The sequence below is a fragment of the Streptomyces sp. NBC_00080 genome (assembly GCF_045041255.1).
GTDB lineage: Bacteria > Actinomycetota > Actinomycetes > Streptomycetales > Streptomycetaceae > Streptomyces > Streptomyces coriariae.
The window spans coordinates 7,258,977-7,314,966 of record NZ_CP108235.1 but is presented as its reverse complement, the minus strand read 5'-3'; the positions used below and the strand labels follow the sequence as shown (position 1 = coordinate 7,314,966).

General features: G+C 72.7%; 55 protein-coding genes, 1 pseudogene and 1 riboswitch (2 of these 57 only partly in view). Of the genes and pseudogenes, 32 read left to right on the top strand and 24 right to left on the bottom strand.

Annotation, left to right across the window (positions count from 1 at the left end; genetic code table 11):
• The 3 genes from OHU34_RS32615 to OHU34_RS32605 all read left to right on the top strand — a co-directional run.
• Positions 1-27, top strand: the final stretch of a protein-coding gene (locus OHU34_RS32615; protein WP_020130418.1) for a DEDDh family exonuclease. The gene continues 975 nt to the left of window position 1, outside the view; only the last 27 of its 1,002 coding nucleotides appear in the window; the start codon falls outside the window, past its left edge; it ends in the stop codon at positions 25-27.
• Positions 28-124: 97 nt separating this feature from the next.
• Positions 125-358, top strand: a complete 234-nt coding sequence (locus OHU34_RS32610) for a hypothetical protein (protein WP_078615750.1) — start codon at positions 125-127, stop codon at positions 356-358.
• Between the two features lie 94 nt (positions 359-452).
• Positions 453-1,244: an SURF1 family protein gene (locus tag OHU34_RS32605; RefSeq protein WP_230196302.1), complete on the top strand. Its 792-nt coding sequence runs from the start codon at positions 453-455 to the stop codon at positions 1,242-1,244.
• Between the two features lie 86 nt (positions 1,245-1,330).
• On the opposite strand, the gene OHU34_RS32600 is transcribed toward OHU34_RS32605, so the two are convergent.
• Positions 1,331-1,522, bottom strand: coding sequence for a YbdD/YjiX family protein (locus OHU34_RS32600; RefSeq protein ID WP_230196301.1), 192 nt, complete (start codon positions 1,520-1,522; stop codon positions 1,331-1,333).
• A gap of 44 nt (positions 1,523-1,566) precedes the next feature.
• Complete coding sequence (locus tag OHU34_RS32595) at positions 1,567-3,726, bottom strand: carbon starvation CstA family protein (protein ID WP_230196300.1); 2,160 nt, start codon at positions 3,724-3,726, stop codon at positions 1,567-1,569.
• A 216-nt stretch (positions 3,727-3,942) separates the two neighbouring features.
• On the opposite strand from OHU34_RS32595, the gene OHU34_RS32590 reads away from it, so the two are divergent.
• From OHU34_RS32590 to OHU34_RS32570, 5 genes are read left to right on the top strand one after another with little or no spacing between them, the layout of a single operon-like run.
• The gene (locus OHU34_RS32590) at positions 3,943-5,499 is read left to right on the top strand and encodes a sodium:solute symporter (protein WP_142269654.1); all 1,557 of its coding nucleotides are present in this window, start codon (positions 3,943-3,945) and stop codon (positions 5,497-5,499) included.
• Between the two features lie 14 nt (positions 5,500-5,513).
• A complete protein-coding gene (locus tag OHU34_RS32585) occupies positions 5,514-6,077 on the top strand; it encodes a SigE family RNA polymerase sigma factor (RefSeq protein WP_052183833.1) in 564 nt (187 codons plus the stop codon).
• A complete protein-coding gene (locus OHU34_RS32580; RefSeq protein WP_020130424.1) occupies positions 6,074-6,403 on the top strand; it encodes a hypothetical protein in 330 nt (109 codons plus the stop codon). The genes OHU34_RS32585 and OHU34_RS32580 overlap by 4 nt, the downstream gene beginning before the upstream one ends.
• 34 nt (positions 6,404-6,437) lie before the next feature.
• Positions 6,438-8,225 carry a glycoside hydrolase family 15 protein gene (locus tag OHU34_RS32575; protein WP_142269655.1) on the top strand — a complete coding sequence of 596 codons (1,788 nt, stop codon included), beginning with the start codon at positions 6,438-6,440 and terminating at the stop codon, positions 8,223-8,225.
• A 5-nt stretch (positions 8,226-8,230) separates the two neighbouring features.
• The gene (locus OHU34_RS32570; RefSeq protein ID WP_405769703.1) at positions 8,231-8,986 is read left to right on the top strand and encodes an SDR family oxidoreductase; all 756 of its coding nucleotides are present in this window, start codon (positions 8,231-8,233) and stop codon (positions 8,984-8,986) included.
• An 83-nt stretch (positions 8,987-9,069) separates the two neighbouring features.
• Here the strand turns inward: OHU34_RS32570 and amaP are convergent, their stop codons facing one another.
• The 5 genes from amaP to OHU34_RS32545 are packed head-to-tail and all read right to left on the bottom strand — an operon-like array spanning position 9,070 to position 11,377.
• A complete protein-coding gene (gene amaP / locus OHU34_RS32565) occupies positions 9,070-9,648 on the bottom strand; it encodes an alkaline shock response membrane anchor protein AmaP (RefSeq protein WP_372481779.1) in 579 nt (192 codons plus the stop codon).
• Positions 9,649-9,653: 5 nt separating this feature from the next.
• Positions 9,654-10,283, bottom strand: coding sequence for a DUF6286 domain-containing protein (locus tag OHU34_RS32560; protein ID WP_142269658.1), 630 nt, complete (start codon positions 10,281-10,283; stop codon positions 9,654-9,656).
• Positions 10,280-10,663, bottom strand: coding sequence for an Asp23/Gls24 family envelope stress response protein (locus OHU34_RS32555; protein WP_142269659.1), 384 nt, complete (start codon positions 10,661-10,663; stop codon positions 10,280-10,282). The genes OHU34_RS32560 and OHU34_RS32555 overlap by 4 nt, the downstream gene beginning before the upstream one ends.
• Positions 10,660-10,845: a hypothetical protein gene (locus OHU34_RS32550; protein ID WP_142269660.1), complete on the bottom strand. Its 186-nt coding sequence runs from the start codon at positions 10,843-10,845 to the stop codon at positions 10,660-10,662. The genes OHU34_RS32555 and OHU34_RS32550 overlap by 4 nt, the downstream gene beginning before the upstream one ends.
• 46 nt (positions 10,846-10,891) lie before the next feature.
• Positions 10,892-11,377 carry an Asp23/Gls24 family envelope stress response protein gene (locus OHU34_RS32545; RefSeq protein ID WP_057599276.1) on the bottom strand — a complete coding sequence of 162 codons (486 nt, stop codon included), beginning with the start codon at positions 11,375-11,377 and terminating at the stop codon, positions 10,892-10,894.
• A gap of 96 nt (positions 11,378-11,473) precedes the next feature.
• On the opposite strand from OHU34_RS32545, the gene OHU34_RS32540 reads away from it, so the two are divergent.
• Positions 11,474-12,187, top strand: a complete 714-nt coding sequence (locus OHU34_RS32540; protein ID WP_200840059.1) for a nucleopolyhedrovirus P10 family protein — start codon at positions 11,474-11,476, stop codon at positions 12,185-12,187.
• A gap of 22 nt (positions 12,188-12,209) precedes the next feature.
• Here OHU34_RS32540 and OHU34_RS32535 read toward each other — a convergent pair whose 3' ends face one another.
• From OHU34_RS32535 to OHU34_RS32525, 3 genes are all read right to left on the bottom strand, one after another.
• Positions 12,210-13,013, bottom strand: coding sequence for an enoyl-CoA hydratase/isomerase family protein (locus OHU34_RS32535; protein ID WP_142269661.1), 804 nt, complete (start codon positions 13,011-13,013; stop codon positions 12,210-12,212).
• Between the two features lie 118 nt (positions 13,014-13,131).
• On the bottom strand, positions 13,132-13,353 hold the full coding sequence (locus OHU34_RS32530; RefSeq protein ID WP_004002281.1) for a helix-turn-helix domain-containing protein: 222 nt from the start codon (positions 13,351-13,353) through the stop codon (positions 13,132-13,134).
• 384 nt (positions 13,354-13,737) lie between these two features.
• A complete protein-coding gene (locus OHU34_RS32525) occupies positions 13,738-15,336 on the bottom strand; it encodes an ABC-F family ATP-binding cassette domain-containing protein (protein ID WP_142269662.1) in 1,599 nt (532 codons plus the stop codon).
• Between the two features lie 245 nt (positions 15,337-15,581).
• Here OHU34_RS32525 and OHU34_RS32520 point away from each other — a divergent pair, with 245 nt between their 5' ends.
• On the top strand, positions 15,582-15,995 hold the full coding sequence (locus tag OHU34_RS32520; protein ID WP_054239290.1) for a VOC family protein: 414 nt from the start codon (positions 15,582-15,584) through the stop codon (positions 15,993-15,995).
• 30 nt (positions 15,996-16,025) lie between these two features.
• On the opposite strand, the gene OHU34_RS32515 is transcribed toward OHU34_RS32520, so the two are convergent.
• The 3 genes from OHU34_RS32515 to OHU34_RS32505 form a co-directional block, all read right to left on the bottom strand.
• Positions 16,026-17,462, bottom strand: a complete 1,437-nt coding sequence (locus tag OHU34_RS32515; RefSeq protein ID WP_200840060.1) for a hypothetical protein — start codon at positions 17,460-17,462, stop codon at positions 16,026-16,028.
• Between the two features lie 192 nt (positions 17,463-17,654).
• Positions 17,655-18,791, bottom strand: coding sequence for an alpha/beta hydrolase (locus OHU34_RS32510; protein WP_142269663.1), 1,137 nt, complete (start codon positions 18,789-18,791; stop codon positions 17,655-17,657).
• 63 nt (positions 18,792-18,854) lie between these two features.
• Positions 18,855-19,586, bottom strand: a complete 732-nt coding sequence (locus OHU34_RS32505) for a class II aldolase/adducin family protein (RefSeq protein WP_142269664.1) — start codon at positions 19,584-19,586, stop codon at positions 18,855-18,857.
• A 580-nt stretch (positions 19,587-20,166) separates the two neighbouring features.
• Here OHU34_RS32505 and OHU34_RS32500 point away from each other — a divergent pair.
• From OHU34_RS32500 to cobI, 9 genes are all read left to right on the top strand, one after another.
• A complete protein-coding gene (locus OHU34_RS32500) occupies positions 20,167-21,420 on the top strand; it encodes an inorganic phosphate transporter (protein ID WP_054239237.1) in 1,254 nt (417 codons plus the stop codon).
• Positions 21,421-21,454: 34 nt separating this feature from the next.
• Complete coding sequence (locus OHU34_RS32495; RefSeq protein ID WP_020130440.1) at positions 21,455-21,676, top strand: hypothetical protein; 222 nt, start codon at positions 21,455-21,457, stop codon at positions 21,674-21,676.
• Positions 21,677-21,806: 130 nt separating this feature from the next.
• A riboswitch (cobalamin riboswitch) is annotated at positions 21,807-21,949 on the top strand.
• Between the two features lie 99 nt (positions 21,950-22,048).
• Positions 22,049-23,047 (top strand): cobalamin biosynthesis protein, encoded by a 999-nt coding sequence (locus tag OHU34_RS32490; protein WP_405769694.1) that lies wholly within the window; start codon positions 22,049-22,051, stop codon positions 23,045-23,047.
• Positions 23,044-24,612, top strand: coding sequence for a cobyric acid synthase (locus OHU34_RS32485; protein ID WP_230196295.1), 1,569 nt, complete (start codon positions 23,044-23,046; stop codon positions 24,610-24,612). Before OHU34_RS32490 ends, OHU34_RS32485 begins: the two co-directional genes overlap by 4 nt.
• Complete coding sequence (cobN, locus tag OHU34_RS32480) at positions 24,609-28,265, top strand: cobaltochelatase subunit CobN (protein WP_405769691.1); 3,657 nt, start codon at positions 24,609-24,611, stop codon at positions 28,263-28,265. Before OHU34_RS32485 ends, cobN begins: the two co-directional genes overlap by 4 nt.
• Positions 28,262-30,310: a putative cobaltochelatase gene (locus OHU34_RS32475; protein WP_405769689.1), complete on the top strand. Its 2,049-nt coding sequence runs from the start codon at positions 28,262-28,264 to the stop codon at positions 30,308-30,310. Before cobN ends, OHU34_RS32475 begins: the two co-directional genes overlap by 4 nt.
• A complete protein-coding gene (gene cobO, locus OHU34_RS32470) occupies positions 30,310-30,909 on the top strand; it encodes a cob(I)yrinic acid a,c-diamide adenosyltransferase (RefSeq protein ID WP_028806950.1) in 600 nt (199 codons plus the stop codon). The genes OHU34_RS32475 and cobO overlap by 1 nt, the downstream gene beginning before the upstream one ends.
• A 4-nt stretch (positions 30,910-30,913) precedes the next feature.
• The gene (locus OHU34_RS32465) at positions 30,914-32,323 is read left to right on the top strand and encodes a cobyrinate a,c-diamide synthase (protein ID WP_405769688.1); all 1,410 of its coding nucleotides are present in this window, start codon (positions 30,914-30,916) and stop codon (positions 32,321-32,323) included.
• Positions 32,320-33,051: a precorrin-2 C(20)-methyltransferase gene (gene cobI, locus OHU34_RS32460; protein ID WP_037735802.1), complete on the top strand. Its 732-nt coding sequence runs from the start codon at positions 32,320-32,322 to the stop codon at positions 33,049-33,051. Before OHU34_RS32465 ends, cobI begins: the two co-directional genes overlap by 4 nt.
• 17 nt (positions 33,052-33,068) lie before the next feature.
• Here cobI and OHU34_RS32455 read toward each other — a convergent pair whose 3' ends face one another.
• A complete protein-coding gene (locus OHU34_RS32455) occupies positions 33,069-33,797 on the bottom strand; it encodes a ZIP family metal transporter (protein WP_142269670.1) in 729 nt (242 codons plus the stop codon).
• Positions 33,798-33,907: 110 nt separating this feature from the next.
• Here OHU34_RS32455 and cobM point away from each other — a divergent pair, with 110 nt between their 5' ends.
• Genes cobM through cobC form a run of 6 tightly spaced genes read left to right on the top strand, consistent with a single transcriptional unit; the run spans position 33,908 to position 40,330 of the window.
• Positions 33,908-34,726 (top strand): precorrin-4 C(11)-methyltransferase, encoded by an 819-nt coding sequence (cobM, locus tag OHU34_RS32450; RefSeq protein ID WP_142269671.1) that lies wholly within the window; start codon positions 33,908-33,910, stop codon positions 34,724-34,726.
• Positions 34,723-36,009, top strand: a complete 1,287-nt coding sequence (cbiE, locus tag OHU34_RS32445) for a precorrin-6y C5,15-methyltransferase (decarboxylating) subunit CbiE (RefSeq protein ID WP_405769684.1) — start codon at positions 34,723-34,725, stop codon at positions 36,007-36,009. The genes cobM and cbiE overlap by 4 nt, the downstream gene beginning before the upstream one ends.
• The gene (gene cobJ / locus OHU34_RS32440) at positions 36,006-37,733 is read left to right on the top strand and encodes a precorrin-3B C(17)-methyltransferase (protein ID WP_142269673.1); all 1,728 of its coding nucleotides are present in this window, start codon (positions 36,006-36,008) and stop codon (positions 37,731-37,733) included. The genes cbiE and cobJ overlap by 4 nt, the downstream gene beginning before the upstream one ends.
• Positions 37,730-38,332 carry a precorrin-8X methylmutase gene (locus OHU34_RS32435; protein WP_142269674.1) on the top strand — a complete coding sequence of 201 codons (603 nt, stop codon included), beginning with the start codon at positions 37,730-37,732 and terminating at the stop codon, positions 38,330-38,332. The genes cobJ and OHU34_RS32435 overlap by 4 nt, the downstream gene beginning before the upstream one ends.
• Complete coding sequence (locus OHU34_RS32430; RefSeq protein WP_142269675.1) at positions 38,329-39,243, top strand: sirohydrochlorin chelatase; 915 nt, start codon at positions 38,329-38,331, stop codon at positions 39,241-39,243. The genes OHU34_RS32435 and OHU34_RS32430 overlap by 4 nt, the downstream gene beginning before the upstream one ends.
• Complete coding sequence (cobC, locus tag OHU34_RS32425) at positions 39,233-40,330, top strand: Rv2231c family pyridoxal phosphate-dependent protein CobC (protein WP_142269676.1); 1,098 nt, start codon at positions 39,233-39,235, stop codon at positions 40,328-40,330. The genes OHU34_RS32430 and cobC overlap by 11 nt, the downstream gene beginning before the upstream one ends.
• 67 nt (positions 40,331-40,397) lie before the next feature.
• Here the strand turns inward: cobC and OHU34_RS32420 are convergent, their stop codons facing one another.
• From OHU34_RS32420 to OHU34_RS32400, 5 genes are all read right to left on the bottom strand, one after another.
• Positions 40,398-41,417: an SCO1860 family LAETG-anchored protein gene (locus tag OHU34_RS32420; RefSeq protein ID WP_405769681.1), complete on the bottom strand. Its 1,020-nt coding sequence runs from the start codon at positions 41,415-41,417 to the stop codon at positions 40,398-40,400.
• 166 nt (positions 41,418-41,583) lie between these two features.
• Positions 41,584-42,675: an amidohydrolase family protein gene (locus OHU34_RS32415; protein WP_405769678.1), complete on the bottom strand. Its 1,092-nt coding sequence runs from the start codon at positions 42,673-42,675 to the stop codon at positions 41,584-41,586.
• A 21-nt stretch (positions 42,676-42,696) separates the two neighbouring features.
• Positions 42,697-43,488: an amino acid ABC transporter ATP-binding protein gene (locus tag OHU34_RS32410; RefSeq protein ID WP_405769675.1), complete on the bottom strand. Its 792-nt coding sequence runs from the start codon at positions 43,486-43,488 to the stop codon at positions 42,697-42,699.
• The gene (locus OHU34_RS32405) at positions 43,485-44,318 is read right to left on the bottom strand and encodes an amino acid ABC transporter permease (RefSeq protein WP_142269680.1); all 834 of its coding nucleotides are present in this window, start codon (positions 44,316-44,318) and stop codon (positions 43,485-43,487) included. The genes OHU34_RS32410 and OHU34_RS32405 overlap by 4 nt, the downstream gene beginning before the upstream one ends.
• 4 nt (positions 44,319-44,322) lie before the next feature.
• Positions 44,323-45,186 (bottom strand): transporter substrate-binding domain-containing protein, encoded by an 864-nt coding sequence (locus OHU34_RS32400; protein ID WP_142269681.1) that lies wholly within the window; start codon positions 45,184-45,186, stop codon positions 44,323-44,325.
• A 183-nt stretch (positions 45,187-45,369) separates the two neighbouring features.
• On the opposite strand from OHU34_RS32400, the pseudogene OHU34_RS32395 reads away from it, so the two are divergent.
• The 6 genes and pseudogenes from OHU34_RS32395 (at position 45,370) to thpD (ending at position 50,536) form a co-directional block, all read left to right on the top strand.
• Positions 45,370-46,470 (top strand): annotated as a pseudogene (locus OHU34_RS32395) (pyridoxal-phosphate-dependent aminotransferase family protein).
• An 81-nt stretch (positions 46,471-46,551) separates the two neighbouring features.
• Positions 46,552-47,079 carry a DinB family protein gene (locus OHU34_RS32390; protein WP_142269683.1) on the top strand — a complete coding sequence of 176 codons (528 nt, stop codon included), beginning with the start codon at positions 46,552-46,554 and terminating at the stop codon, positions 47,077-47,079.
• A 270-nt stretch (positions 47,080-47,349) separates the two neighbouring features.
• Positions 47,350-47,856: a diaminobutyrate acetyltransferase gene (gene ectA, locus OHU34_RS32385; protein ID WP_405769670.1), complete on the top strand. Its 507-nt coding sequence runs from the start codon at positions 47,350-47,352 to the stop codon at positions 47,854-47,856.
• Positions 47,857-47,917: 61 nt separating this feature from the next.
• The gene (gene ectB / locus OHU34_RS32380; RefSeq protein WP_142269685.1) at positions 47,918-49,189 is read left to right on the top strand and encodes a diaminobutyrate--2-oxoglutarate transaminase; all 1,272 of its coding nucleotides are present in this window, start codon (positions 47,918-47,920) and stop codon (positions 49,187-49,189) included.
• A gap of 49 nt (positions 49,190-49,238) precedes the next feature.
• On the top strand, positions 49,239-49,643 hold the full coding sequence (locus OHU34_RS32375) for an ectoine synthase (RefSeq protein ID WP_020130464.1): 405 nt from the start codon (positions 49,239-49,241) through the stop codon (positions 49,641-49,643).
• A 5-nt stretch (positions 49,644-49,648) separates the two neighbouring features.
• Entirely contained in the window at positions 49,649-50,536 is an 888-nt protein-coding gene (gene thpD, locus OHU34_RS32370) for an ectoine hydroxylase (RefSeq protein ID WP_142269686.1), read from the top strand.
• Positions 50,537-50,626: 90 nt separating this feature from the next.
• Here the strand turns inward: thpD and OHU34_RS32365 are convergent, their stop codons facing one another.
• The 5 genes from OHU34_RS32365 to OHU34_RS32345 form a co-directional block, all read right to left on the bottom strand.
• Positions 50,627-51,679 (bottom strand): aminotransferase class V-fold PLP-dependent enzyme, encoded by a 1,053-nt coding sequence (locus tag OHU34_RS32365; RefSeq protein ID WP_142269687.1) that lies wholly within the window; start codon positions 51,677-51,679, stop codon positions 50,627-50,629.
• Positions 51,680-51,775: 96 nt separating this feature from the next.
• Complete coding sequence (locus tag OHU34_RS32360; RefSeq protein ID WP_142269688.1) at positions 51,776-52,492, bottom strand: DsbA family oxidoreductase; 717 nt, start codon at positions 52,490-52,492, stop codon at positions 51,776-51,778.
• Between the two features lie 115 nt (positions 52,493-52,607).
• On the bottom strand, positions 52,608-53,123 hold the full coding sequence (locus tag OHU34_RS32355; protein ID WP_200840061.1) for a GNAT family N-acetyltransferase: 516 nt from the start codon (positions 53,121-53,123) through the stop codon (positions 52,608-52,610).
• A gap of 41 nt (positions 53,124-53,164) precedes the next feature.
• Positions 53,165-53,773: a DUF1349 domain-containing protein gene (locus OHU34_RS32350; RefSeq protein ID WP_020130469.1), complete on the bottom strand. Its 609-nt coding sequence runs from the start codon at positions 53,771-53,773 to the stop codon at positions 53,165-53,167.
• Between the two features lie 186 nt (positions 53,774-53,959).
• On the bottom strand, positions 53,960-55,489 hold the full coding sequence (locus tag OHU34_RS32345; RefSeq protein ID WP_078615756.1) for an aldehyde dehydrogenase (NADP(+)): 1,530 nt from the start codon (positions 55,487-55,489) through the stop codon (positions 53,960-53,962).
• Between the two features lie 139 nt (positions 55,490-55,628).
• Here OHU34_RS32345 and OHU34_RS32340 point away from each other — a divergent pair, with 139 nt between their 5' ends.
• A protein-coding gene (locus OHU34_RS32340; RefSeq protein ID WP_020130471.1) for an IclR family transcriptional regulator crosses the window boundary here: on the top strand, positions 55,629-55,990 show its 5' end (the start). 412 nt of this gene lie beyond the right edge of the window; the window shows 362 of its 774 coding nt (coding positions 1-362); the start codon lies at positions 55,629-55,631; its stop codon lies off the right edge, out of view.

Genomic DNA, 55,990 nt, shown 5'->3' with positions numbered 1-55,990 from the left:
CGGGATGTGGAGCCGGCCGGCGAGTGATCCGTACGCATCGGTGACCCGTACGTACGGGTGATTGCCACGCGACTCGCCCGCCGACCGCTCGCCCGCGCGCGGGTGACGGCTCACCCTGTGGCGCATGGCGAGATGCGAAGTTTGCGGCAATGACTACGGAATGACCTTCGAAGTGCACGCGCAGGGCGCGATCCACGTCTTCGACTGCTTCTCCTGTGCGATCCACCGCATGGCCCCCATCTGCGAGCACTGCCGGGTGCAGATCATCGGCCAGGGCGTGGAGGTGGAGGGCCACTGGTACTGCGGCGCGCACTGTGCCCGCGCGGAGGGCAGGGCGGGCATCGTCGACAAGGTGTGAGCGGGCCCGACGGCTTCCGGGGACCGGCGTCCGACGACGCCGCCTTCCGGTACCCGGCCGAATGCGCCCCACGACCGAGTTGTACGGTCGTGGGGTGTACCGCTTCCTGTTGTCCCGGCAGTGGGTGATCCTCACGCTGGTCTCCCTCCTCCTCATCCCCACGATGATCAGGCTGGGCTTCTGGCAGATGCATCGCTACGACGAGCGCACCGCCCGCAACCAGCTGGTCTCCGACGCGCTGACCGCCGCGGCGGTGCCGGTGGAGAAGCTGACCACCCCGGGGCACACCGTCACCCGCGACGAGCGGTACCGAAGTGTCACCGCCACCGGCTCCTTCGACACCGAGCGCGAAGTCGTCGTCCGGCGCCGGGTCAACGCCGACGAGACGGTCGGCTTCCACGTCCTCACCCCGTTCGTCCTGACGGACGGCAAGGTGCTGCTGGTCGACCGGGGCTGGATCCCCGCGGACGCCCCGAGTCAGACCTCGTTCCCCGCGGTCCCCGCGCCGCCCGCCGGCCGGATCACCGTCACCGGGCGGCTGATGCCCGACGAGACGACCGCCGCGAGCGGCATCAAGGACCTCAAGGGACTGCCGGACCGGCAGGTCATGCTGATCAACAGCGAGCAGGAGGCCCGGCGGCTCGGCGAGCAGGTGCTCGGCGGCTACATCGCGCAGACCGCGCCCGAACCGAAGGGCGACAGCCCGGAGCTGGTCGGCCGCCCCGGCAGCGAGGACGCGGCCCTCAACTACGCGTACGCCATCCAGTGGTGGCTGTTCTCCGTGGGCGTCCCCGTCGGCTGGGTGATCCTGGTCCGCCGCGAGACCCGCGACCGGGCCCAGGCCGCCGTACGAGAGGCGGAGCGGGCCGAGCCGGCGACGGTCTGACGCACGCGCCACGCGGACACCGGCGCGGGCGAGGCCCGGGAGCCCGCCCACGCCCCGCCCACCCGGCCACCACACCACCCGGCAGCTCAGCAGCAGCGGCTCTGCGGGTGTTCCTCGCGGTGCCGGCTGCGCAGCGTCTGGTACTCGCGCCGGGTCGGGATCGGTGCGAGCGGGTGGTGGCGCCGGTGCCGCTCGCAGTAGCGGTCGTACTCCGCCTCCCCGGTCAACTCCCGCAGATACCAGCGCACGGCCCGCACCCAGCGCACGCCCCGAGCCATACCCCGCGCCCCACGCCGGTGCCTCGCCCCGTCGGCAGCGGACGTCACAGGCGGGCCTCCGTCAGGAGTTCCGGTTCCGTCTTCGTCGTGGGGACGGCAATACGGGACTCGACGAAGGGCGCCTCGGTCGTCGGGAGCGGAGCCGGCGATCGTACGGCCCGTACGCACACCACCGCCGCGTTGACGATCACCACGGCGACCAGCAGCAGGAACACGGCGATCAGTACGCCGTCCACCGTGGAGTTGGTGACCACCGTGTGCATGTCGGCCGGTGACTTGGCGGGCGGCAGCACCTGGCCGGCGTCGAGGGCGTCGGCGTACCGCGTGCGCTGGGCGAAGAAGCCGATCCTGGGGTCTTCGGAGAAGATCTTCTGCCAGCCGGCGGTGAAGGTGATCGCGACCACCCAGGCCAGCGGGACACCCGTCACCCAGGCCCAGCGCAGTCGACCGGACTTGACCAGGACCGTCGTGCAGACGGTGAGGGCGATGGCGGCGAGCAACTGGTTCGCGATGCCGAAGAGGGGGAACAGCTGGTTGATCCCGCCGAGCGGGTCGGTGGCGCCGGAGTGCAGGAAGTAGCCCCAGGCGGCGACGACCAGAGCGCTGCACAGCCAGATGCCGGGCTTCCAGTTGACGCGGCCGAGCGGCTTGAAGACGTTGCCGAGCATGTCCTGGAGCATGAAGCGGCCGACCCGGGTGCCCGCGTCCACGGTCGTCAGGATGAACAGCGCCTCGAACATGATGGCGAAGTGGTACCAGAAGGCCTTCATCGCGGAGCCGCCGAAGATGCCGGAGAAGATCTCCGACATGCCGACCGCGAGGGTGGGCGCACCGCCCGAGCGGGCGATCAGGGTCTGTTCCTCGACCGCTTTCGCGGCCTGGGTGAGCTGGTCGGGGGTGACGGTGAAGCCGAGGCCCGCGACCGCGTGGGACGCCGACTCGGCCGTCGTGCCCAGCAGGCCCGCCGGCGCGTTCATCGCGTAGTACAGGCCGGGCTCCAGGGTGGCGGCCGCGATGAGCGCCATGATCGCGACGAAGGACTCCATCAGCATCGCGCCGTAGCCGATCAGCCGGACCTGGGACTCCTTCTGGATCAGCTTGGGGGTGGTCCCGGACGCGACGAGGGCGTGGAAGCCGGACAGCGCGCCGCACGCGATGGTGATGAAGAGGAAGGGGAACAGCGAGCCGGCGAAGACGGGGCCCGCGCCCGAGGACGCGAAGTCGCTCACCGCGTCCGCCCTGAGCACGGGCGCGGCGACGACCACCCCGACCGCCAGCAGGGCGATGGTGCCGATCTTCATGAAGGTGGACAGGTAGTCGCGCGGGGCGAGGAGCATCCACACCGGCAGGACGGACGCGACGAAGCCGTAGCCGATGAGGCAGAAGACGAGCGTCGTCGGGCTCAGGGTGAAGGTGTCGGCCAGCGAGGAGTTCTGCACCCAGCCGCCGCCGACGATCGCGAGCAGCAGCAGCGCCACGCCGATGAAGCTCGTCTCGACGACCCGGCCCGGCCGGATCCGGTGCAGCCAGAAGCCCATGAAGAGGGCGATGGGCACGGTCATCGCGACCGAGAACGTCCCCCAGGGCGAGTGGGCGAGGGCGTTGACCACGACCAGCGCCAGCACACCCAGCAGGATGATCATGATGGCGAAGACGGCGACCAGGGCGGCAGCCCCGCCGGCCCGGCCGATCTCGTCACGGGCCAGCTGCCCGAGCGACTTGCCGTCCCGGCGCATCGACAGGAACAGCACGACCATGTCCTGCACCGCCCCCGCGAAGATCACCCCGGCGACGATCCACAGGGTGCCGGGCAGGTAGCCCATCTGGGCCGCGAGCACCGGTCCCACCAGCGGGCCGGCGCCGGCGATCGCGGCGAAGTGGTGGCCGAGCAGGACCCGGCGGTCGGTCGGCTGGAAGTCGACGCCGTCCTCGAGGCGTTCGGCGGGGGTGGCGCGGCGGTCGTCCGGCTTCAGGACCCGCCGGGCGATCAGGCGGGCGTAGAAGCGGTAGGCGATGGCGTACGAACCGAGGGCCGCGACCACCAGCCAGACGGCCGATATCCGCTCGCCTCGGGCGAGGGCCAGAACGCCCCAGGCGACGGCGCCGACCAGCGCGACAGCGCTCCACAGCAGGATGGATTTCGGGGTGATACGGGATTTTTCCGGCGCCGGGAGGCCGGTTTCGGGCAGGGCTGACGTACGCATGGCGGCTCCTCGCCGAGCTGACGGAGGTTACGGAGAACACGGAGAACAGCGGCGGGCGGCTCTCCCGCACGCTGTCGGTCTGTGCAAGAGTTGCCCACCCGCCGGAAGCGGTTGACAGCGAATTTCCAGAGGATTTCCCGCCGGTTCCCCGTCAACCGAAACCGCCGCTCGCGCAACCAACCGGTGAGGGCACAGGCACACCAAGGACGGTGACCCATGGCCGACGGCGCCATGACCACGACGTTCCTCGCCGTGATCGGCGGGGCGTCACTGCTCGCCGTGACCGCGCGGCGGCTGCGCCCCAGTGACCGGCTGCCCTCCCTGGAGGGCTGGGCGCTGGCCGACCGCAGCCTCGGCCCGGTGTGGACCTGGCTGTTGCTGGGCGGCACGATCTTCACCGCGTACACCTTCACGGCCGTCCCGGGGCTGGCGTACGGCAACGGCGCGCCGGCGTTCTTCGCGGTGCCCTACACGGTGATCGTCTGCCCGCTCGCCTTCGTGCTGCTGAGCCGGCTGGGCAGCGTGGCCCGCAGGAACGGCTATGTCACCGCCGCCGACTTCGTACGGGGGCGGTACGGGTCACCGCCACTGGCCCTGGTGGTCGCGCTCACCGGGATCCTCGCGACGATGCCGTATCTCGCGCTGCAACTGCTCGGGATACGCGCGGTGCTGACCGCCGGGGGCGTGTATCCGCGGGGCGCGGCCGGGGATCTGGTGATGGTGGCACTGTTCGCGGGGCTCGCGGTGGCGACGTACCGGCACGGGCTGCGGGCACCCGCGGTCATCTCGGCGCTGAAGGCGGTGGCGGTGTTCGTGTCGCTGACCGCCGTGTGCTGGCTCGTGTTCCGGCGGCTCGGCGGTCCCGGGGCGGTGTTCGCGGGCGCGGCGCGCGGGCTCGGCGGGACGGACGTCGCCCACTCCCCGCTGGCCCTCTCCCCCGCTCAGCAACCCGCGTACGCCACGCTCGCGCTCGGCTCCGCGCTGGCGCTGCTGATGTATCCGCATGTGCTCACCGCCGGTTTCGCCGCCGACGGCCCGCGCACCCTGCGCAAGGTCTCCGCGGCGCTGCCCGCCTGGACCGGACTGCTCGCCCTCTTCGGCTTCCTGGGGATCGCGGCCCTCGCGGCGGGGGTGCGGGCCCCCAGGGGGAGCGCCGAGGCCGCCGTGCCGATGCTCGTCGACCGGCTGATGCCGGGGCCGCTGGCCGGGCTGGTGTTCGCGGCGATCACCGTGGGCGCGCTGGTGCCGGCCGCGGTGATGTCGATCGCGGCCGCCACCGGCTTCGTACGGAACGTGTACGTCGAGTACGTGCATCCGACGGCCACGCCCAAGCGGCAGGTGCGGATCGCCAAGGCGGTGTCGCTGACCGCGAAGGCGGGGGCGGTGGCGTTCGTGTTCGGGCTGCGCGACCAGGACGCCGTCAACCTCCAGCTGCTGGGCGGGGTGTGGATCCTCCAGATCTTCCCGGCCGTGGCCGTCGGGCTGTTCACCGGGCGGCTGCATCCGCGCGCGCTGCTCGCCGGGTGGGCGGCCGGCATGGCGGCCGGGACCTTCCTCGTGGTGCGTGAGGGGTTCTCCTCCATCGTGACCCTGGGGTTCGGCCCGCTGGAGATCTACGCCGGGATCGTGGCCCTGCTGCTCAACCTGACCGTCGCGGTGGCCGGCACCGCGGCCCTCGAACGCCTCGGCGTCCCGCGCGGCGCCGACACGACCGACCTGCCGTCCCGCCTGACCGTCAGGCGACGCCCCGAGACGGGAGCGAACCACCCGTGAGACGCAGACCCCCGATACCCGTACCGGAACCGTTCGTCGAGGAGCGGGTGCTCGCCCCCGCGGTGAGCGACCCGGCCGAGCTGGAACGTGAGGCGGGCCTGGCCCGGCTCTTCGAGCTGCACTACTCCTCGATGCTGCGGCTGGCCGTTCTGCTGGGCGCCGACGATCCGGAGAACGTGGTCGCCGAGGCGTACTACCAGATCTACCGGAAGTGGCGGCGGCTGCGGGACGTGGAGGCGGCGGAGGCGTATCTGCGGTCCACCGTCTGCAATCTGACCCGGATGCGGATACGTCATCTCCAGGTGGCCCGCCGTCATGTGGAGAGCCCACCGGAGCTGCCTGACGAGACCGTGGCGTCCGCGGAGAGCGCCGCGCTGCTGCGCGACGACCAGCGGGTGCTGATCGACGCCCTCCAGCAGCTGCCGGCCCGGCAGCGCGAGGCGCTCGTGCTGCGGCACTGGCTCGGTCTGAAGGAGAGCGAGATCGCCGCCGCGATGGGCATCTCCTGCGGGTCCGTCAAGACCCACACCTCACGCGGCCTCGCCGCGCTCACCCAGGCGATGGAGGCCCGGCGATGAACGACACCGGCCCGGACCGTGTCCGGCGGGAACCGCCGCGGCCGTCGGCGCAGGACCGCACCCGGCGTGAGCTGTGCGAGGCCCTGGAGGCACTGGCCGACGGCGTGCGGCCGGCGCCGGACGCCTATCGCACGGCGCGCGGCGAGTGGCTGCGGCGCGAACGCCGGCGGCGGCTCGTGCTCGCGGTACTGATCGCCGTCGTCTTCGCCCTGGCGACGCTGATCGGCCTGTGGGTGCTGAACCAGGCGCCGTCGGACCCTGGGGTCGTCTTCTCGGGCGCGGGCGCCCCGGCGGCCTCGCCGTCACTCGCCCGGCCGCAGCCCTGATTGCCCCCGGGGCCCGCCGGGAACCCGGAACTACGTGCACCCCCGCATCGAGGACTACGCGCTCATCGGCGACGAACAGACCGCCGCGCTGGTCGGCATGGACGGTTCCGTCGACTGGCTCTGTCTGCCCCGCTTCGACTCCGGAGCCTGCTTCGCTCGTCTCCTCGGCGAGGAGGAGAACGGCCACTGGCGCATCGCGCCCCAGGGGGCGCAGGGTCCCTGCACGCGGCGTGCCTACCGGCCCGACACCCTTGTCCTGGACACCGAGTGGGAGACCGACGAGGGCGCGATCCGGGTCACCGACCTGATGCCCCAGCGCGACAAGGCCCCCGACGTCGTACGCATCGTCGAGGGGCTGCGTGGCCGGGTCACCGTCCGCAGCGCGCTGCGGCTGCGCTTCGACTACGGCTGGGTCATCCCGTGGATGCGCCGGGCCGACGGCCACCGGGTGGCGATCGGCGGTCCGGACGCGGTCTGGTTCCGCAGCGAGCCGGAGGTGCGCACCTGGGGCGAGGACTTCACCACGTACTCGGAGTTCACCGTCGCCGAGGGCGAGTCGGTCGCCTTCGTGCTGACCTGGCACCCCTCGCACGAGGCGCGCCCGCCGCTCGTCGACCCGTGGGAGGCGCTGCGGGTCAGCGTCGACGACTGGCAGGCGTGGGCCGCCCGCTGCCGCTACGACGGACCTCACCGGGACGCCGTCGTCCGCTCCCTGATCACCCTCAAGGCCCTCACCTACGTCCCCACCGGCGGCATCGTCGCCGCGCTCACCACCTCCCTGCCCGAGGAGATGGGCGGCGTCCGCAACTGGGACTACCGCTACTGCTGGCTGCGCGACTCCACCCTCACGCTCGGAGCCCTGCTGGCGGCCGGCTACCAGGACGAGGCCGAGGCCTGGCGCAACTGGCTGCTGCGCGCCGTCGCGGGAGATCCGGCGGACCTCCAGATCATGTACGGGCTGGCGGGCGAGCGGCGGCTGCCCGAGTACGAGCTGCCCTGGCTGTCCGGCTACGGGGACTCCAGGCCGGTGCGCATCGGCAACGGCGCCGTGGGCCAGCTGCAACTGGACGTCTACGGCGAGGTCATGGACTCGCTGTCGCTGGCCCGGACCTCGGGCATGTCACCCCGGCCCCACATATGGTCGTTGCAGTGCGCGCTGATGAAGTGGCTCCTCGAGAACTGGCGGCAGCCGGACGAGGGTCTGTGGGAGGTGCGCGGTGGCCGGCGCCAGTTCGTGCACTCCAAGGTGATGGTGTGGGTGGCCGCCGACCGGGCCGTCCGCGCGCTGGAGGAGCACCCCGATCTGGGCGGTGACCTGGCGGGCTGGCGGGCGCTGCGCGACGAGGTGCACCGCGAGGTGTGCGAGCGGGGATACGACCCGGAGCGGGGCACGTTCACCCAGTACTACGGCTCGCGCGACCTGGACGCCGCCCTGCTGCTCATCCCGCGCGTCGGCTTCCTGCCGCCGGACGACCCGCGGGTGGTCGGGACCGTCGACGCGGTCCGCGCGGAGCTGGGGCGCGGCGGTCTGCTGCGCCGCTACAGCACGGACGGCGCGACCGTCGACGGCCTGCCGGGCGACGAGGGCACCTTCCTGGCCTGCTCGTTCTGGCTCGCGGACGCGCTGCACCTGACGGGCCGCACACAGGAGGCGCGGGAGCTGTTCGAACGGCTGGTGGGCCTGGCCAACGACGTGGGGCTGCTGGCGGAGGAGTACGACCCGACGACCGGCCGGCACCTCGGCAACTTCCCGCAGGCCTTCAGCCACATCGGCCTGGTCAACACCGCCCTCGCCCTGTTCGGCGCCGAGAAGGCAGGATAGGGGCCATGGATCTTGGACTGAAGGACCGGGTGTACGTGGTCACCGGGGCGACGCGCGGCCTCGGCAACGCCGCCGCGCGCGAGCTCGTCGCGGACGGCGCGAAGGTCGTGCTCACCGGGCGGGACGAGAAGCGCGTCGCCGACGCCGCGGCCGAACTGGGGCCGAACGCCGTCGGACTCGCCGTGGACAACGCCGACCCCGGGGCGGCGGCGCGGCTGATCGCGGCGGCGCGCGATGCCTTCGGCGGCTTCGACGGGGTGCTGGTGAGCGTGGGCGGTCCGCCGCCCGGGTTCGTCGCGGACAACACGGACGAGCAGTGGCATGCCGCGTTCGAGTCGGTGTTCCTCGGGGCGGTCCGGCTGGCGCGGACGGCCGCAGCCGAGCTGGAGGCGGGCGGGGTCATCGGGTTCGTCCTGTCGGGGTCGGTGCACGAGCCGATTCCCGGGCTGACCATCTCCAACGGCCTGCGGCCCGGACTGGCCGGGTTCGCGAAGTCGCTCTCCGACGAGTTGGGGCCCCGGGGGATCCGGGTCGTGGGACTGCTGCCGGCCCGTATCGACACCGATCGGGTGCGGGAGCTGGACGGGCTGTCGGCCGATCCCGAGGCCACCCGGGCCGCGAACGAGTCCCGGATTCCGCTGCGGCGGTACGGGACTCCGGAGGAGTTCGGCCGGACGGCCGCGTTCCTGCTGTCGCCGGCGGCCTCCTATCTGACGGGCCTCATGGTGCCGGTCGACGGCGGGATGCGGCACGGGTTCTGACGGGTCGCGCGCCGGGCGCGGGGACCGGTCACGCTCCCGCGGCAGAGCCGCGGACCGTCACCGCCCCCGCACTCCCGGGCAGCTCAGGCGACCCTTTCGGCCTTGTGTTTGACGCCCTTCATCCGCACCTCCGCGGGCAGTGCCGCGAGCGCCGCCGAGTCCCGCGCGTGGGTCAGGGCCTGCGCCGTCAGGTGGTCCAGCGCCGTCGCCGGGTCCACGTGCGGCTCCAGCACCAGGCGGACCCTCGCCTCCGGCGCCTCCCTCCTGCCCTTCAGCGCCACATGGGCGTGGGCGACGCCGTCCAGCTTCTGCGCCTCGCCGGCGAGGACGCCCTCCAGGGCGCGGCCCCGCAGCAGCGCCCCCGCACCGTCGCCCGTGTCGACGAGGAGCTCGCCCAGCCGGCGGCGGCGCAGGACCGCCATCAGCCACCACAGGGTCAGCAGGACGAGGAGCGCGAGGACCGCGATCACCGTCGGCCACCACCAGGCGTCGGCGCGCCAGCGGGTGCGTTCGGCGGTGGTGAGAAGGACGTCGTGCGGGCCCTGGTGGAGCCACCAGGAGGGCGCGGAGGCGCCCAGGCCCACGGCCAGCACCGCCCCGCCGACGGCGAGCAGCAGCACTCCGACGACTGCGACGAGCACGCGGTTGACGGTACCGAGCATGGTCCTCACCCCTTCTTCCCGGGTCGCCGCACATGGACCGACAGGGAGAGCGGCCGGACCAGGCCCAGGCCACGGATCGCGTCGGTGAGGACGGCGTCCAGGTCGGCGTGCACGTCGTCCAGGTCGCGGAAGTGGGCGATCGCGCGGACGTCGGCCTTCCGGCGGCCCGCGCGCACCCGTACCGACTGCACGCCGGCGACCTCCATGGCCCGGTCGCGCAGCACCAGTTCGGCGGCGTCCCGGTCGAGGCCCGCCCGTACGTCCGGGTGGGTGCGGCGCATCGGCAGGACCGCCCTGAGGCCCGGGGTCACCGCCAGGACGATCAGCCACAGGCCGAGGGCCGCCGCGACCCCGGCGCCGATCAGCACCCAGATGTCGTCGAGGGGGCGCTCGGCGAGCTGCCGGGCGAGCCCGGTCCGCCAGGCCATGGCGGACCGGTGGGCGCGTACGGCGACCACGTCGTAGAGGAAGGCGGCCGCGACGACCAGCAGCAGCGCCGCGACGACACCGGCCGGGACGCGGCGCGCCGACCAGAAGCGGTGGTCGGCGGGGCCCGCCGCGCCGGGGCCGTCCTCTTGCGTGGGTTTCTCCAGAACAGGCAGTGTGCTGCCCTGCAAGCCTCCGGGCTCGCTCATCGCGCCCTCCCGTGCGCCACGCCGGGGGCCGCTGTCAGGTGCAGCCGTTCCACCTGGACGGCGACCTCCGGAACCTCCATTCCCACCAACGCGCCTACCCGCTCGGTGACATGCCGACGCACACGGTGACAACGTCCGCCGATATCGGTCGGGTAGTCGAGTTCGAGATGGACCCGGACATGCGCGGTCTCGTGGTGGACGACGACGGTGGCGTGCGGTCCCGCGGCGTCGGACGGCAGGGGTCCGACCGCCTCGCGGGCGGCCTGGGCGGCGATCTTCGCCACCACCCGGTCGGCGATGCGGGTCGCGCCGCGCGCGCCCGGGGGAACGACGGACCGGTGCCCGCCGACGGCGGCGCCTCCCTCGTCCACGGAGCTCACCGGCGCCGGTCGTCGCGGGTACGGAAGAAGTCGCCGAGTTCCAGGTCCCCCTCCAGGACCCGGCCGACGACGAACCCGACGGCGCCCAGTGCCGCCACCAGGAGGAAGGCCCCGAACCCGCCGAAGTATCCGGCGAAGCCCAGCGCCATGCCGGCGATCATGCCGACCACGGCCATGCTCAAGGTGTTCTCCCCTCGGCGGTCCGGTCACCCGGCCGTCGTCTGCGTGTCACTGGATCCGGGGCTCCGGCTCCTCGTCCTCTTCGTCGGGCAGCTTGACGTCGCTCACCGCGATGTTGACCTCGACGACCTCCAGTCCGGTCATCCGCTCCACGGCCGCGATCACGTTCTCCCGCACGGCCTGCGCCACGTCGGCGATGGCCACTCCGTAGTCGACGACGATCTCCAGGTCGAGCGCGGTCTGCACCTCGCCGACCTCGGCCTTCACCCCTCGGCTCACCGACTTCGAGCCGCCGGGCACCCGGTCCCGAACGGCGCCGAAGGTGCGGCTGAGTCCGCTGCCCATCGCGTGGACGCCCAGGACGTCCCGTGCCGCGAGGCCCGCGATCTTCTCGACGACACCGTCGGCGATGGTGGTCCGCCCCCGGGTCGCCGGATCACCGCCGCCGCGCTTGGTCGTCCTGCGGGTCCCCAACGGCTCGGTGCCGCCGTCGGAAACCTGCGTCCGGTGCTGCTCCGCTGCTGCCTCGGTCATCGCCGTACGTCCTTACGCCCGGTTCGTTCCTCGTCACTTCCACCACGGTAAGCGCGGTTGCCCGACCGCGCGCCAGGGATGCGGCAGGCTGGAGCAATGACGGTGGACGGATGGACGAGCGCGGTACGGCATCAGCTGAGCCTCGGCAGGCTGCTCCCGCTGGGCGGACCGCGGGACGGCGCATGGATCACGGAGGCGGCGGCCGAGGCGGTGCTGCGGCGGGCGGTGCGGGGTGTGGAGGGCGTGCGGACGGGCGCGCTGCGGATCGCGGTGGCCGACCCGGCGGGGGTGTACGAGCCCGCCGTGCCCCCTCCGCCGAGCGCCCTGCCGCCCGGGCCGCTACGGGTGACGGCGGACATCGCCGCGTCCTCGTCCGAGCCGCTGCCGACGGCGGCGTCCCGCCTGCGCACGGCGCTGGCGGCGGCCGCGACGGATCGGCTCGGACTGGTGGTGGCGGAGGTCGACCTGCGGGTGACGGCCCTGCTGGACGAGGAGCCGGAACCGGAGGCGGTACGGCCCGGTCCGGAGCCACAGCACGTCGGAGCCGCACAGCACGGCGACGAGGCACGCGCGACCGTCGCCGCTCTGTCCGTGCCCGGGGTGACCCGGTTGACCGATGTCTTCGGCAGGGCGGTGCGCATCGAGGAACGACAGCACGCGACCGCCCTGCCGAACCGCCACGCACGCGTGGAGATCGCGGTGAGTGCGCACCACCGGGCCGTGGAGGTGGCCCGGGAGGTGCGTGCGGTGGTGTCGGAAGCGCTACGGGATCACCCGACGGTGGCCGTCGTGGTCACGGCGGTGGAGTGACCGGGGCCCGCGGGGAATCGGCTCACTCGCCCACGCCGGCCAGGTCCCGCAGACGGCGGCCCTGGGCGGCGCGCTCGGCGGCGCGCTGCTCGTCGTAGGTGCGGTCGCCGGCGCCGCGCAGCAGTGCCTTGGTCTCGATGACGGCCTCCCGGGGCGCGGCCAGGATCGCCGCGGCCAGCTCACGCGTCGCGGTGTCGAGGTCCTGCGCGGGCACGGCGATGTTGGCGAGCCCGGAGCTCACCGCCTCCGCGGCGTGCACGAACCGGCCGGTCAGGCAGATCTCGGCCGCACGGCCGTAGCCGACCAGGGAGACGAGGGGATGCGTGCCGGTCAGGTCGGGCACGAGGCCGAGGCCGGTCTCCCGCATGGCGAACTGCACGTCGTCGGCGACGACGCGCAGGTCACAGGCGAGAGCCAGCTGGAAGCCCGCGCCGATGGCGTGGCCCTGGACGGCGGCGATGGACACGAGGTCGTTGCGCCGCCACCAGGTGAAGCCCTCCTGGAACCCGGCGATGGCGGCGTCGAGTTCGGCGTCACCACTGCGCGCGAGGTCGATGAAGGACGGCTCGCCCTCGATCCCCTCGGGCGTGAACATCTGCCGGTCGAGCCCCGCGGAGAAGGACTTGCCCTCACCGCGCAGCACGACCACGCGGACGGAGCCCGGCACCAGCCGCCCGGCTTCGGCGAGCGCCCGCCACATGGCGGGGCTCTGCGCATTGCGCTTGGCCGGGTTGGCCAGCGTCACCGTGGCGAGCGTGTCGTCGACGGTGAGCCGTACGCCGTCCTTGTCGAGCAGGGGAACGAGTTCCTGGTCGGGCGTGGCCATGAGGAGCCTCCGATGGGTGCGATCAGCTAGCGGTCAGCTAAGTGACTGCACAGTAACCACCCGGCCGGTCGGACAACCGACCGGGTGGCCACCATCGAAAGCGGTGGGCCGCCCCGGGTCAGGACGAGGCAGCCTTCTTGCCTCGGGTCGCCCCGCCACGCCCACGCAGCGTGACGCCCGACTCGCTGAGCATCCGGTGAACAAAGCCATACGAGCGACCGGTTTCCTCGGCCAGCGCCCGGATGCTCGCACCGGAGTCGTACTTCTTCTTCAGGTCTGCCGCGAGCTTGTCGCGCGCGGCGCCGGTCACCCGGCTGCCCTTCTTCAGAGTCTCGGCCACCCGTGCCTCCTCATGGGAAGTGCGCTCTGGTCATCCTCATGATCACCCCTCCGGCGCGCGATGGCCACCCATTCGGCAAGGTCCGTGCGACAGGGTTTTGACGACAGGAGTGCGTCCCCACAAGTGGAATCTGTGATTCCACCCGGTGGTGTTCGTGGGGCCGAACGGGTTGTCGTGCGAAGTAGCAGGTCAGAGACGCGCGACGGCCGATCCCTTGTCGACAAAGGGATCGGCCGAGAAATCGATGTAGGACACACCTCGATACGAGGAGATCTCACACAGATGATGGATCACCGGTAGGCCGAATGATCCAGACGAATGATCCAACACCGTGGATCACGTCGTGGATCACGTCCTGGATCACGGCGTGGAGCCCGCGTGCGGTCAGGCCAGCGCGACCAGATCCGCGTAGTCGGCACCCCACAGGTCCTCGACGCCGTCGGGCAGCAGGATGATCCGCTCGGGCTGGAGCGCCTCCACGGCGCCCTCGTCGTGGGTGACGAGGACGACCGCGCCCTTGTAGGTACGCAGGGCGCCGAGGATCTCCTCGCGGCTGGCCGGGTCGAGGTTGTTGGTGGGCTCGTCGAGCAGCAGCACGTTGGCCGAGGAGACCACGAGGGTGGCGAGGGCCAGCCGGGTCTTCTCGCCGCCGGAGAGCACGCCGGCGGGCTTGTCGACATCGTCGCCGGAGAACAGGAACGAGCCGAGCGTCTTGCGCACCTCGACCAGATCCAGGTCGGGGGCGGCGGAGCGCATGTTCTCCAGGACCGTACGCTCCGGGTCGAGCGTCTCGTGCTCCTGGGCGTAGTAGCCGAGCTTGAGGCCGTGGCCCGCGACGACCTCGCCGGTGTCGGGCTTCTCCGCCCCGCCGAGCAGACGCAGCAGAGTCGTCTTGCCCGCGCCGTTCAGGCCGAGGATGACGACCCGGGAGCCCTTGTCGATGGCCAGGTCGACGTCGGTGAAGATCTCCAGCGAGCCGTAGGACTTCGACAGGCCCTCGGCCATCAGGGGCGTCTTGCCGCAGGGCGCGGGCTCGGGGAAGCGGAGCTTGGCGACCTTGTCGGACTGACGGACCGCCTCCAGGCCGGAGAGCAGCTTGTCGGCGCGGCGGGCCATGTTCTGCGCGGCGACCGTCTTGGTGGCCTTGGCGCGCATCTTGTCGGCCTGCGAATGCAGCGCGGCGGCCTTCTTCTCGGCGTTCTGGCGCTCCCGCTTGCGGCGCTTCTCGTCGGACTCGCGCTGCTGCTGGTAGAGGCGCCAGCCCATGTTGTAGACGTCGATCTGGGAGCGGTTGGCGTCCAGGTAGAAGACCTTGTTGACGACCGTCTCGACGAGGTCGACGTCGTGGCTGATGACGATGAAGCCGCCGCGGTAGGTCTTGAGGTAGTCGCGCAGCCAGACGATCGAGTCGGCGTCGAGGTGGTTCGTCGGCTCGTCGAGGAGCAGGGTGTCCGCGTCCGAGAACAGGATGCGGGCAAGCTCGACCCGGCGCCGCTGACCGCCGGAGAGGGTGTGCAGGGGCTGGCCGAGCACCCGGTCGGGCAGGTTGAGCGCGGCGGCGATGGTGGCGGCCTCGGCCTCGGCGGAGTATCCGCCCTTCGTGAGGAACTCCGTCTCCTGGCGCTCGTACTGGCGCATCGCCTTGTCGCGGGTGGCGCCCGAGCCGTTCGCGATCCGCTGTTCGTTCTCGCGCATCTTGCGGATCAGGATGTCCAGTCCGCGCGCGGAGAGGATGCGGTCGCGGGCCAGCACGTCGAGGTCGCCGGTGCGGGGGTCCTGCGGGAGGTAGCCGACCTCGCCGGAGCGCGTGACCTGACCGGCGGCCGGGATGCCCTCGCCGGCCAGGACCTTGGTCAGCGTGGTCTTGCCGGCGCCGTTGCGCCCGACCAGACCGATGCGGTCACCCTTGGCCACACGGAAGGAGGCGTTCTCGATGAGGATGCGGGCACCGGCGCGCAGCTCGATGCCGGAGGCGGAGATCACGGACAGACTCCAGAGCGGGGGTCGTTGGCAGGATGGACGGCCGAGGACGTTCCCGCCGTCTAATGCGCGAGGAGAATGGCCATGGGGGCCAGTCTAACGGGACCGTGCAAGCACTTTTTCTGCGTTCAGGTGTTCGATCTTTCCGCGCTCCCGCCGGATCCTCCTCCCGGGGGCGTTGTCGGTGGTGGGTGCCAGACTGGGCGGCGGATGACGAATCCGGCATGGATCACAAGGGAGTGATCGGCATGGCAGGCACGAACAGCGGGCGCCCGAGCATCTATCCGACGGTGCTGTACACCGACGCGAAGGCGGCGATCCGGCAGCTCACGGAGGCGCTGGGGTTCGCGGAGCTGTCCGTCTACGAGGGCGAGGACGGCTCGGTCGTGCACGCCGAGCTGGTGCAGGGCAACGGCGCGGTGATGCTCGGCTCGAAGGGCCGCGGCGGGGTCTTCGACACGGCGATGAAGGACGCGGGTCCGACCGGGGTGTACGTCGTGGTGGACGACGTCGACGCACACCACCGGCGGGCCGCGGAGCACGGCACGGAGATCCTGATGCCCCCGACGGACCAGGACTACGGCTCCCGGGACTACATGGCCCGCGATCTGGAGGGCAACCTCTGGAGCTTCGGCACCTACGCGCCCGAGATACAGGGCTGAGAGCCCCGCCGGAGCCCGCGCCGAACTCGTTCAGCTGCCTCCGGTGTGCACCTGGAAGGCGGCTCGGCGGACGGCCTTGGCCAGCGCCGGGTCGGGGTGCGCGGCGGCGAGCGCCACCAGCACCTGCACGGTGCGCGGATGTCCGACGGCGCGCACCTCGGTCAGCAGGGCGGGCACGGTCGGCTGGAGCGCGGACTCCAGGTGACGTACGAGCATCGGCGCCTCCCCGTGGTCGGCGACGGCCGCGGCGGTGTCGACCCACAGCCAGGTGGCCTCCTGCCGGGTGAGCACCTCGTGGGCGTCCTCCGGGTCGACGCCGTCGTGCTCGGCGAGCCACAGCAGCGCGTACGGCCGCAGAGCGGGTTCGTCGACGACCGCGCGGACATCGGGCTCGGCGGGGGCGCCGACGACGCGCAGCGCCTCGAAGGCGAGACCGCGCAGCAGGGCGTCGTCGCCCCGGGCGGCGAACAGCAGCTCGGCGACGGCGCTGCCGACGGTCCGGGCGGCGAGCCAGGCGCGGTACTCGGCGCGGGCCGCGTTGGGGCGCAGCTGGGCGCAGCCGCGGAGCATGGCCTCGGCGGACTGCTCGATGTTGCCGGCGGGGCTCTGCGCGGCGACGCAGATCTGCTCCAGCTTGACCCAGACCGCCCAGCTGCCCAACGGCGTCAGCGTGGCCTGTCCCGCGCCGTAGGTGAGGGCGCCCACGGCGGCGAGGGCGCGCAGGGCCCAGTCGAGGAGGGGGGCGAGTTCGGCGTCCTGGGCGGGCTCCGCCGGGTCGGCGTCGACGGAGAGGACCGGGGCGATGGGGATCGCGGGTTCCGAGCCGGCGCCGTAGGGCACCTCGCAGCGCTCGGTGCGCAGTTCGGTGACCCGCTGGCGCAGCAGGTCCAGGAGCTGCTCCACGGGGACGGGCCCGGCGGAGAGTTGGAGGAAGGAGAGCACCTGGGGCATGGCCGAGACGACCTCGGCGACGGCGGCGGGCTCCTGGTCCCCGGGTTCCGGGGAGGCGAGCGACCAGGCGTCGAACAGGGCGACCCAGCCGCGCAGGACGGCGCTGTCGTCGCGGTTCCAGGCGCGCAGCCGCCAGCCGGGGCGGGCGCTGTCGCCGTGCACCTCGACGAGGCCGGCGAGCCGGGCGGTGTCCCAGTCGGCGCGGATCCGGTCCGTGGTCAGGCCCAGATCACTGGCGGCCCGTTCGGCGGTCGCGTCGGAGAGGGTGGCCTTGCCGTCGGTCGTGGCGGCGTCTCGGCCGGGGCCGAGGGCGTTGTCGGCCCAGCGGGCGACACGGGCCGCGGCGGCCAGTCCGGAGCGCGCCATTCTGGCCAGCTCCGCGGAGGCCGGGGTGCCCTCCGGCGGGCGGGGTGCGGGGCGGCGCGGGCGCCGCTCGTTCACAGCTGAGGGGGCGGCGGCCAGGGGTCGCGGGCGGACGAGTCGAAGCCTGGAGTCGCGCGGGATACGGGACGTCACGGGTGCAGTCTTCCGGTTGACGGTCCGAAAACCCAAACGGAATGTCACGGCGGGCTACGGGACTGGCCAAGGCACGGGGTTCCGTGACGGGCGGAGAGGCGCCTTCAGGCCAGTGGTACGGGCTTAAACGGAACCGGTGGCACCGGTCCGGCCGTGTGGTCGGGGCGCGTCCGTGCGCGTCGCGTCGGCGGGTCACATGAGCGGGGTCAGGAAGCGGCGCAGGGCCTCCTCGTAGGCCGTGGGGTCGGGGTTCCACATGGCGCCGTGCGGGGCGTGCGGGACGGTGTGCAGGGAGACCAGCTCGGGGCGGAGGCGGGCGAGACGGCGGGAGGCGCCCCAGGGGGCGACGGTGTCGTCGGGGCCGTGCAGGACGAGGGTCGGGACCCTCAGCCGGTCCGGATCTGCGGCCGCGTCACCGTGGCCGCCGGGCCCGGCGTGCAGACCGGTGCGGCCCTCGGCGGCACGGACGGCGAGCGGGAGCAGCGCGCCCGGGGTGTGCCGGGCGGCGGCCAGGGCGCGCACCGTCGCCCGCCAGTCCAGGACCGGGGAGTCCAGCACCAGCCCGGAGACGAGATCGCGCAGCCCCGAGTCGGCGGCGGCCCGCAGGGCCATGGTCGCGCCGGTGGACCAGCCGAACAGGACGACGCGTTCGGCGCCGTAGCGCACGGCGTACCGCATCGCCGCGTCCAGGTCGCGCCACTCGGTCTCGCCGAGGTGGTTCAGGCCGTCCGGGGAGCGGGGCGCGCCGAGGTCGCCGCGATGGGCGAGGGCGAGGACGGGGAAGCGGCGGCGGTGCAGGAAACCCATGAGGTTGAGGGCGTGTTCCCGGGTGGTGCCCAGGCCGTGCACGGCGATCACCCAGGTGCGGCGCGCGCCGGGCACGAACCAGGCGGGCAGGTTGCCCAGCTCGCCGGGGATGTCGATGTCGGCGTGGTCGAGACCGAGGGCGCTGCCGGGGTTGCCGACATACAGGTTGGGGGTGAGCCAGACCGCGTCGCCGGCACTCAGGGTGCCGTGGGTGACCCGCTCCAGGCGGCGCACGACGGTGTCGGCGGAGTGCGGGGCGGTGGGCAGGACGGGGCCCACGACGGCGTGGGAGCCGTTGCCGGAGAGGCCGTAGGTGCCGGGTCGCAGTGCGGCCAGGTCACGGGTGAGGGTGATCCGGCCGGCGGCCGTGCCGTGCACGGTGAGCCGGGGTTCGGTGGGCAGGGGCCGGCCGGGCGGCGCCTTCAGCGCGGCGTCGCTGGCCAGCCGGCCGGCGGCGACACTGACGGCGGCGGCGGCCAGGGCTGTGGTGACGGCGGCGGCCGTCGCTTTGACAGTGCGCACCCGTCCAGTGTCCTGGCCCGCCTTCCTCCCGGCCAGTGGTGGAGCTCGTCGGGGGACGGCCGGTCACTCCGGCTGCCCGTACCCGCGCAGTCGCTCGCCCGCCTCCGCGACCTGTTCCTCCGTCAGGAGCGTGGGGTTCAGGCCGGGCACGGACGAGGCCGTCAGCCACAGGCGGCACATCCACTCCAGTTGGGCCGTACGGTCGTAGGCCTGGTCGAGGGTGGTTCCGTGGGTGAGGGTGCCGTGGTTCCGCAAGAGGCAGCCGCTCCGGCCGACGAGGGCGCGGAGCATGTTCTCGGCCAACTCCTCGGTGCCGTAGGTCGCATAGGGGGCGACCCGGACGGTTCCGCCGAGCGCGCCCGCCATGTAGTGGACGCGGGGAAGCTCGGTGACCAGGGTGGAGACGGCGGTCGCGTGCACGGCGTGGGTGTGGACGACCGCCCCGGCGTCCGTGGTGCGGTAGACGGCGAGGTGCATGGGCAGCTCACTCGTCGGGCGCAGGGTGCCGAGCACCTGCCGGCCGGCCAGGTCGACGCCCGTGACGTCGTCCGGGGTGAGCCGCTCGTAGGGCACGCCCGACGGGGTGACCAGCACGGTGTCGCCGACGCGTACGGAGACGTTGCCGGAGGTGCCGACGACCAGCCCGTCGGTCACGGTACGGCGGGCCGCCGTCACGAGCGCCTCCCAGGCCCGCGCCTCCTCCAGGACCGCATGTCTCCCCCGCCGCTCCGCCACGTTCTGTGCGCCGTCCCGGTGACCCCGGGCGTCCCCCTGCTCGGGTCGCTGCTCAGCCATGCGGCGATCCTGCCAGGAGGCACCGGGGGCCGCCGCCGGGCCGTTCCGCGGCGCGTACCGCTTCGCCGGACCGGACAAGTGCTCGGGCAGGGAGCAGGCCGCGTATTTCGTACACAATGGCGGCGGCCGGAGCGTCGACGGCCGGGCCCCGCCGCCCGTGGTCGACGTCGGGTGCCACCCCTGCGACGGGGCGCCGATGCCACGTGCCCGGCCGAGGCCCGGACGGTCATGCGGATCACGCCCCGTGGGTCGCCCGTCACGGGGCGTCCGACGCCGGGACACCGGCGGCCGGACCGCCGACAGGTACCTTCGGACGGCCCTTCCGACGGCACTTCTGACAGTACGCCGACAGCGGCAGCCGCCGGGTGACCAGAATCTCTTCTGCGGCTCCGGGAGCCGGTTGCGCGGGCCCGCCAAAGACGGGTGACCGTACGGCGCTTGACCCCGGCCCCGGCGCGGCGACGGAAGACCGCCACACCCCCCTTGCACAGACACCCGGATGCCCTTCTCAGTTCATCTTCCGTTCACCCAGATTGCTTACGGTCAACGCGCCAATGACTTCGAACGATTGCCTGGGTAAATGGAAAACTTCTCGCTGATCCTCGCGATTGTGGTCGTTACCGCACTCGCGTTCGATTTCACGAACGGTTTCCACGACACCGCCAACGCGATGGCCACCACCATCTCGACCGGTGCACTCAAGCCCAAGGTTGCGGTGGCCATGTCCGCCGCGCTCAACCTTGTGGGAGCTTTCCTCTCGGTGGAGGTCGCCAACACGATCTCCAAGGGTCTCGTCGACGAGACCGGCATCCGTCCCGAGGTCATCTTCGCCGCCCTGGTCGGCGCGATCCTCTGGAACCTCCTGACCTGGCTGGTGGGCCTGCCCTCCAGTTCCTCGCACGCCCTGATGGGCGGTCTGATCGGCGCCACCATCGCCTCGGCCGGTATGGGCGCGGTGCACGGTGACGCCCTGGTCACCAAGGTGCTGATCCCGGCGATCGCGGCACCCATCGTCGCGGGCGTCGCGGCGATGCTCGCGACCCGCCTCTCCTACACCCTCGGCAAGAAGGCCGACGGCAAGGCGGCGGCCAAGGGCTACCGCGCGGGCCAGATCGCCTCGGCCGGCCTGGTGTCCCTCGCCCACGGCACCAACGACGCGCAGAAGACGATGGGCATCATCACCCTGGCCCTGGTGGCCGGCGGTGCCGTGGCCCCCGACTCCGACCCGCCCACCTGGGTCATCCTCTCCGCCGGTCTGGCCATCGCGCTCGGCACCTACCTCGGCGGCTGGCGCATCATCCGCACCATGGGCAAGGGCCTGACCGACCTCCAGCCGCAGCAGGGCTTCGCCGCCCAGACCAGCGCGGCCACGGTCATCCTGGCCTCCTCGCACCTCGGCTTCTCCCTCTCCACCACGCACTCGGTCTCCGGTGCGGTGATGGGCGCCGGGCTGGGCCGCAAGGGCGGTGTGGTCCGCTGGTCGACGGCGACCCGGATGTTCGTCGCGTGGGGCCTGACCCTCCCGGCCGCGGCCCTGGTGGGCGCGCTCGCCGAGTCCGTCACCGGCCTGGGCGACTGGGGCACGGCCCTCGTCGCGGTCTTCCTGATCGCCTCCAGCGCGGCCATCTGGAAGGTCTCCCGGCGCGAGGTCGTCGACGCCTCGAACGTCAACGAGCCCGACGAGCCCGCGGGCGTCGTCACGACGGCGATCGCCGCCGTCACCCCGCCGCCCACGGGCACCCTGGCCGAGGACCTCACGGACCTGACGGCCACGATCCCCGGCCCGGCGGCAGAGCCCGCGACCCCCGCCGCTCCCCCGGCCGCGGCCGTCTGAGCCCGCGCACCCGGCACGAAGGAAGAGAAGCAGCATGAAGATCGACTGGGCAGCCCTGGGCTCTGTCTTCGGCGTCAGCCTCGTGGTCACCGTCGGCCTCGTCGCCCTGTTCACCCTCGGCGTCATGGGCCTGTCGCGGCAGGAACGCGCGTCGGCGCAGGGCGGCTCGGCCACCCTCGCGGTGACCGGCGCGTACGCGTGCTTCGCGGCCTGCGCGGCGGCGGTGGCGTACGGGATCTCACTGATCGTCGCCTGACGCACCATCCGAACACCCCTGGGGTGCGGGACGGATCACCGTCCCGCACCTCTTGCCGTTCGCGGCCCCGCCGACCCGCCCTGTGTGGGGTTCTGCACACTCGAGCCGCGCAGGTCAAAGGCAAGTTGACGGCTCTCGCGGGCCGTGGTGGACTGCCCGAGCCATGTACGGCAGCAGAAGAGGAAGCCGGTGTGAATCCGGCGCGGTCCCGCCACTGTGACCGGGGTAGAAACCCCCGGGAGCCAGGAACTCTCGCCGCCGGTCTCGTCGAACCAGGGCGTGGACACCCTGAGTGAGGACATATCGCCATGCTCGCTCGGCCGTTGAGGTACAGCACCAGGTCGCTGCCCGACCCCACGGCCGGCTGAGCCGATGCGTGCCGATCGCCTCTACGCGTACGGCGCCGCCACCGGCCTTCTGGGCGACCTGCTGCTCGGCGATCCCCGCCGAGGGCATCCCGTCGCCGCGTTCGGGCGGGCCGCCGGTGCCGTCGAGCGGCTGTTGTGGCGGGACCACCGGGGAAGCGGAGCCCTGCACGCCGTCGTGTGCGCCGGCGGGGTCGTGGCCCTGGGCGCCGTCGCCGAGCGGGCCGTACGCCGCTCCCCCGGCGCCACCGTCGCTCTCGTCTCCGCCGCCACCTGGGCCGTGGTGGGGGGCAGTTCACTCGTCCGGGAGGCCCGGGCCATCGGCCGGGCGCTCGAAGCGGGGGACGTCGAGGCCGCCCGGGAGCGGCTGCCGCATCTGTGCGGTCGGGATCCGCAGGCCCTGGACGCCGACGGGATCGCCCGGGCGGTCGTGGAGTCCGTCGCCGAGAACACCTCCGACGCCGTCGTGGGGGCGCTGGTGTGGGGGGCCGTGGGCGGGGTGCCGGGCCTGGTCGGGTTCCGGGCCGTCAACACCCTGGACGCCATGGTCGGTCACCGGTCGCCGAGGTATCTGCGCTACGGCTGGGCCGCCGCCCGTCTCGACGACGTCGCCGGATGGCCGGGAGCCCGGCTGACCGCCGTGCTCGCCGCCCTCGCGGGGGACGATCCGCGGGGCGCCGTGCGCGCCTGGCGGGCCGACGCCCGCCGGCATCCGAGCCCCAACGCCGGGCCGGTGGAGGCATCCTTCGCGGGCGCCCTCGGCGTGCGGCTGGGCGGGACCCTGTCGTACGCCGGGCGGGTGGAGCACCGGCCCGTGCTGAACGGCGCGGCCGGGCGGCCCGTCGTCGCCCGGGACATCGAACGTGCCGCGCGGCTCTCCCGCCGCGTCGGTCTGCTCGCGCTCGGCGTCACCGTCGCCGCGCGCGTCGTCGCCACGAACATCGTCGCGAGCAGCCGGCGCAGCCAGAGGAACCAGAGGAACCAGCTGAAGGGGCGTACGACATGAGCGGGGGTCTCCTCGTCGCCGGCACCACCTCCGACGCCGGCAAGAGCGTCGTCACGGCCGGGATCTGCCGGTGGCTGGTGCGGCAGGGGGTGAAGGTCGCACCCTTCAAGGCGCAGAACATGTCCCTCAACTCGTTCGTGACGACGGAGGGGGCCGAGATCGGGCGGGCCCAGGCCATGCAGGCCCAGGCCTGCCGGGTGGAGCCGACCGCGCTGATGAACCCCGTGCTGCTCAAGCCGGGCGGTGAGCAGAGCAGTCAGGTCGTGCTCCTCGGCAAGCCGGTGGGCGAGATGACCGCCCGTGGGTATCACGGGGGGCGGCAGCAGAAACTCCTCGGAACCGTTCTCGACTGCCTCGCCGAGTTGCGGGGCACGTATGACGCGGTGATCTGTGAGGGGGCGGGCAGTCCGGCCGAGATCAATCTGCGGCGGACCGACATCGTGAACATGGGGATCGCGCGGGGCGCGCGGCTGCCCGTGCTCGTCGTCGGCGACATCGACCGCGGGGGCGTCTTCGCCTCCTTCTTCGGCACCGTCGCCCTGCTCTCGCCCGAGGACCAGGAGCTGGTCGCCGGGTTCCTGGTCAACAAGTTCCGGGGGGACGTCTCCCTGCTGGAGCCGGGCCTGGAGATGCTGCACGGGCTCACCGGGCGGCGGACGTACGGCGTGCTGCCGTTCCGCCACGGGCTCGGGATCGACGAGGAGGACGGGATGGGGGTCCCCCCGCCCGAGCGGAGCCGAGAGCGGGGGAGGGTCTCGCTGCGCGGGACCGTACGGGAGTCGAACACCGCCCCGCCCGTCGGCGAGGACGTGCTGCGCATCGCCGTCTGCGCCGTCCCGCTCATGTCCAACTTCACGGACGTGGACGCGCTGGCCGCCGAACCCGGCGTCGTCGTGCGGTTCGTGGACCGGCCCGAGGAACTGGCCGACGCCGACCTGGTGGTGATTCCGGGGACCCGGGGCACCGTCCGCGCCCTGGAGTGGCTCCGGGAGCGGGGGCTGGCCGAGGCGATCCTGCGCAGGGTCGCCGAGCAGCGGCCCGTCCTCGGCATCTGCGGTGGCTTCCAGCTCCTCGGCGAGCACATCGAGGACGAGGTCGAGAGCCGGCTCGGACAGGTGGCGGGCCTCGGAGTCCTCCCGGTCCGGGTGCGGTTCGCCCGTGAGAAGACCCTCACCCGGCCGGTGGGGCAAGCCCTCGGCGAGCGGGTCGAGGGGTACGAGATCCATCACGGGGTCGCCGACGTCCAGGGGGGCGAGGCGTTCCTCACCGACGACCGCGGACACGGCCTGGACGGCTGCCGGGTCGGACAGACCTGGGGCACGCACTGGCACGGCTCGCTGGAGTCGGACGGATTCCGGCGGGCCTTCCTGCGCGAGGTGGCGGCCGCCGCGGGCCGTCGTTTCGTGCCCGCCGCCGACACCTCGTTCGCCGGGCTGCGCGAGGAGCAGCTCGACCGGCTCGGCGACCTGATCGAACAGCACGCGGACACCGACGCGCTCTGGCGGCTCATCGAGTCGGGCGCGCCGCAAGGACTGCCTTTCATTCCACCGGGAGCGCCCGCATGAGCACAGTGTTGTTGTTGTCGACCGCCGACACGGATCTGCTGGCGGCCCGGGCCGCTTCCGGCGCCTCGTACCGGATCGGCAACCCGACCCGGGTGGACGTCGCCGGGGAACTCCCCGCGCTCCTGGACGGCGCCGACCTCGCGGTCGTCCGGCTGCTCGGCGGCAAGCGGGCCTGGGAGGACGGGCTCGCCGCGCTCAAGGCGTCCGGCGTGCCGACCGTGCTGCTGGGCGGCGAGACCGTGCCCGACGCGGAGTTGATGGCCGAGTCGTCGGTGCCCGCCGGCGTGGTGGCGGAGGCGCTGCGGTATCTCGTCGAGGGCGGGCCGGCCAACCTGACCGAGCTGGCCCGGTTCCTCTCCGACACCGTGCTGCTGACCGGTGAGGGATTCGTCGAGCCGCAGAAGATGCCCGAGTACGGCGTCCACGGCGAGCGTGCCTTCGTCGAGGGCCGGCCGACCATCGGGGTCCTCTTCTACCGGGCGCACGAACTCAGCGGCAACACCGCCTTCGTGGACACGCTGTGCGACGCCGTCGAGGCACACGGCGCCAACGCCCTTCCCGTGTACTGCGGTTCGCTGCGCGGGGCGGACCCGGGGCTGTACGAGATCCTCGGGCGGGCCGACACCCTCGTCGCCACGGTGCTCGCCGCCGGCGGCGCGCACGCCTCGCAGGCCTCGGCGGGCGGGGACGAGGAGGCCTGGGACATCGGCGCGCTCGCCGACCTCGACGTCCCCGTGCTGCAGGGGCTGTGCCTCACCTCGTCGAAGAGCGCCTGGGAGGAGTCCGACGCCGCGCTCTCCCCCATGGACGCGGCGATGCAGGTCGCCATCCCGGAGTTCGACGGACGGATCATCACCGTCCCCTTCTCCTTCAAGGAGCAGGGCCCGGACGACGTGCCGGTGTACATCGCCGACCCCGAGCGGGCCGCACGCGTCGCCGGGATCGCCGTCCGGCACGCCCGGCTCCGGCACAAGCCGAACGGCGAGAAGAAGCTCGCGCTCGTCTTCACCGCCTACCCGACCAAGCACTCGCGGGTCGGCAACGCGGTCGGCCTCGACACCCCCGCCTCGGCCATCAGGGTCCTGGACGCGCTGCGGGACGCCGGGTACGGGGTCCAGGGGCATCCGGACAACGGCGACGAGCTGATCCACCGGCTCATCAACGCCGGTGGCCACGACGTCGAATGGCTCACCGAGGAGCAGCTGGCCGCCGCGCCCGCCCGGGTCCCGCTGGCCGACTACCGGTCCTGGTTCGACAAGCTCGACCCGCGCTTGCGCGACGGCATGCTGGAGGCGTGGGGCGAGCCGCCGGGTTCGCTGTACGTCGACGGGGACGACATCGTGCTGGCCTCCCTGCAGTTCGGGAACGTCGTCGTGATGATCCAGCCGCCGCGGGGCTTCGGCGAGAACCCGATCGCGATCTACCACGACCCCGACATGCCGCCGTCGCACCACTACATGGCGGCCTACCGGTGGCTGGAGAACAGTTTCGGCGCCGACGCCGTCGTGCACATGGGCAAGCACGGCACGATGGAGTGGCTGCCGGGCAAGGGCCTCGGGCTGAGCGGGGGCTGTGCCCCGGACGCCGTCCTCGGTGATCTGCCGCTCGTCTACCCGTTCATCGTCAACGACCCCGGCGAGGGCACCCAGGCCAAGCGGCGCGGGCACGCCACCGTCGTCGACCATCTCGTGCCGCCCATGGCACGCGCCGACACCTACGGCGACCTGGCCAAGCTGGAGCAGCTCCTCGACGAGTACGCCCTCGTCTCCGATCTGGATCCGACGAAGGCTCCGGCCGTGCGCGCGCAGATCTGGACGCTGGTGAAGGCGGCCGAGCTGCACCACGACCTGCACGTCGACGACCAGCCGGACGACGACGCGTTCGACGAATTCGTCATGCACATCGACGGCTATCTGTGCGAGATCAAGGACGTGCAGATCAGGGACGGGCTGCACATCCTCGGTGGCGGGCCGGTCGGCGAGGCGCGGGTGAACCTCGTGCTGGCCGTGCTGCGCGCCTCGCAGGTGTGGGGCGGTCGGGCGAACGCGCTGCCGGGGCTGCGGGCCGCGCTGGCCGTCCATTTCGGGCTGGTCGAGAAGGAGTTGCTCGCCGAGCCGGGTGCGCCGGTGAAGGTGCCGGTCGAGCTGACGGATCTCGTCGAGGGCCCCTCCCGTACCGGCGCCGACGCCATCGACCTGCTGGAGCAGCTGTGCCGGCGGATCGCGGAGGGCGCGGAGGAGCGCGGTTGGGCCGTCGCCGGGAGCCGGGCGCTGGTCGCCGAGGTCCTGGGCACCGAACTCCCGGACGCCGTCGCGGTGCTGGAGTTCGCGTGCACGGAGGTCGTACCGCGGCTGGAACGGACCACCGACGAGGTCGGGCACATCCTCAAGGCGCTGGACGGCGGTTACGTCCCGGCCGGTCCGTCGGGCTCTCCGACGCGGGGACTGGTCAACGTGCTGCCGACCGGCCGGAACTTCTACTCGGTCGACCCCAAGGCCATTCCTTCCAGGCTGAGTTGGGAGGTCGGGCAGTCCCTCGCGGACTCCCTCGTGCAGCGGTACCTCCAGGACACGGGCGACTACCCGAAGTCCGTCGGCCTGACGGTCTGGGGCACCTCCGCGATGCGCACACAGGGCGACGACATCGCCGAGATCCTGGCGCTGCTCGGCTGCCGTCCGGTGTGGGACGACGCCTCGCGCCGGGTGACGGGCTTCGAGGTCGTGCCCCTGGCCGAGCTGGGCCGGCCGCGCATCGACGTGACGGTCCGCATCTCCGGGTTCTTCCGGGACGCGTTCCCGCACGTGGTGGGGCTGATCGACGACGCGGTGCGGGCGGTGGCCGAGCTGGCCGAGCCCGCCGAGTCCAACTTCGTGCGCGCCCATGTGGACGAGGACGCCGCCGCGCACGGCGACCGGCGCCGTGCGACGGCCCGTATCTTCGGCTCCAAGCCGGGGGCCTACGGGGCGGGGCTGCTGCCGCTGATCGACGCCCGCAACTGGCGCTCGGACGCGGATCTCGCCGAGGTGTACGCGGTCTGGGGCGGGTACGCCTACGGTCGCGGGCTCGACGGGCGGGCGGCGCGCGGGGACATGGAGACGGCGTTCAAGCGGATCGCCGTCGCGGCCAAGAACGTGGACACGCGCGAGCACGACCTCGTCGACGCCGACGACTACTTCCAGTACCACGGCGGCATGGTCGCCATGGTGCGGCACCTGACAGGTGCCAACCCCGAGGCGTACGTGGGCGATTCCGCGACACCGGACCAGGTGAGGACGCGAACGCTCGGCGAGGAGACGCACCGCGTGTTCCGGGCCCGGGTGGTCAACCCGCGCTGGATGGCGGCCATGCGGCGGCACGGCTACAAGGGCGCCTTCGAGATGGCGGCGACCGTCGACTACCTCTTCGGCTACGACGCCACCGCAGGAGTCGTCGACGACTGGATGTACGAGAAGCTCAGCGCCGAGTACGTCTTCGACGCGGAGAACCGGGACTTCATGAAGAAGTCCAACCCGTGGGCCCTGCGGGGCATCACCGAGCGGCTCCTGGAAGCCGCCGACCGCGGACTGTGGGCCGAGCCGGACGCCGACACGATCGAGCGGCTGCGCGCCACCTATCTGGAGCTGGAAGGCGACTTGGAGGGCGACGAGAAGTGAGTACTCCTTTCCCGTTCACGGCCGTCGTCGGCCAGGACGACCTGCGGCTCGCGCTGCTGCTGAACGCCGTCTCGCCGGCGGTGGGCGGGGTGCTGGTCCGTGGTGAGAAGGGCACCGCCAAGTCCACGGCCGTCCGCGCCCTCGCGGCGCTCATGCCCGCCCTGGACGTGGTCTCCGGATGCCGGTTCTCCTGCGACCCGGACTCCCCCGACCCCGCCTGCCCGGACGGGCCGCACGAGCCGGGGGCCTTCGAGACCCGGCCGGCCCGGATGGTCGAACTGCCCGTCGGCGCCTCCGAGGACCGGCTGGTCGGCGCCCTCGACATCGAGCGGGCGCTCGCCGAGGGCGTCAAGGCCTTCGAGCCGGGGCTCCTCGCGGACGCGCACCGCGGGATCCTGTACGTCGACGAGGTCAACCTCCTGCACGACCACCTGGTCGACCTGCTGCTCGACGCGGCCGCGATGGGTGCCTCGTACGTGGAGCGCGAGGGTGTCTCCGTGCGCCACGCCGCGCGGTTCCTGCTGGTCGGGACGATGAACCCCGAGGAGGGCGAGCTGCGGCCGCAGTTGCTCGACCGGTTCGGGCTGACGGTGGAGGTGGCCGCCTCGCGCGAGCCCGACCAGCGGGTGGAGGTCGTCCGGCGCAGGCTCGCGTACGACGACGATCCGGCCGGTTTCGCCGAGCGGTGGGCGGACGAGGAGAGCGCCGTACGCGGGCGGATCGTGGCGGCGCGCAAGCTGTTGCCCTCGGTGCGGCTGGGCGACGGGGCGCTGCGGCAGATCGCGGCGACCTGCGCCGCCTTCGAGGTGGACGGCATGCGTGCCGACATCGTGATGGCGCGGACGGCCACGGCGCTGGCCGCCTGGGCCGGGCGCACGGACGTGCTCGCGGAGGACGTACGGCAGGCGGCGCTGCTGGCGCTGCCGCACCGCCGGCGCCGGAACCCCTTCGACGCCCCGGGGCTCGACGAGGACAAACTCGACGACACACTGGAGGAGTTCGCCGGCCCGGACGACGAGGACCCCGACCCCGACCCCGACGGGCCCGGCGGCGGGGACGGCGGGGACGGCGGGGAGCCGCCGCGGTCCGACGGTGACGGCCCGCAGGGCGACGACACCGCCGCCCCTCCCGAGACGGACGACAGCCCGGCGGGCGCGGAGAGCGGCGAGGGCGGGGAGTCGCGGCCCGCCGGTTCCGGTGCCGGGGAGCAGTCCGCCGTACGGGCCGCCGAGCCGTTCCGTACGAAGGTGTTGAGCGTGCCCGGGATCGGTGAGGGCGCGGCCGGACGGCGCTCACGGGCGCGCACCGAGCACGGGCGCACGACGGGTGCGCGGCGGCCCCGCGGGACGCTGACCAAGCTGCACCTGGCCGCCACGGTGATGGCCGCCGCCCCGCATCAGCGGCAGCGGGGGCGGTCAGGGCGCGGGCTCGTCGTACGCCGGGACGATCTGCGGCAGGCGACCCGGGAGGGGCGTGAGGGCAACCTCGTGCTGTTCGTCGTGGACGCGTCCGGGTCGATGGCGGCCCGGCAGCGGATGAGCGCGGTGAAGGGTGCCGTGCTGTCGCTGCTGCTCGACGCCTATCAGCGGCGCGACAAGGTGGGGCTCGTCAGCTTCCGGGGGACGGCCGCGGACCTCGCGCTGCCGCCCACCTCGTCGGTGGACGCCGCCGCCGTGCGGCTGGAGTCGCTGCCCACCGGCGGGCGGACGCCGCTCGCCGCCGGGCTGCTCAAGGCGCACGACGTGCTGCGGGTCGAGCGGCTGCGGGATCCGGCGCGGCGGGCGCTGGTCGTCGTGGTGACGGACGGACGGGCCACCGGTGGCCCGGAGCCGGTCGCCCTCGCCGGGCGGGCGGCACGGTTGTTCGCCGCCGAGTCGATCGCGTCTGTGGTCGTCGACTGCGAGTCGGGGCCCGTGCGGCTGGGGCTCGCGGGGCAGCTCGCGGGCGAGCTGGGGGGCAGCGCCGTGACGCTGGACGAGCTGCGGGCCGACTCCATCGCGGGGCTGGTCAGGGACGTGCAGGGGACTTCGAGGAGGGCCGCGTAATGCCTCAGGGACAGCCGAGTGTGGTGCCGGACGACGGGCTGACCACACGTCAGCGACGCAACCGGCCGCTGGTCGTCGTGCACACGGGAGTCGGCAAGGGCAAGTCCACCGCGGCCTTCGGTCTCGCGCTGCGGGCCTGGAACCAGGGGTGGCCGATCGGGGTGTTCCAGTTCGTCAAGTCGGCGAAGTGGAAGGTCGGCGAGGAGAACGCGCTGCGCGTGCTGGGCGCCTCCGGCGAGGGCGGGAGCGTCGACTGGCACAAGATGGGCGAGGGGTGGTCCTGGGTCCAGCGGGATTCGCAGATGGACAACGAGGAGAAGGCCCGCGAGGGCTGGGAGCAGGTCAAGCGGGATCTCGCCGCCGAGACGTACAAGCTGTACGTGCTCGACGAGTTCGCGTACCCGATGCACTGGGGCTGGGTCGACACGGACGAGGTCGTCTCCGTGCTGCGGGACCGGCCCGGTACCCAGCATGTCGTGATCACCGGGCGGAACGCGCCGGAGAAGCTCGTCGACGTCGCCGACCTCGTCACCGACATGTCCAAGGTCAAGCATCCGATGGACGCGGGCCAGAAGGGGCAGCGGGGTATCGAGTGGTGACGCCGTGCTGACCTCCCCGTCCTCCGTCCCCCGGCTGGTCGTCGCCGCGCCCTCCTCGGGCTCCGGCAAGACCACCGTCGCCACCGGGTTGATGGCCGCGCTCACCGCGCGGGGGCTCGCCGTGTCCCCGCACAAGGTCGGGCCGGACTACATCGACCCCGGGTACCACTCGCTCGCGACCGGGCGGACGGGACGCAACCTCGACGCGTATCTGTGCGGTCCCGAGCTGGTCGGGCCGCTGTTCGCGCACGGTGCCCGCGGGTGTGACATCGCCGTGGTCGAAGGGGTCATGGGGATGTTCGACGGGGCCGCCGGGGAGGGTGAGCTGGCGTCCACCGCCCAGGTGGCGAAGCTGCTGCGGGCGCCGGTCGTGCTCGTGGTCGACGCCTCGTCGCAGTCACGGTCCGTGGCCGCGCTCGTGCACGGGTTCGCTTCCTGGGATCCGGAGGTGCGGATCGGGGGCGTGATCTTGAACAAGGTCGCGTCCGATCGGCACGAGGAGTTGTTGCGGGAGGCGCTCGACGCGGCCGGGGTGCCGGTGCTGGGTGTGCTGCGGCGGGTGGCTCAGGTGGATACGCCGTCCCGGCATCTGGGGTTGGTGCCGGTCGCCGAGCGGCGGGCTGCCGCGGTGGAGGCCGTCGCGGCCATGGCCGCGCAGGTTGCGCAGGGGTGCGATGTCGAGGCGTTGGTCGCGCTGGCGCGTGGTGCGGGCGTCCTGCCGGGTGCGGCCTGGGATGCGGCCGAGGCGCTGGCTTCCTCGCCCCCGCCGTCCCTTCCCGTCCCAGCGGGGGGACCTCCAGACGGGCTGAAAGGGAAAGTGCGGGTTGCCGTTGCCGGTGGGGCTGCGTTCACCTTCTCCTACGCCGAGCATGCGGAGTTGCTCAGCGCTGCCGGCGCCGAGGTCGTCGTCTTCGATCCGCTGCGGGACGAGGGGCTGCCGGAAGGGACCCGCGGGCTGGTCGTCGGGGGTGGGTTTCCCGAGGTGTACGCCGCCGAGCTGTCCGGGAACGAGGCGCTGCGCAAGGAGGTCCGCGCGCTCGTGGAGGCCGGAGCTCCGGTCGCCGCCGAGTGTGCCGGGCTGCTGTACCTGTGCCGGGAGTTGGACGGGCAGCCCATGTGCGGGGTGCTCGACGCCGGCGCGCGGATGAGCGAGCGGCTCACGCTCGGGTACCGGGACGCCGTGGCCGTGAGCGACAGTGTGCTGGCCGTGGCCGGGACGCGGATGCGCGGACACGAGTTCCATCGGACCGTCGTCGAGCCCGGCTCGGGGGCGGCTCCCGCCTGGGGAGTGCTGGCCCCGCGGCGGGTCGAGGGTTTTGTGGAGCGCGGTGTGCACGCGAGCTATCTGCACACGCACTGGGCGTCCGAGCCCGGTGTGGCCCGTCGGTTCGTGGAGAGGTGCCGGACGTCATGAGCAGCAAGCTGGTCGGAGTCGGGGTGGGTCCCGGGGATCCGGAGCTGGTGACCGTCAAGGGCGTCAACGCGCTGCGGGCCGCCGAGATCGTCGTCGTGCCCGTGATGGACAGCGGGGAGCGCGGGCGGGCCGAGGCCACCGTGCTGCACTACGCGCCGGCGGAGAAGATCGTCCGGGTCGTCTTCGCGCTCAACGAGCGGACCGACCGGGCGCGGCGGGAGGCGGCCTGGGACGCCGCCGGGGAGCGGGTCGCCGCGTTGCTGCGGCAGCACGGCAGCGTCGCCTTCGCCACCATCGGCGATCCCAACGTGTACTCCACCTTCACCTATCTCGCGCAGACCATCGTGGAGTCGGTGCCGGGCGTGGTGATCGAGACCGTCCCGGGGATCACCGCCATGCAGGATCTCGCGGCGCGGTCGGGTGCCGTGCTGACCGAGGGCACCGAGCCGTTGACGCTGGTGCCGGTGACCGCGGGTTCGGCCGTGCTGAAGGACGCGCTCGCCGGGCCGGGGACCGTCGTGGCCTACAAGTTCGGACGGCAGGCCGCCGAGGTCGCCGAGGCGCTGCGGGAGACCGGGCGGATCGGGGACGCCGTGTGGGGGTCGGCGCTCGGTCTGGCCGAGGAGTCCATCCGGCCCGCCGGGGAGCTGGACGGCGAGCCGCTGCCGTATCTCTCCACGCTCATCGCGCCCGCGCGGCGCGAGGGCGGCCGGGGCGGCAAGCTGTGAGTCCGTCCGCCGCCGGGTCACGAGGCCAGGCCCACCACCAGCCAGATGAAGGCCGCGCCCGCGATCGTGCACAGCACGGTCGAGCGGGCGGGGTGTTCGTGGTGCGCCTCGGGGAGGATCTCGGCGGCCGCCAGGTACAGCAGCGCGCCGCCGAAGAAGCCCAGATAGGCGCCGAGCAGCTGCTCGGGGATGGCGACGAAGGACGTCGAGGCCGCGCCGACGACCGGTGCGGCCGCGTCCGCGAACAACATGGCCAGGGCCTTGCGGCGGTCGTTCCCGTACAGGCTCGTGATCGTGTAGGTGTTGAAGCCGTCCGCGAAGTCGTGGGCGATGACCGCGAGGGCGACGGCGATGCCCATGCCGCCGCCCACCTGGAAGGCCGCGCCGATCGCCACGCCGTCCATGGCGCTGTGGCCGACCATCGCCGCGGCCGCCGTCAGGCCGACCTCGGGGGCCCGGCCGTCGTGCTCCTCGGCGCCGTGCGCGGCCTGCCGTACCGCCAGCAGACGTTCGACCAGATGGGCCAGCAGGAAGCCCGCCACGAAGAGCAGCAGCGCGGCCGGGACGCCGAAGACCTCGGTGCCGGCCGCCTCCAGTGCCTCCGGCAGCAGATCCAGGCCGACGACGCCCAGCATCAGGCCGCCGGCCAGGCCCAGCACCAGGTGGCGGCGGTCGGTCACGCGCTGTGCCGTCCAGCCGCCGGCCAGCGTCATGAGGAACGCGCCGAGCGCGACGAAGACCGCCATAGGCCCTTGCTATCCGATCAACCCCCGATCGCGCACATCCGCGCCGCCCGCCAACCCCGCAAATCAGCGGTAACGCACACACAACGCCCGCGATGAGAGGACCCGAACCCATGGCCGATGCCCCCACCGGCAAGGTGACCTTCGTCGGTGCCGGCCCCGGCGCCGCCGACCTCCTGACGTTCCGCGCCGCGCGTGCCATCGCCGACGCCGACGTCGTGATCTGGGCCGCGAGCCTGGTCCAGGCGGAGGTCCTCGAGCACGCGCGCGAGGGCGCGGAGATCCTCGACTCGGCGACCATGTCCCTGGAGGACGTCGTCGCCGTGTACGAGCGGGCCCGCCGGGAGGGGCTGAAGGTCGCCCGCATCCACTCCGGCGACCCCGCCCTCTGGGGCGGTACGCAGGAGCAGCTCGACCGGTGCGAGGAGATCGGCGTCGAGACCGAGATCGTGCCCGGGGTGTCCTCCTTCTCGGCCGTCGCCGCGCTCGCCCGGCGCGAGCTGACGATCCCCGAGGTCGCGCAGTCGGTCGTCCTCACCCGGCTCGGCGGCGGCAAGACGCCGATGCCGCCCGGCGAGGAGGTGCGGGAGTTCGCGAAGCACGGCACGACCATGGCGATCTTCCTGTCGGCCGCGCGCAGCGGTCAGCTGGTGCGGGAGCTGCTGGAGGGCGGCTACCCGACCGCCACCCCGGTGGTCATCGCCTACCAGGCGACCTGGCCGGAGGAGCTGGTGGTGAAGTGCACGATCGAGACGCTGGAGGAGACGGTCAAGGAGCACAAGCTCTGGAAGCACACCCTCTTCCTGGTCGGACCGGCCCTCGACGCGCACGGCACCCGCTCGCACCTGTACCACCCCGGTCACTTCCACGGCTATCGCAAGGCCGACCCGGAGGCCCGCCGGGCGCTGCGGACACGGGGTGCCGGTACGTGAACCGACCGATCACCGGCCGGCCGATCACCGTCGTCGGCACGGGCACGGGCACGGGCACGGCGCCCGGCGGGGAGCTCCTGGCCGGCGCCGAGCTCGTCGTGGGCGGGCGGCGCCATCTGGACGCCGCGGGGCTGCCCGCGTCCGTCGAGCGGATCGTGCTCGGTCCGCTCGCGCCGGCCCTCGACGCCATGGAGGAGTACGTCGCGAAGGAACGGCGCGTGGTCGTGCTGGCCTCCGGCGACCCCGGCTTCTTCGGGATCGTGCGGGCGCTGGCCGAACGGTTCGGGGCGCACCGGCTGGACGTCCGGCCCGGTGTGTCCTCCGTGGCCACCGCCTTCGCGCGGCTCGGACTGACCTGGGACGACGCCGTCGTCGTGAGCGCGCACGGGCGCGATCCGCGGACGGCCGTCAACGTCTGCCGGGCCCACCCGAAGGTCGCCGTCCTGACCGGGCCGGGCGCCGGGCCCGCCGAGTTGGGAGCCGCGCTCGCGCGCAGCGCGCCCGGGCGGGTGCTCGTCGTGGCCGGCGCGCTGGGCGACCCGGCGGGCGAGCGCGTGGAGCGCGTCTCCCCCGGCGAGGCCGCCGGACGTGACTGGGGTACGGCGGTGAGTGTCGTCCTGTGCCTGGACGAGACGCGGACGCTCGGTCCGGTACGGACGCTGGCCGGGCCCGGGGTCGGGCCCGCCGGGTGGGCGCTGGACGAGGGCGACTTCGCCCACCGCGACTCGATGATCACCAAGTTCGAGGTGCGGGCGCTGGCTCTGGCCCGGCTCGGGCCGCGCTCCGGCGACCTGGTCTGGGACGTGGGCTCCGGGTCGGGGTCCGTGGCCGTGGAGTGCGCGCGGCTCGGCGCCGCCGTCAGCGCCGTCGAGAAGGCGGCGGACGGGGTCGCACGGATCCGCGCCAACGCCGAGGCGCACGGCGTCGACGTGCACGTGGTGCACGGCAGCGCGCCCGACGCGCTGGCCGGACTCGACGATCCCGACGCCGTGTTCGTCGGCGGTGGCGGGCGCGAGCTGCCCGGCATCGTCGGCAGGTGCGCGCGGCGGGCCCGGCGGACCGTGGTCGTCGCGATGGCCGCGCTGGACCGGGTCCCGGCGGTGCGCGCCGCGCTCGGCGACGCCGGGTTCGACTGCGACGGTGTGCTGCTGCACTCCTCACGGCTCGCGCCGCTGCCGGGTGACGTGACCCGGCTGGCCGCGACCAATCCCGTTTTCCTGCTGTGGGGTGTCAAGGACGCCGTCGGCGCGCACCCTGTTCATCGAGAAGGAGTAGCCCTGTGATCGGCCTCATTTCCGCCACCGCGGCGGGGGCGGCGGCGCGCGACCGGCTGGCCGCGGCCTGGCCGGACCGCACGCGCGTGTACGACGGCCCGGTCGGGGACGCCGTCCGGCGGGCGTTCGCCGAGTGCGAGCAGCTCGTGTGCTTCCTGGCGACGGGGGCGGTCGTCCGCCTGGTCGCGCCCCTGCTGTCCGACAAGACGTCCGACCCGGGTGTGGTGTGCGTCGACGAGGCCGGGCGGTTCGCCGTCCCGGTGGTCGGCGGACATGCCGGCGGCGCCAATGAACTCGCGCTGTCCGTCGGCGAGTTGCTGGGTGCGCAGCCGGTGGTGACCACGGCCACGGACGCCGTCGGCATCCCCGGTCTCGACACGCTGGGCCTTCCCGTGGAGGGCGATGTGGCCGGCGTGACGCGGGCCCTGCTGGACGGCGAGCCGGTCGCGCTGGCCGCCGAGGTGGCGTGGCCGCTGCCGCCGGTGCCGTTCGCGGAGCGGGGTTCGTACACCGTGCGGCTGACGGACCGTGCGGTCGAGCCCGGATCCGGGGAGGTGCTGCTGCGTCCGCCGTCCCTCGTCGTCGGTGTCGGCGCGTCCAGGGGCGCCCCGGTCGACGAGGTGGTCGACCTGGTCGAGGGCGTGCTGCGGGAGGCGGGGCTGTCCGTCCGGAGTCTCGCCGAGCTCGCCACCGTCGACGCCAAGGCGGACGAGCCGGGCATCGTCGGGGCCGCCCGGCGGCTCGGCGTGCCCGTGGTGACGTACTCCGCCGAGGAGCTGGCGGGCGTCGAGGTGCCGAACCCGTCCGACGCGCCGCTCGCCGCCGTCGGCACGCCGTCCGTGGCGGAGGCGGCCGCCCTGATCGGCGGGGGCGAACTCCTCGTTCCCAAAAGGAAGTCGGAGCGCGCGGACGGGCGGCCCGCGATGGCCACCTGTGCCGTCGTACGGCGCCCCGGGCGCGGGCGGCTCGCGGTCGTCGGGCTCGGGCCGGGCGCCCGCGACCTGCTCACACCGCGGGCGAAGGCGGAGTTGCGGCGCGCCTCGGTGCTCGTCGGCCTCGACCAGTACGTCGACCAGATCCGCGACCTGCTGCGGCCCGGCACCCGGATCCTGGAGTCGGGGCTCGGCGCCGAGGAGGAGCGGGCCCGGACGGCCGTCGAGGAGGCCCGGCGCGGGCAGCGCGTGGCGCTGATCGGCAGCGGGGACGCGGGCGTGTACGCGATGGCCTCCCCCGCGCTCGCCGAGGCGTCCGACGACATCGACGTGGTCGGGGTGCCGGGGGTGACCGCCGCGCTCGCGGCCGGTGCGATCCTCGGCGCTCCACTGGGCCACGACCATGTGTCGATCAGCCTGTCCGATCTGCACACGCCGTGGGAGGTCATCGAGCGGCGGGTGCGGGCGGCGGCCGAGGCGGACATCGTCGTCACCTTCTACAACCCCCGTTCCCGGGGCCGCGACTGGCAGCTCCCCAAGGCGCTCTCGATCCTCGCCGAGCACCGGGAGCCGACGACACCGGTGGGTGTCGTGCGCAACGCCTCGCGCCCGGACGGCACCGCGCGGCTGACGACGCTCTCGGAACTCGACCCGGCCTGGGTCGACATGATGACGGTCGTGACCGTGGGCAACACGGCGACCCGGAACATCGCGGGGCGCATGGTGACGCCGCGCGGCTACCGCTGGCAGGAGAACTCCCCGGAAGGCTCCCGGGACGGCTCCCTGGAGGGTGCCCTGTGAACCGTGTGGTCCATCCGATCGAGCAGGAGTCCTTCCGGCGGCTGCGTGCCCGTCTGGACACCTCGCACTTCGCGCCGCTGAGCCGGGCGGTGGTGGAGCGGGTCGTCCACTCCGCCGCCGATCTGGAGTACGCGCACGATCTCGTGCTGGACGAGGGTGAGTTGGCGACGGCGCACGCCGCGCTGCACGCCGGGGCGCCGGTCGTCGTCGACGTGGAGATGGTGGCCGCGGGGATCACCCGGCGGGAGACCGTCTGCCGTCTCAGGGACGCCACGTCCGGCCCCGGGCTGACCCGGTCCGCCCACGCGATCCGGCTGGCGTACGAGGAGGTCGGGCCCGGCGCCCTCTGGGTGATCGGCTGCGCGCCGACCGCCCTGGAGGAGCTGCTGACGCTGGACGCCTCCCCCGCGCTGGTCATCGGCCTGCCCGTCGGCTTCGTCGGGGCGGCCGAGTCCAAGGCCGCGCTCCGCGAGAGCGGACTGCCCGCCGTGAGCAACGTGTCCGAGAAGGGCGGGTCGGCGGTCGCCGCCGCCGCGCTCAACGCCCTGCTGTACACCCCCCTTTCGTCCCCCGCTTCGCCCTCCGAGGAGAAACAGTGATCACCCCGCCGCCCGCCCTGCTCATCGCCGGCCATGGCACCCGGGACGAGGCCGGAGCCGAGGCGTTCCGTGACTTCGTCCGGGAGTTGGGCCGCCGCCGTCCCGAACTGCCCGTCGCGGGCGGTTTCATCGAACTGTCCCCGCCGCCGCTGGGCGAGGCGGTGAGGGAGCTGGTGGAGCGTGGCGTACGGCGGTTCGCCGCCGTTCCGCTGATGCTGGTCTCCGCCGGGCACGCCAAGGGCGACATCCCCGCGGCGCTGTCCCGCGAGAAGGAGCGGCACCCGGGGATCTCCTACACGTACGGGCGTCCGCTGGGCCCGCACCCGGCGCTGCTGCAGGTGCTGGAGCGGCGGCTGGACGAGGCGCTGGGCACCGGGGGGCGCACCCCCGAGGACCTGGCCGACGTGACCGTGCTGCTGGTCGGGCGCGGTTCGACGGATCCGGACGCCAACGCCGAGGTGTACAAGGCGGCGCGGCTGCTGTGGGAGGGACGCGGGTACGCGGGTGTGGAGACCGCGTTCGTGTCGCTGGCCGCGCCGGACGTGCCGAGCGGGCTCGACCGGTGCGTGCGGCTGGGGGCGAAGCGGATCGTCGTGCTCCCCTACTTCCTGTTCACCGGGATACTCCCCGAGCGGGTCCGGCACCAGACCGAGGGCTGGGCGGCCGCCCATCCGGAGGTCGAGGTGCGGTCGGCGGACGTCATCGGTCCCGAGCCGGAGCTGCTCGACCTGGTGATGGAGCGGTACGAGGAGGCCGTCAAGGGCGATCTGCGGATGAACTGCGACTCGTGCGTGTACCGGATCGCGCTGCCGGGCTTCGAGGACAAGGTGGGGACGCCGCAGCAGCCGCACTTCCACCCGGACGACGAGGGCCACCACCATCACGGCCACGCGCACTCCCATGCGCACTGAGGGACCCGCCGAGGGACCCGCCGCGGGTCACTCCGGCGGCCACGACCTGCGCCACCACGGGGACGCCGAGGTGCGCGACGACGGCTCGGCGCTCGTCGACCTCGCGGTGAACGTCCGCGCGGACACCCCTCCGCGCTGGCTGCGGGAGCGGGTCGCCGCGTCCCTGGGCGGCCTGGCGGCCTACCCGGACGGGCGGGCCGCGCGGGCGGCGGTCGCGGCGCGGCACGGGCTGCCCGTCGAGCGGGTGCTGCTGACGGCGGGCGCGGCGGAGGCGTTCGTGCTGCTGGCACGGGCCCTGAAGGTGCGGCGGCCCGTCGTCGTGCACCCGCAGTTCACGGAGCCTGAGGCGGCGCTGCGGGACGCGGGGCACAGCGTGGACCGGGTGGTGCTGCGTGCCGAGGACGGCTTCCGGCTGGATCCGGCGGCCGTCCCGGAGACGGCGGACCTGGTGGTCATCGGCAATCCGACGAACCCCACGTCGGTGCTGCATCCGGCGGAGACGATCCGGCGGCTGGCCCGGCCCGGACGGACGCTGGTGGTCGACGAGGCGTTCATGGACGCGGTGCCGGGCGAGCGGGAGGCCCTCGCCGGACACACGGACGTGCCCGGCCTGGTGGTGCTGCGCAGCCTGACCAAGACCTGGGGGCTGGCCGGGCTGCGGATCGGCTACCTGCTCGCCGCGCCGGAGACCGTCGCCGCCCTGGAGCGGGCCCAGCCGCTGTGGCCGGTGTCCACGCCGGCGCTGGTGGCGGCCGAGGCGTGCATGGGGGCGCAGGCACTGGCGGAGGCCGCCCACGCCGCCCACCGCGTCGCCGCGGACCGGGCCCATCTCGTGGCCGGTCTGGAGGAGTTCGCCGTCGAGGGGGTGCGGGTCGTGGGACCTGCGGAGGGCCCGTTCGTCCTGGTGCGGCTGCCCGGGGCCGACGCCGTCCGCCGGCGGCTGCGCACCCTGGGGTTCGCGGTCCGGCGCGGGGACACCTTTCCGGGGCTGGACGAGGAGTGGCTGCGGCTGGCGGTACGCAACCGGGCGACGGTGAACCGTTTCCTCCAGGCGCTGGACCAGGCGTTGGCCCTGACCCGGGGATGACGCGCGGGGGTACGGACCCGGGCGGGACGTCCCGGATCCGTACCCCCGCGCTTCGTGCTCCGTCCGGTCAGCCGCGGCGGCGGGCCAGTACCACCGCTCCCCCGCCCGCCGCCAGCAGCGCCACCGCGCCGCCCGCGATGTACGGGGTGGTCGAACTGCCGCCGGTCTGTGCCAGGTCCGCCTGGGCGGGCGCACCCTGGGCCTTGACGTCGCCGGCCGGGGCGGCGCTCGGCCCGGCGGCCTGCTCCTGTCCCTGGTCCTGCGCCTCGCCCTGATCCCGCGCCTCGCCCTCGCCCTGCGCCTCGCCCTCGCCCTGCGCCTCGCCCTCGCCCTGTTCCTCGTCCTGCTCCCGCTGCTGCCCCGCGGGGGCTTCGCAGGTGGCCTTCGCAAGGGTCAGGCTGCCTGTCACCTCGGCGACGTTGAGGCTCAACGGGTTGACGGAGACGGTGAGTTCGATGGCGGTGGCGGCGGCCGTGCGCGAGGTGGTCTCGCGCTTCGACAGGTCCAGGCGGACCTCGCCCACGCCCGGTACCTTCACGTCCGTCGTGCCGCCGGTGCTGACCGACACCTTCTTGCCCAGGACCGTCACCGAGCCGAGCAGGTTGGAGACGGCGACCGGCGTCCTGCCCGCCTCACAGGTCGCCCTGGAGGTGACCGTGCCGACCTCGATGAGGGAGAGCAGGGGGAGGCCGGGGACGTGCAGCTTGGCGTGGGCGAGGCGGGTGGAGGCCTCGGCCCTGGTGCCGTCGACGGTCGCCTTCGCCTCGGCGACGTCCGCGCGCAGGACGCTGAAGGGCTTTCCGCCGTCGACGCCGTTCAACTCGGCGGACAGTGCGGTCTTTTCGGCGCTGTGCGGAGCCTGCACCTCGTTGAGGGAGACGGCGAGCGGGATGTCGACGGTCTTGTTGAGCAGGGCCACGTCGAGGCCGGTGCGCAGGACGGACGCGCTCGCCCGGCCCTGGCCGGACGTCGCGTGGGCGGTGCCCGCGCCGGCCAGGGCCGCGGGACCTGCGGCCAGGGCCGTGACCGCGACGACGGTGGCGGCGCGCCGGGCGCATGCGGGCAGCGGGAAGTTGTTGCCGTTCAAGGGTGGGACCCCCAGAAGAGAAATGCTTCGGGACCCCGCAAGAATTACGTACGAGGGGTGAACGGTCAGCAGGGTGACGCGAGTTCACTCCAACGTGAGTTTTCCGTGCATGTCTTCGAATCCATCGGCACGCACGTTCCCCACAACCGTCCGCGGCACGGCGCCCTCAGCTCACCACCGTGCCGTTGAGTACCACCCGGCGCGGTGCCGCGAGCACCCGAACGTCGTCGCGCGGGTCGCTCTCGTAGACCACCAGGTCCGCCGGAGCGCCCTCGACCAGACCGGGGCGCCCGAGCCACTCGCGCGCGCCCCAGGTCGTCGCCGAGAGCGCCGCCAGCGGCGGGATGCCCGCCGTCACCAGTTCCGCGACCTCCGCGGCCACCAGACCGTGCGGCAGCGTGCCGCCGGCGTCCGTGCCGACGAAGACCGGGATGCCGGCGTCGTAGGCGGAGCGGACGGTGTCGTAACGGCGTTCGTGGAGCCGGCGCATATGGGCCGACCAGCGCGGGAACTTGGACTCGCCGCCGGCCGCGAGGTCCGGGAAGGTGGCGATGTTGACGAGGGTCGGCACGATCGCCACGCCCCGGGACGCGAACAGCGGGATCAGCTCGTCGGTCAGGCCCGTCGCGTGCTCGACACAGTCGATGCCCGACTCCACGAGGTCGCGCAGCGAGTTCTCGGCGAAGCAGTGCGCCGTCACGCGCGCGCCCAGCCGGTGGGCCTCCGCGATGGCCGCTCCGGCCGCCTCCCGCGGCCAGCTGGGGGCCAGGTCGCCCACCTCGCGGTCGATCCAGTCGCCGACCAGCTTGACCCAGCCGTCGCCGCGCCGGGCTTCCCGCGCGACGTACGCGACCAGGTCCTCGGGCTCGATCTCGTGCGCGTAGCCGCGGATGTAGCGGCGGGTGCGGGCGATGTGCCGACCCGCCCGGATGATCTTCGGGAGGTCCTCGCGGTCGTCGACCCAGCGGGTGTCCGAGGGCGAGCCGGCGTCGCGGATCAGCAGGGCGCCCGCCTCGCGGTCGGTCAGCGCCTGCTTCTCGGCGACGTCCGTGTCGACGGGGCCGTGCGCGCCCAGACCCACATGGCAGTGGGCGTCGACCAGGCCGGGCAGCGCCCAGCCCTCGACCGTCCGCACGTCGCGGGCGCCGACGGGACGGTCGTAGGAGATCCGCCCTTCGACGACCCACAACCCGTCGCGGACTTCGTCGGGCCCGGCAAGGACCCGGCCCTTCACGTGCAGCACCGAGTGATCGCTCATGCCCCGCACCCTAGTGACCGACTAGTCGCCCTTGCCCAGCCGGTCGGAGATCTCCTCCTCGACCTCGGCCATCGCCGGGTCGAGCAGGCGGGAGAGGAAGTGACGGGTGCGCTCGTGGGTGGGGTTCCCGATGACCTCGGCCGGGGTGCCGTCCTCCACGATCACCCCGCCGTCCATGAAGACGACCCGGTCGGCGACCTCGCGGGCGAAGGTCATCTCGTGGGTGACGACCATCATCGTCATGCCCTCGTCGGCCAGCATCCGCATGACCGCGAGGACGTCGCCGACCAGCTCCGGGTCGAGCGCCGACGTCGGCTCGTCGAACAGCATCACCTCGGGCCCCATGGCCAGCGCGCGGGCGATAGCGACGCGCTGCTGCTGGCCGCCGGAGAGGGAGGCGGGGTAGGCGTCCGCCTTCTCCGACAGACCCACCCGCTCCAGGTTCTCGGCGGCCACCTTCGCCGCAGCCGCCTTGCCGCGCCGGAGCACCCGGCGCTGCGGCAGCGTGAGGTTCTCGGTCACCGACAGGTGCGGGAAGAGGTTGAACTGCTGGAAGACCATCCCGATACGGCGGCGGACGGCGTCGATGTCGACGTCGGGGTCGGTGAGTTCGGTGCCGCCCACGAAGACCTGGCCCTTGGTGGGCTCCTCCAGCAGGTTGACACAGCGCAGCAGCGTCGACTTGCCGGAACCGGACGGGCCGATCACACAGACGACCTCGCCCCGGCCGATCTCCAGGTCGATGCCGCGCAGCACCTCGTTGGTGCCGAACGACTTGTGCAGGTCGCGGACTTCGATCTCCGGGCGGGTCATTTCACGGCCTCCTGGGCCTTGGCCTCCATGCGCCGCACGACGAAGCCGAGCGGGATGGTCACCAGCAGGTAGCACAGGCCGGCGACCAGGATCGGCGTGGAGTTGGCGGTCGTGCTGGCCAGGTCACGGCCGTACTTGGACAGTTCGCGCTCCTCCAGCGTCACCCCGAGGAGCAGCACCAGGGAGGAGTCCTTGAAGAGCATGATCAGCTCGTTGGTGAGCGGCGGGAGGATGATCCGGAACGCCTGCGGGATGATGACCGAGATCATCGCGCGCGCGGGCGAGAAGCCCAGCGACCGGGCCGCCTCCAGCTGCCCCTTGGGCACGGCCTGGATGCCCGCGCGGAACGTCTCCGCCATGTACGCGGCCCCGATCAGGCCGAGCCCCAGGGCCGCCTTGCCGTAGGTGCCGCCGACGATCTCCGTGCCGGGGAAGGCCAGCGGCACGGCCACGCCGATGAAGACGAAGATCAGCAGGGCGGGCAGACCGCGGAAGATCTCGATGTAGACACCGGCCAGCCAGCGGTACGGGCCCACGGAGGACAGCCGCATCAGGGCGATGACCAGCCCGAGCACCAGGCCGAGGACGAAGCCGGACACCGTGTACAGCACGGTGTTCTTCAACGCCAGCGTGATGACGTCCGGGAACATCTCCTTCGCGATGTCCCACTGGGCGAACTGGTTCTTCAGCCGGCCCCAGTCCGCCGTGACCGCGAAGACGATCACGGCGGCGACGAAGACGACGTACTGCGCGCCGCGCGAGAGGCTGCGCTTCTGCCGCCGGGTCAGGCCCTTCTTCTTCGGTTGGAGTCGTACGTCGCTGTCGGCCATGGGGTCAGGAGGCCGAGGCGGCGGCCGACGGGGAGGCGGCCGACTCGTCGTACGGACCGATCCACTTCTCGTACAGCTTCTTGTAGGTGCCGTCGGCCTTCGCGTCCGCCAGCGCCTTGTTGATCGCGGCGACCAGCTTGGTGTTGCCCTTCTTCACCGTGAAGCCGTACTGCTCGCCGGTGTTGAGGTTGTCGACGACCTTGAAGGCGTCGGCGTTGGCCTTGTCCTTCAGCCAGCCCTGGACGACCGGGAAGTCGATGATGACGGCCTTGACCTGGCCGGTGCGCAGACCGTTGAGGACGGCGTCGGAGGACTCGAAGGAGACCGGGTCGAAGCCCTGCTTCTTGGCGTAGTCCTCGCCGGTGGTCTGCGCCTGGGCGCCGAGCTTGACGCCCTTGGACTTCACGTCGGCGAGCGAGGTGACGCCCGCGCCCTTGTCGACCAGGACGGCCTGGGTGGCCTCGAAGTACGGGTCGGAGAAGTCGACGTTCTTCTTGCGCTCGTCGGTGATGGTCATGCCGGCCGCGGCCAGGTCGCACTCGCCGGAGTTGAGGAACGCGCCGGTCTTGAAGTTCTCGAACGGCGTGTCGAGGATCTCCTGCTTCACGCCCAGGTTCTTGGCTGCCAGGTCGATCAGGGACACGTCGAAGCCCTGCACCTTGCCGTCGATCTCCGACTGGAAGGGCGGGTAGGGCAGGTGGGTGCAGGTGGTGAGCTGGCCCGCCTTGACGAGCTCGACCCCGCCGGCGGCGGTCCTGGAGCCGCTGCCGCCGTCATCGGTGGAGGTGCAGGCGGCTACGAGCATCAGCCCGGCCGTCACGGTCGTGGCGGCCAGGACGCGGGTCCGGCGGCCGGGGAGGGTGTTCACGGCGGGCCTTCCTGTAAGGGAACTGTGGGTTCCGATTATAAGGAGATGTTTGAGGCTCTCAAATCAAACCGATGGTCACCGCGCCGTACGGCCTGCGAAGTGACCGGTGGGGAGGTCGGGAAGGGTGGGGGGCGTGCCGGTTAGTCTCGTCACCTCTACCCAGTGAGTGAAGAGAGCACCGCCGTGACACACCCGTTCCTGGATCTTGCCCCGCTGACCGCCGCGCATTTCGCCTCGATCGAGGACCGCGTGGCGCGGCTGCTGGACACCCGGCAGGACGTCGTGATCATGCAGGGCGAGGCGCTGCTGCCGCTGGAGGGCGCGATCCGCGGTACGGCCGGTCCGGGCACGACCGCACTCAACGTGATCACCGGCCCGTACGGGCAGACCTTCGGGGACTGACTGCGGGACTGCGGTGCCACGGTGATCGACCTGGCGGTGCCCTTCCACACGGCGGTGACGGCCGCGCAGATTCGGGAGGCGTTCGCCGAGCACCCCGGGATCGACTTCGTGTCGCTGGTGCACGCCGAGGCGGCGACCGGCAACACCAACCCGGTCGCCGAGATCGGCGAGGTGGTGCGCGAGCACGGCGCGCTGTTCTACCTGGACGCGGTCGCCTCCATCGGCGCGGAGCCTGTGCTGCCGGACGCCTGGGGCGTGGACCTGTGCGTGATCGGCGCGCAGAAGGCGATGGGCGGCCCGGCGGGCGTGTCGGCGGTGTCGGTGAGCGAGCGGGCGTGGGCGCGGATGGCCGCGAACCCGAGGGCGCCGCGCCGGTCGTACCTGTCCCTGCTGGACTGGAAGGAGCGCTGGGTCGACGGCGGTCGCAAGGCGCTGCTGCACGCGCCGGCGCAGCTGGAGATGCTGGCGCTGGAGGCGTGTGTCGAGCGGATCGAGGCGGAGCGACCGCAGACGGTGATGGCCCGACACGCGTCCGCCGCCGCCGCGACGCGCGCCGGCGCGCTGGCACTGGGCGGCGGGCTGGAGCCGTACGTGCACGACGCGGCGGAGGCGGCGCCCGTCGCCACGACGCTGCGCACGCCGTCGGGGGTGGTGGCCTCGGAGCTGGTGGCACGGGCGCTGGCGAGCGACCCCGAGCTGCCGCTGGCCGCGGGCGGGGGCGCGCTGGCCACGGAGATGATCCGGGTCAACCACTACGGGGGCGACGCGACCGTCGGCGTGGTGCAGGGGTGCCTCGCGGCGCTGGGTGCCGCGCTTGCGGAGAAGGGGCTGGACGTCGATCTGGAAGGGGCCCGGCGGGCCGTGGAGGGCGCCTGGCGGTAGGCGCCGCCGGTCCACCGTCGGTTCGCCGCCGGCCGGACCGACGAAGCCCCGCTGTCGGTGCCGCCTGTCATGCTGCCCCGCATGACCTCCGACACTCCCCTCATCCTCCCCGACGGCCGACCCGTCCCCCTGCTGACCGGTGACGAACTCCCCATGCTGGAGAGCTGGTTGGCATTCCACCGGGCCACGCTCGAGCTGAAGTGCGCGGGGCTGGACGACGAGCAGCTGCGGCAACCCGCGGCCGAGCCGTCCGAGTTGACCCTGCTCGGCCTCGTCCAGCATCTCGCCGAGGTCGAACGCAACTGGTTCCAGCGGGCGTTCGCCGGGCTGGACGTGCCGCCCGTCTTCGAGGAGGGGACCGGGTACGCCCTCGACCCCGGGCGGGGCCTCGACGAGGCGCTGACCGCGTGGCGGCGGGAGATCGCGCGCGGACGTGAGCTGATCGCCGGGCGGCCGCTCGAGGCGACCGGGCGGATCGCCGACGGACCGATGGCCGGGCTCGAGATCAGCCTGCGCTGGGTGCTGATCCACATGATCGAGGAGTACGCCCGGCACAACGGCCACGCGGACATTCTCCGGGAACATATCGACGGGGTTACCGGAGCCTGAATTCAAGGTAATTCGCGAATTCTCGTCGGCTCCTTTCCCGGCCTTCTTCTCGACGATAGCTTTCCTGAGTTCTTCTGCCCCGATTCCCCGTACCTAAACGCGGGGAATTTCGGGCAGGTTTCGAGTGCGTGACGCATTGCACAAGCGAAGCGTTATGCCCTTTTTGCGCGGTGCAAAAGCGGACGAAAGGGCGCCCCGTCCCAGTGGCATCACGGAATCACCACGACCTCTCCATGCGTTATTGAATTTCCCTGGGTAAGTTCAATCCGCATGACTGCCGCACAAACAGACCTACGTATCGACAGCCCGTCGGTGGAAGACGGCGCAGCGCTCTGGCGTCTCGCGAAGGAATCCGGAACGCTCGACCTGAACTCGTCCTACAGCTATCTGCTGTGGTGCCGCGACTTCGCCGCCACCTCGGCGGTGGCCCGCGCGGAGGGCGGCGAGCCGGTCGGGTTCGTCACCGGGTACGTCCGGCCGGAGGACCCGCAGACCCTGCTGGTCTGGCAGGTGGCCGTCGACGCCGCGCACCGTGGTCGCGGCCTCGCCGCCGCCCTGCTGGACGGGCTGACCGCGCGGGTCGCCGTCGAACGCCCGCTCACCGCCGTGGAGACCACGATCACGCCGGGCAACACCGCCTCCGAGCGGCTGTTCACCTCGTTCGCCGACCGGCACGGGGCGACCGTCACCCGTGAGGTGCTGTTCGGAGCCGGTCTGTTCCCCGACGGCCCGCACGACCCCGAGGTCCTGTACCGGATCGGCCCCCTCGCCTTCTGACCCGCCCGCCCCGCCTCCGCCCGCCTCTCCTTCCGACCCCCACTCCGAGGAGCGTTTCGTCGTGACCATCACCCAGCCCGACCTCAGCGTGTTCGAGACCCTCGAGTCCGAGGTGCGCAGCTACTGCCGCAGCTGGCCCGCGGTCTTCGACCGGGCGCAGGGCAGTCGTATGTACGACGAGGACGGTCACCGCTACCTGGACTTCTTCGCCGGTGCCGGATCCCTCAACTACGGCCACAACAACCCTGTACTGAAACGGGCGTTGGTCGACTATCTGATGCGGGACGGCGTCACGCACGGGCTCGACATGTCGACCGTGGCCAAGCGGACCTTCCTGCAGACCTTCCAGGATCTGGTGCTGCGGCCGCGTGACCTGCCCTACAAGGTCATGTTCCCGGGCCCGACCGGCACCAATGCCGTGGAGTCGGCCCTGAAGCTGGCGCGGAAGGTGAAGGGACGCGAGGCCATCGTGTCGTTCACCAACGCCTTCCACGGGATGTCGCTCGGGTCGCTCGCCGTGACCGGCAACGCCTTCAAGCGGGCCGGCGCCGGGGTACCGCTGGTGCACGGCACGCCCATGCCGTTCGACAACTACTTCGAGGGCCAGGTCCCCGACTTCCTGTGGTTCGAGCGGCTGCTCGAGGACCAGGGGTCCGGGCTCAACAAGCCCGCCGCCGTGATCGTCGAGACCGTGCAGGGCGAGGGCGGCATCAACGTCGCGCGTCCGGAGTGGCTGCGGGCGCTCAAGGACCTGTGCGAGCGCCAGGACATGCTGCTGATCGTCGACGACATCCAGATGGGATGCGGGCGTACCGGGGCCTTCTTCTCCTTCGAGGAGGCCGGGATCGTCCCGGACATCGTGACCGTGTCCAAGTCGATCAGCGGCTACGGACTGCCCATGTCGCTCTGCCTGTTCAAGCCCGAGCTGGACGTGTGGGAGCCGGGTGAGCACAACGGCACCTTCCGCGGCAACAACCCGGCCTTCGTGACCGCCACCGCCGCCCTCGAGACGTACTGGGCCGACGGGTCCGCCATGGAGAAGCAGACCCGGGCGCGGGGCGAGCAGATCGAGCAGGGGCTCATCTCGATCACCGAGGAGAACCTCGCCGACGTCAAGGAGTACCGGGGCCGCGGTCTGGTGTGGGGCCTGGAGTTCCACGACAAGGCGCGGGCCGGGCGGGTCGCCAAGCGGGCCTTCGAGCTCGGGCTGCTGATCGAGACGTCCGGTCCGGAGAGCGAGGTCGTCAAACTGCTGCCGGCCCTGACCATCACCCCCGAGGAACTGGACGAGGGCCTCAGTGTCATCGCCCGCGCCGTACGGGAGACCGTCTGACGCCCTCGGGCACCTGTCCCTTCCCCTACCTAGGAGGCATCGCACCACCGTGATCGTCCGTTCGTTCAAGGACATCGAAGGCACCGACCGGCATGTGCGGGCGGCGTCCGGCACCTGGGAGAGCAAGCGCATCGTGCTCGCCCAGGAACGGGTCGGGTTCTCGCTGCACGAAACGATTCTGTACGCGGGTACCGAGACGTCTATGTGGTACGCGAACCACATCGAGGCCGTCGTCTGCGTCGAGGGCGCGGCCGAACTGACCGACCACGAGACCGGGCGGACGCACACCATCACGCCCGGCACCATGTACCTCCTCGACGGGCACGAGCGGCACACACTGCGCGTCAAGGAGGACTTCCGCTGCATCTGCGTGTTCAACCCGCCCGTCACGGGGCGGGAGGACCACGACGAGAACGGCGTGTACCCCCTGTTGACCGAGCCCGAGGAGGTGTAAGCATCGTGACCACCCTCACCGATCTCTACCCCACCCGTGGCACCACCGAGGTGTCCGTACCCCGCCAGGACCCCGTCGTCTGGGGCTCCCCCGACACGCCGGGCCCGATCCCGGCGGCCGGCCTCCAGGAGTACGAGCGCGACGGCTTCCTCGCCGTCGACCAGTTGATCGGCGACGACGAGGTCGCCGTCTGCCGACGGGAGCTGGAGCGGCTGGTCGCCGACCCGGAGATCCGGGCCGACGGGCGGTCGATCGTCGAACCGAAGTCCAAGGAGATCCGCTCCGTCTTCGAGGTGCACAAGCTCAGTCCCGTGTTCGCCGCGCTCGTCCGCGACGAGCGGGTCGTCGGGCGGGCCCGGCAGATCCTGGGCTCGGACGTGTACGTGCACCAGTCGCGGATCAACGTCAAGCCGGGCTTCGGGGCCGGGGGCTTCTACTGGCACTCCGACTTCGAGACCTGGCACGCCGAGGACGGCCTGCCGAACATGCGGACGGTGTCCGTGTCGATCGCGCTGACCGAGAACCTCGACACCAACGGCGGGCTCATGATCATGCCGGGCTCGCACCGGACGTTCCTCGGCTGCGCCGGGGCGACACCCGAGGACAACTACAAGAAGTCGCTCCAGATGCAGGACGCGGGCACCCCCTCGGACGAGGCGCTGACCGCGATGGCCGGCGACTACGGCATCAAGTTGTTCACGGGCAGGGCCGGTTCGGCGACCTGGTTCGACTGCAACTGCATGCACGGGTCCGGCGACAACATCACGCCGTTCCCGCGCAGCAACGTGTTCATCGTGTTCAACAGCGTGGAGAACACGGCCGTGGAGCCGTTCGCGGCGCCGGTCCGCCGGCCGGAGTACATCGGCGCGCGGGACTTCACCCCCGTGCGGTGAACCGTCCTCCCCCGCCGCCCGCGTCGGCAGGCCCGGACGCCCCCACCCGGATCGGGTGGGGGCGTCCGGGCCTGTCGGGCGTCGGGAGCCTCAGGCCGACAGGGCGTTCAGCAGACGGTCGACGTCGGCCGCCGTGTTGAACAGGTGGAAGGAGGCGCGCAGATGGCCGGAGCGGTCGGAGACCTGGATGCCGGCGGCGGCCAGCTCGGGCTGGCGGAAGCCGAGTCCCGGCACCGAGACGATCGCGGAGCCGGGCGCGTCGACGGCGCGATGACCGAGCCGGGCGAGTCCCGCGCGGAAGCGGTCGGCGAGGGAGAGGTCGTGGGCGCCGATCGCCGCCACCCCCAGTTCCTCCACCAGTTCGAGGGATCGGCGCAGTCCGGCGTAGGTGAACAGGGCGTGGGTCAGGTCGAACCGCCGTGCCGAGTGGGCGAGTTCGGCCACCGGGCCGTAACAGCTGTCCCAGGGCTCCTCGCCGGCCACCCATCCGGCGAGGACCGGTGACAGCCCGCCGAAGTCCTCCGGGACCACCAGGAAGGCCGCACCGTGCGGGCCGAGCAGCCACTTGAAGGAGACGGCGGCGGAGAAGTCGTGGGCGTCGGCGTCCGCCGCAAGCCAGCCGGCCGACTGCGAGAAGTCGACGTAGGTGCGTGCGCCGTGCGTCCCGGCCGCCTCGCGCAGCGCGGGAAGGTCGGCGATCCGGCCGTCGGCGGACTGGGCGGCGCTCACCGCGACCAGCGCGGTGCCGGGGCGGACCGACTCGGCGATCCGCTCCAGCGGGACGGCGCGGACCTTGAGGTCCCCGCGGACGTGGAACGGGTTGAGCACGGAGGTGAAGTCGTCCTCGGCGGTGAGCACTTCCGCGCCCGCGGGGAGCGAGGCGGCGATCACGCCGGTGTGCGCGGCGACCGAGGCGCCCAGCGCCACCCGGGTGACCGGGACGCCGGCCAGCCGGGCGAACGCGGCCCGGCAGGCCTCCACGTCCTCGTGCAGCGGGGTGAGCGGCCTGCCCTCGGCGCGCAGCACCGCCGCCTCGTGCAGGGCGGCGACGGTACGGGCCGGCAGCAGGCCGTTGCTCGCCGTGTTCAGGTATGTGGTCTTCGGGGTGAACTCGGCGCGGACGAGGCTCTCGAAGGTCTCCATGGGTCCACTGTGGGACCCATGGAACCCCTCGTCCATTGCCGATTTTTACGTGATTCCGCTAAGGAGAACTTATAGATCGGCTCTCACCTGCGGGTTTCACTGCTGCGGGACCGCGCAGCCGTCCGGGCCGCAGGCCTGCGCGCCGCCGTCGTCGAGCAGCTTCAGCGGGGAGCGGTCGCCCCAGGCCTGGGTGAGGGCCTGGGTGAAGACCTCGGCGGGCTGGGCCCCGGACACGCCGTAGGCGCGGTCGAGGACGAAGAAGGGCACACCGTTCGCACCGAGCTGAGCGGCCTCGCGCTCGTCGGCGCGGACCTCGTCGGCGTAGCGGGCCGGGTCGGCGAGGACCTCGCGGGCGGCCTCGGCGTCGAGACCGGCCTCGGCGGCCAGTTCCACGAGCCGCTCGTCGCCCTCGGAGAAGACGGACCGCTCCTCGGCGAAGTTCGCCCGGTAGAGGAGCTGGATCAGCTCGTCCTGCCGGCCGTGCTCCTTGGCGAAGTGCAGCAGCCGGTGCATGTCGAAGGTGTTGCCGTGGTCGCGGTCCCGGGTGCGGTAGTCGAGGCCTTCGGCGGCGGCCTGGGCGCCCAGGTTCTCCTCGCCGGACTGCGCCTGCGCCTCGCTCATCCCGTACTTCTTGGTGAGCATGGCCAGTACGGGCTGGACGTCGCCCTTGGCGCGGCCCGGGTCCAGCTCGAAGGAACGATGCACCACCTCGACCTGGTCACGGTGCGGGAAGGCCTCGAGCGCCTTCTCGAAGCGGGCCTTGCCCACGTAGCACCACGGGCAGGCGATGTCGCTCCAGATCTCGACGCGCATGTCTCGGCTCTCTCCAGGTCGTGCGGCTGGGTACGGAGCTCCCCCGCGGGAGGTCCGCACGGAGGTTCCCTCCGGCGAGTGCATGAACGTTCAAGCAGGGCGTTTCATTCCCCGGTCACCGCTCCGGCCGTTCCCCGCTCACCGCGTACCTCAACCAGAGGTGGTGCTCGCCCTCGCCGGGCGGGTTCTCCGGGTCCGGGCTCCAGCCCTGCCGGGCGTAGAAGGCCTGGGCCCGCCCGTTGTCGACGTGCACGTCGAGCACGGCCGTGCGCCGCCCGTCCGCCCGCCACTGCTCGACGCAGGCCGTGTGCAGGTCCGTGCCGATCCCCGAGCGCCAGTGGTCGGGGTCGACGTGGAACTGGAACAGCTTGACGGTGTGCACGGGCGCGCCCTCCGGCGTGCGGAAGGACGCGAGGCCGACGAGCCGTCCCTGCTCGACGACGCACAGCACATGGCCGTCGGGCCGCTCGATGGCCGTGCGCCAGGCGGCGAGCCAGTCGGTGCCGTCCTGCGGGATCCCCTCGGGGTAGTACGTGCCCCGGGCGCGCGCGTGCAGCGCGGCGACCCTCTCCGCCTCGGCGGGGACGGCGGTGCGGATCACCCGGTTGCCCATGACGCGTTCTCCGATCATGCAGGAGAGGACGAGAGGGCCTTCTCGTCGGTTCCGGCCGGCTAGCTTCCGTCCCGCAGGTCGTCCGGCCACTCGGTCCTGAACTCGAGATGGTCGTACGTCACGACGCACCCCTCGCCCATCGGCGACTGCGTCATGAAGCCGACCAGGGCCGCGCCGGTCTCCTTCTCCTCGCCCAGCGTGAACAGGCGGACGAAGGTCCACCGTCTGCCGTCCCGGGAGGCGTGGAAGGCGAAGGCACGGCCGGTCCTGCTCACCCGGAGCCAGACCGAACTGCCCTCCACGGTGAAGGAGTTGGCGTCGTCGGAGTGTCCCCGGGTGACCACCGTGCAGACGGTGGCCACGTCCGGGGAGTACTCCAGACACAGCTTGGCCCAGGCGCGCTCACCGACCTGGACGTACAACGCCCCCGCGTCGAAAGCCCAGTTGAACCCGACGGTGACGCGTGCGATGAGCTGGAAGTCCCCTTCCGGCGCCCCCAGCAGCCGGGGCGCGTCGGCCGCGGGGTCCACCCCGTCCCCGGTGGGCGGCACGAACCGGTCCTGCCGGGCCCCGGCCCACCCGGTGAGCACCCCGTGCTCATGGGACCAGTGCCCGTCGGGTCCATAGGTACGAAGGGGGAAGGGCAGTTCGGGAAGCGAGACGTCCATTGCCTCATCATCTCAGGGGAGCCGCGCCCCCGAGGGGCGCGGGCCTGCATCGATGCGCGGCTCCGCCGCGTGGGCGCGACAAGCCACGCCGGACGTGCACGCGACGATCCACCGCACCACCCCACTCGGCACGCGACGATCCACCGCACCACCCCACTCGGCACGCGACGGCACCCGAGCGGAGCGCTACCGCTCCAGACGGCCGTTGAACCGACGAGGCAGCCCCAGTTCGTTCTCGTCCCGCAGCTCCACGGGCAGCAGCGCCGCGGGAGCGTTCTGGTAGGCGACCGGCCGCAGCCAGCGCTCGATGGCGGTCCCGCCGACAGAGGTGGACGTGGAGGTGGTGGCCGGGTACGGGCCGCCGTGATGCTGGGCCGGCGCGACGGCGACACCCGTGGGCCAGCCGTTCACCAGCACGCGCCCGGCCAGCGGGGTCAGCTCGGCGAGGATCTCGCCGCCCCGGCCCTCGCCCGCGGCCTCCCCCTCGGACAGCTGGACGGTCGCCGTGAGGTTTCCGGGCAGGCGCGACAGCACCGCCTTGACCTCACCCTCGTCGTCGTAGCGGACCACGACGGTGACCGGCCCGAAGCACTCCTCGAGCAGCAGGTCGTGCGCGCCCTCGGCGGTCAGCCGGGAGGCCGGCACGGTCAGGAAGCCCGCGCTGACGGTGTGCTCCCCGCCCGCACCGGGCGTGACCGGCGACTCCACGTCGGGCAGCTCGGCCCGCTCGGCGACCCCGGCGATGAAGTTGTCGCGCATCCGGTGGTCGAGCAGCACGCCCGCGTCGGTGTCGCTCACCGCGTCCGTGAGCGACTTGACCAGTCCGTCGCCGGCCGCGCCGGACGGCACCAGGACCAGTCCCGGCTTCACACAGAACTGGCCGACACCCAGCGTCATGGACCCGGCGAGGCCGGTCCCGATCGCCTCGGCCCGCTCGGCCGCGGCCGCCTCGGTCACCACGACCGGGTTCAGCGACCCCAGCTCACCGTGGAACGGGATCGGCACCGGACGGGCCGCCGCCGCGTCGAACAGCGCGCGTCCGCCCCGGATCGACCCGGTGAAGCCGGCCGCGGCGACCAGCGGGTGCTTGATCAGCTCGACGCCGGCCTCGAAGCCGTGGACCAGGCCCAGCACACCCGCCGGGATGCCGTGCTCGGCCGCGGCCGTGCGCACCACCTTGGCGACCAGCTCGGACAGGCCCGGGTGGTCGGGGTGGGACTTGACGACGACCGGGTTGCCCGCCGCGAGCGCGCTGGCGGTGTCACCGCCCGCGACGGAGAAGGCGAAGGGGAAGTTGGACGCCGAGTACACGGCCACCACCCCGAGCGGCACCTTGTAGCGGCGCAGGTCGGGGATGGGCGGGGTGGCGGTGTCGTCGGGGTGGCTGATGACGACGTCGAGGAACGCGCCCTCGTCGACGATGTCGGCGAACGCGCGCAACTGGTAGCAGGTGCGGGCGAGCTCTCCGGTCAGCCGGACCGGGCCGAGCGCGGTCTCCGCGTCGGCCACCTCCACGAGCGTGTCCTTGGCCGCCTGGAGCCGGTCGGCGGCGGAACGCAGGAAAGCGGCGCGGACGGTACGGTCGGCGAGGAAGCCGCGCGCCTCATGGGCGGCGCGGACGACGGCGTCGACCTCCTGGGCCGTGGCCTCCACCGCAACCTGTTCACGCTGCTTCCCGGTTCGGGGGTCGACACTCCAGACTGGTGCTGCTGCCACCGCGGGTCCCTCCACGCTTGGTTCTGACCACGTTTGGTACTGGCTCATTCACCAGGGTCGTTCGATATACTGAACGCTGTCTCTGATGATGAATATGCTGTCGGAGCGTATTTCCCGTCGAACGAAGGGGTCAAGGGCGATGTCGGCTGGCGAGACGGGGGGCGGGGCGCAGGTCAAGTCCGCGGTGCGGACGGTTGAGCTGCTGGAATACTTCGCCGGCCGCCCAGGAATGCACTCTCTGGCGTCGGTCCAGGAGGCCGTCGGCTATCCCAAGTCCAGTCTCTACATGCTGCTGCGCACGCTGGTGGAGCTGGGCTGGGTGGAGACGGACGCGACGGGCACGCGGTACGGCATCGGGGTACGGGCGCTGCTCGTCGGCACGTCCTACATCGACGGCGACGAGGTGGTCGCGGCCGCCCGCCCCACCCTGGACCGGCTCTCGGACGACACCACCGAGACCATCCACCTGGCCCGGCTCGACGGCACGAACGTCGTGTACCT

Coding starts and splice junctions, on each gene's coding strand:
- OHU34_RS32505 (WP_142269664.1), bottom strand. CDS start 19,586: ATGGCTGAGCAGCGACCCGAGCAGGGGGACGCCCGGGGTCACCGGGAC.
- OHU34_RS32600 (WP_230196301.1), bottom strand. CDS start 1,522: ATGGCTCGGGGCGTGCGCTGGGTGCGGGCCGTGCGCTGGTATCTGCGG.
- OHU34_RS32365 (WP_142269687.1), bottom strand. CDS start 51,679: ATGGAGACCTTCGAGAGCCTCGTCCGCGCCGAGTTCACCCCGAAGACC.
- OHU34_RS32485 (WP_230196295.1), top strand. CDS start 23,044: ATGAGCGGGGGTCTCCTCGTCGCCGGCACCACCTCCGACGCCGGCAAG.
- OHU34_RS32560 (WP_142269658.1), bottom strand. CDS start 10,283: ATGAGCGAGCCCGGAGGCTTGCAGGGCAGCACACTGCCTGTTCTGGAG.
- OHU34_RS32410 (WP_405769675.1), bottom strand. CDS start 43,488: ATGACCCGCCCGGAGATCGAAGTCCGCGACCTGCACAAGTCGTTCGGC.
- ectA (WP_405769670.1), top strand. CDS start 47,350: ATGACTGCCGCACAAACAGACCTACGTATCGACAGCCCGTCGGTGGAA.
- OHU34_RS32580 (WP_020130424.1), top strand. CDS start 6,074: ATGAACGACACCGGCCCGGACCGTGTCCGGCGGGAACCGCCGCGGCCG.
- OHU34_RS32570 (WP_405769703.1), top strand. CDS start 8,231: ATGGATCTTGGACTGAAGGACCGGGTGTACGTGGTCACCGGGGCGACG.
- OHU34_RS32545 (WP_057599276.1), bottom strand. CDS start 11,377: ATGACCGAGGCAGCAGCGGAGCAGCACCGGACGCAGGTTTCCGACGGC.
- OHU34_RS32350 (WP_020130469.1), bottom strand. CDS start 53,773: ATGGACGTCTCGCTTCCCGAACTGCCCTTCCCCCTTCGTACCTATGGA.
- OHU34_RS32595 (WP_230196300.1), bottom strand. CDS start 3,726: ATGCGTACGTCAGCCCTGCCCGAAACCGGCCTCCCGGCGCCGGAAAAA.
- OHU34_RS32610 (WP_078615750.1), top strand. CDS start 125: ATGGCGAGATGCGAAGTTTGCGGCAATGACTACGGAATGACCTTCGAA.
- cobO (WP_028806950.1), top strand. CDS start 30,310: ATGCCTCAGGGACAGCCGAGTGTGGTGCCGGACGACGGGCTGACCACA.
- cobI (WP_037735802.1), top strand. CDS start 32,320: ATGAGCAGCAAGCTGGTCGGAGTCGGGGTGGGTCCCGGGGATCCGGAG.
- OHU34_RS32415 (WP_405769678.1), bottom strand. CDS start 42,675: ATGAGCGATCACTCGGTGCTGCACGTGAAGGGCCGGGTCCTTGCCGGG.
- amaP (WP_372481779.1), bottom strand. CDS start 9,648: ATGCTCGGTACCGTCAACCGCGTGCTCGTCGCAGTCGTCGGAGTGCTG.
- OHU34_RS32355 (WP_200840061.1), bottom strand. CDS start 53,123: ATGATCGGAGAACGCGTCATGGGCAACCGGGTGATCCGCACCGCCGTC.
- OHU34_RS32540 (WP_200840059.1), top strand. CDS start 11,474: ATGACGGTGGACGGATGGACGAGCGCGGTACGGCATCAGCTGAGCCTC.
- OHU34_RS32535 (WP_142269661.1), bottom strand. CDS start 13,013: ATGGCCACGCCCGACCAGGAACTCGTTCCCCTGCTCGACAAGGACGGC.
- OHU34_RS32360 (WP_142269688.1), bottom strand. CDS start 52,492: ATGCGCGTCGAGATCTGGAGCGACATCGCCTGCCCGTGGTGCTACGTG.
- cobC (WP_142269676.1), top strand. CDS start 39,233: ATGCGCACTGAGGGACCCGCCGAGGGACCCGCCGCGGGTCACTCCGGC.
- OHU34_RS32490 (WP_405769694.1), top strand. CDS start 22,049: ATGCGTGCCGATCGCCTCTACGCGTACGGCGCCGCCACCGGCCTTCTG.
- cobN (WP_405769691.1), top strand. CDS start 24,609: ATGAGCACAGTGTTGTTGTTGTCGACCGCCGACACGGATCTGCTGGCG.
- OHU34_RS32520 (WP_054239290.1), top strand. CDS start 15,582: ATGGCAGGCACGAACAGCGGGCGCCCGAGCATCTATCCGACGGTGCTG.
- OHU34_RS32455 (WP_142269670.1), bottom strand. CDS start 33,797: ATGGCGGTCTTCGTCGCGCTCGGCGCGTTCCTCATGACGCTGGCCGGC.
- OHU34_RS32390 (WP_142269683.1), top strand. CDS start 46,552: ATGACCTCCGACACTCCCCTCATCCTCCCCGACGGCCGACCCGTCCCC.
- cobM (WP_142269671.1), top strand. CDS start 33,908: ATGGCCGATGCCCCCACCGGCAAGGTGACCTTCGTCGGTGCCGGCCCC.
- OHU34_RS32590 (WP_142269654.1), top strand. CDS start 3,943: ATGGCCGACGGCGCCATGACCACGACGTTCCTCGCCGTGATCGGCGGG.
- OHU34_RS32405 (WP_142269680.1), bottom strand. CDS start 44,318: ATGGCCGACAGCGACGTACGACTCCAACCGAAGAAGAAGGGCCTGACC.
- OHU34_RS32495 (WP_020130440.1), top strand. CDS start 21,455: ATGAAGATCGACTGGGCAGCCCTGGGCTCTGTCTTCGGCGTCAGCCTC.
- OHU34_RS32500 (WP_054239237.1), top strand. CDS start 20,167: ATGGAAAACTTCTCGCTGATCCTCGCGATTGTGGTCGTTACCGCACTC.